48 protein-coding genes and 1 pseudogene are annotated in these 52,527 nt (G+C 37.9%); 39 read left to right on the top strand and 10 right to left on the bottom strand.

Translation table 11 applies throughout. The features are described 5' to 3' along the window. The 9 genes and pseudogenes from F3D3_RS20895 to F3D3_RS20855 form a co-directional block, all read left to right on the top strand. Nucleotides 1-301 (top strand): annotated as a pseudogene (locus F3D3_RS20895) (NADP-specific glutamate dehydrogenase); the annotation flags it as partial. Between the two features lie 307 nt (nt 302-608). Beyond that, nucleotides 609-2,249 carry a PucR family transcriptional regulator gene (locus F3D3_RS20890; protein ID WP_069876378.1) on the top strand — a complete coding sequence of 547 codons (1,641 nt, stop codon included), beginning with the start codon at nt 609-611 and terminating at the stop codon, nt 2,247-2,249. 9 nt (nt 2,250-2,258) lie between these two features. Further along, nucleotides 2,259-3,953 carry a LytS/YhcK type 5TM receptor domain-containing protein gene (locus F3D3_RS20885; RefSeq protein ID WP_069876377.1) on the top strand — a complete coding sequence of 565 codons (1,695 nt, stop codon included), beginning with the start codon at nt 2,259-2,261 and terminating at the stop codon, nt 3,951-3,953. A 27-nt stretch (nt 3,954-3,980) separates the two neighbouring features. Next, complete coding sequence (locus F3D3_RS20880; RefSeq protein ID WP_069876376.1) at nt 3,981-4,742, top strand: LytTR family DNA-binding domain-containing protein; 762 nt, start codon at nt 3,981-3,983, stop codon at nt 4,740-4,742. A 47-nt stretch (nt 4,743-4,789) separates the two neighbouring features. Then, complete coding sequence (locus tag F3D3_RS24475) at nt 4,790-5,980, top strand: HD-GYP domain-containing protein (protein WP_207645404.1); 1,191 nt, start codon at nt 4,790-4,792, stop codon at nt 5,978-5,980. A 172-nt stretch (nt 5,981-6,152) separates the two neighbouring features. Then, nucleotides 6,153-7,283, top strand: coding sequence for an ISAs1 family transposase (locus F3D3_RS20870; RefSeq protein ID WP_069872581.1), 1,131 nt, complete (start codon nt 6,153-6,155; stop codon nt 7,281-7,283). Between the two features lie 310 nt (nt 7,284-7,593). Continuing rightward, nucleotides 7,594-10,173, top strand: a complete 2,580-nt coding sequence (locus tag F3D3_RS20865) for an HD domain-containing phosphohydrolase (protein ID WP_069876375.1) — start codon at nt 7,594-7,596, stop codon at nt 10,171-10,173. Further along, complete coding sequence (locus F3D3_RS20860) at nt 10,166-10,828, top strand: B3/4 domain-containing protein (RefSeq protein ID WP_069876374.1); 663 nt, start codon at nt 10,166-10,168, stop codon at nt 10,826-10,828. Before F3D3_RS20865 ends, F3D3_RS20860 begins: the two co-directional genes overlap by 8 nt. 43 nt (nt 10,829-10,871) lie before the next feature. After that, nucleotides 10,872-12,920 carry an aminopeptidase gene (locus F3D3_RS20855; RefSeq protein WP_069876373.1) on the top strand — a complete coding sequence of 683 codons (2,049 nt, stop codon included), beginning with the start codon at nt 10,872-10,874 and terminating at the stop codon, nt 12,918-12,920. On the opposite strand, the gene F3D3_RS20850 is transcribed toward F3D3_RS20855, so the two are convergent. Beyond that, entirely contained in the window at nt 12,902-13,612 is a 711-nt protein-coding gene (locus F3D3_RS20850; RefSeq protein ID WP_069876372.1) for a response regulator transcription factor, read from the bottom strand. The two genes, F3D3_RS20855 and F3D3_RS20850, sit on opposite strands and share 19 nt — an antisense overlap. A 129-nt stretch (nt 13,613-13,741) precedes the next feature. Here F3D3_RS20850 and F3D3_RS20845 point away from each other — a divergent pair, with 129 nt between their 5' ends. From F3D3_RS20845 to F3D3_RS20815, 8 genes are all read left to right on the top strand, one after another. Beyond that, a complete protein-coding gene (locus F3D3_RS20845; RefSeq protein ID WP_069876371.1) occupies nt 13,742-15,046 on the top strand; it encodes a YjiH family protein in 1,305 nt (434 codons plus the stop codon). 193 nt (nt 15,047-15,239) lie between these two features. Continuing rightward, nucleotides 15,240-17,213: a sensor histidine kinase gene (locus tag F3D3_RS20840; RefSeq protein WP_069876370.1), complete on the top strand. Its 1,974-nt coding sequence runs from the start codon at nt 15,240-15,242 to the stop codon at nt 17,211-17,213. 44 nt (nt 17,214-17,257) lie between these two features. Then, the gene (locus F3D3_RS20835; RefSeq protein ID WP_069876369.1) at nt 17,258-17,794 is read left to right on the top strand and encodes a GNAT family N-acetyltransferase; all 537 of its coding nucleotides are present in this window, start codon (nt 17,258-17,260) and stop codon (nt 17,792-17,794) included. 166 nt (nt 17,795-17,960) lie between these two features. Continuing rightward, the gene (locus tag F3D3_RS20830) at nt 17,961-19,328 is read left to right on the top strand and encodes a hypothetical protein (protein WP_139132166.1); all 1,368 of its coding nucleotides are present in this window, start codon (nt 17,961-17,963) and stop codon (nt 19,326-19,328) included. Nucleotides 19,329-19,351: 23 nt separating this feature from the next. Beyond that, nucleotides 19,352-19,630, top strand: coding sequence for a sodium ion-translocating decarboxylase subunit beta (locus tag F3D3_RS20825; protein WP_069876367.1), 279 nt, complete (start codon nt 19,352-19,354; stop codon nt 19,628-19,630). Next, complete coding sequence (locus F3D3_RS24310; RefSeq protein ID WP_175438440.1) at nt 19,631-19,789, top strand: hypothetical protein; 159 nt, start codon at nt 19,631-19,633, stop codon at nt 19,787-19,789. 206 nt (nt 19,790-19,995) lie between these two features. Then, on the top strand, nt 19,996-20,496 hold the full coding sequence (locus F3D3_RS20820) for a hypothetical protein (protein ID WP_069876366.1): 501 nt from the start codon (nt 19,996-19,998) through the stop codon (nt 20,494-20,496). Between the two features lie 179 nt (nt 20,497-20,675). Further along, nucleotides 20,676-22,172, top strand: coding sequence for a Na+/H+ antiporter NhaC family protein (locus tag F3D3_RS20815; protein WP_069876365.1), 1,497 nt, complete (start codon nt 20,676-20,678; stop codon nt 22,170-22,172). Between the two features lie 145 nt (nt 22,173-22,317). Here F3D3_RS20815 and F3D3_RS20810 read toward each other — a convergent pair whose 3' ends face one another. Then, complete coding sequence (locus tag F3D3_RS20810) at nt 22,318-24,057, bottom strand: ABC-F family ATP-binding cassette domain-containing protein (protein WP_069876364.1); 1,740 nt, start codon at nt 24,055-24,057, stop codon at nt 22,318-22,320. Between the two features lie 240 nt (nt 24,058-24,297). Between F3D3_RS20810 and F3D3_RS20805 the strand changes: the two genes are divergently transcribed. The 4 genes from F3D3_RS20805 to F3D3_RS20790 all read left to right on the top strand — a co-directional run bounded on the left by F3D3_RS20805 (nt 24,298) and on the right by F3D3_RS20790 (nt 26,044). Beyond that, nucleotides 24,298-24,711, top strand: coding sequence for a nucleotidyltransferase domain-containing protein (locus F3D3_RS20805; protein WP_084389212.1), 414 nt, complete (start codon nt 24,298-24,300; stop codon nt 24,709-24,711). Next, the gene (locus F3D3_RS20800) at nt 24,701-25,099 is read left to right on the top strand and encodes a DUF86 domain-containing protein (protein WP_069876363.1); all 399 of its coding nucleotides are present in this window, start codon (nt 24,701-24,703) and stop codon (nt 25,097-25,099) included. The genes F3D3_RS20805 and F3D3_RS20800 overlap by 11 nt, the downstream gene beginning before the upstream one ends. Before the next feature lie 59 nt (nt 25,100-25,158). Next, nucleotides 25,159-25,542: a VOC family protein gene (locus tag F3D3_RS20795; protein ID WP_069876362.1), complete on the top strand. Its 384-nt coding sequence runs from the start codon at nt 25,159-25,161 to the stop codon at nt 25,540-25,542. Between the two features lie 67 nt (nt 25,543-25,609). Further along, the gene (locus F3D3_RS20790) at nt 25,610-26,044 is read left to right on the top strand and encodes a DUF3783 domain-containing protein (protein ID WP_069876361.1); all 435 of its coding nucleotides are present in this window, start codon (nt 25,610-25,612) and stop codon (nt 26,042-26,044) included. A gap of 187 nt (nt 26,045-26,231) precedes the next feature. Here the strand turns inward: F3D3_RS20790 and F3D3_RS20785 are convergent, their stop codons facing one another. Genes F3D3_RS20785 through F3D3_RS20775 form a run of 3 tightly spaced genes read right to left on the bottom strand, consistent with a single transcriptional unit; the run spans nt 26,232 to nt 31,530 of the window. Beyond that, nucleotides 26,232-29,120 (bottom strand): response regulator, encoded by a 2,889-nt coding sequence (locus F3D3_RS20785; RefSeq protein ID WP_069876360.1) that lies wholly within the window; start codon nt 29,118-29,120, stop codon nt 26,232-26,234. An 11-nt stretch (nt 29,121-29,131) separates the two neighbouring features. Next, entirely contained in the window at nt 29,132-30,208 is a 1,077-nt protein-coding gene (locus F3D3_RS20780; protein WP_069876359.1) for an HD-GYP domain-containing protein, read from the bottom strand. Between the two features lie 26 nt (nt 30,209-30,234). Then, on the bottom strand, nt 30,235-31,530 hold the full coding sequence (locus tag F3D3_RS20775; RefSeq protein WP_069876358.1) for an ABC transporter substrate-binding protein: 1,296 nt from the start codon (nt 31,528-31,530) through the stop codon (nt 30,235-30,237). A 190-nt stretch (nt 31,531-31,720) separates the two neighbouring features. On the opposite strand from F3D3_RS20775, the gene F3D3_RS20770 reads away from it, so the two are divergent. From F3D3_RS20770 to F3D3_RS20700, 15 genes are all read left to right on the top strand, one after another. Further along, complete coding sequence (locus F3D3_RS20770; protein ID WP_084389211.1) at nt 31,721-33,694, top strand: sigma-54-dependent Fis family transcriptional regulator; 1,974 nt, start codon at nt 31,721-31,723, stop codon at nt 33,692-33,694. A gap of 296 nt (nt 33,695-33,990) precedes the next feature. Beyond that, the gene (locus F3D3_RS20765; RefSeq protein WP_069876357.1) at nt 33,991-34,479 is read left to right on the top strand and encodes a Na+/H+ antiporter subunit E; all 489 of its coding nucleotides are present in this window, start codon (nt 33,991-33,993) and stop codon (nt 34,477-34,479) included. Then, nucleotides 34,472-34,738 carry a monovalent cation/H+ antiporter complex subunit F gene (locus F3D3_RS20760; protein WP_069876356.1) on the top strand — a complete coding sequence of 89 codons (267 nt, stop codon included), beginning with the start codon at nt 34,472-34,474 and terminating at the stop codon, nt 34,736-34,738. Before F3D3_RS20765 ends, F3D3_RS20760 begins: the two co-directional genes overlap by 8 nt. Beyond that, nucleotides 34,731-35,009 (top strand): monovalent cation/H(+) antiporter subunit G, encoded by a 279-nt coding sequence (gene mnhG / locus F3D3_RS20755; protein WP_069876355.1) that lies wholly within the window; start codon nt 34,731-34,733, stop codon nt 35,007-35,009. Before F3D3_RS20760 ends, mnhG begins: the two co-directional genes overlap by 8 nt. 5 nt (nt 35,010-35,014) lie before the next feature. Further along, nucleotides 35,015-35,254, top strand: coding sequence for a hydrogenase subunit MbhD domain-containing protein (locus F3D3_RS20750; RefSeq protein WP_069876354.1), 240 nt, complete (start codon nt 35,015-35,017; stop codon nt 35,252-35,254). Further along, nucleotides 35,251-35,538 (top strand): hydrogen gas-evolving membrane-bound hydrogenase subunit E, encoded by a 288-nt coding sequence (gene mbhE, locus F3D3_RS20745; protein ID WP_069876353.1) that lies wholly within the window; start codon nt 35,251-35,253, stop codon nt 35,536-35,538. The genes F3D3_RS20750 and mbhE overlap by 4 nt, the downstream gene beginning before the upstream one ends. Continuing rightward, nucleotides 35,528-35,965: an MnhB domain-containing protein gene (locus F3D3_RS20740; protein ID WP_069876352.1), complete on the top strand. Its 438-nt coding sequence runs from the start codon at nt 35,528-35,530 to the stop codon at nt 35,963-35,965. The genes mbhE and F3D3_RS20740 overlap by 11 nt, the downstream gene beginning before the upstream one ends. Further along, a complete protein-coding gene (locus F3D3_RS20735; RefSeq protein ID WP_069876351.1) occupies nt 35,946-36,308 on the top strand; it encodes a sodium:proton antiporter in 363 nt (120 codons plus the stop codon). Before F3D3_RS20740 ends, F3D3_RS20735 begins: the two co-directional genes overlap by 20 nt. Before the next feature lie 4 nt (nt 36,309-36,312). Beyond that, on the top strand, nt 36,313-37,791 hold the full coding sequence (locus tag F3D3_RS20730) for a complex I subunit 5 family protein (protein ID WP_069876350.1): 1,479 nt from the start codon (nt 36,313-36,315) through the stop codon (nt 37,789-37,791). Between the two features lie 52 nt (nt 37,792-37,843). Next, the gene (locus F3D3_RS20725) at nt 37,844-39,322 is read left to right on the top strand and encodes a complex I subunit 5 family protein (RefSeq protein ID WP_069876349.1); all 1,479 of its coding nucleotides are present in this window, start codon (nt 37,844-37,846) and stop codon (nt 39,320-39,322) included. Nucleotides 39,323-39,334: 12 nt separating this feature from the next. Further along, on the top strand, nt 39,335-41,386 hold the full coding sequence (locus F3D3_RS20720; RefSeq protein ID WP_069876348.1) for a complex I subunit 5 family protein: 2,052 nt from the start codon (nt 39,335-39,337) through the stop codon (nt 41,384-41,386). A gap of 308 nt (nt 41,387-41,694) precedes the next feature. After that, complete coding sequence (locus tag F3D3_RS20715) at nt 41,695-42,252, top strand: hypothetical protein (RefSeq protein ID WP_069876347.1); 558 nt, start codon at nt 41,695-41,697, stop codon at nt 42,250-42,252. 93 nt (nt 42,253-42,345) lie between these two features. Beyond that, the gene (locus tag F3D3_RS20710; protein WP_084389209.1) at nt 42,346-43,827 is read left to right on the top strand and encodes a sigma-54-dependent Fis family transcriptional regulator; all 1,482 of its coding nucleotides are present in this window, start codon (nt 42,346-42,348) and stop codon (nt 43,825-43,827) included. 338 nt (nt 43,828-44,165) lie between these two features. Then, the gene (locus F3D3_RS20705) at nt 44,166-45,284 is read left to right on the top strand and encodes a 4-hydroxybutyrate dehydrogenase (RefSeq protein ID WP_069876346.1); all 1,119 of its coding nucleotides are present in this window, start codon (nt 44,166-44,168) and stop codon (nt 45,282-45,284) included. 11 nt (nt 45,285-45,295) lie between these two features. Then, nucleotides 45,296-46,648 (top strand): aldehyde dehydrogenase family protein, encoded by a 1,353-nt coding sequence (locus tag F3D3_RS20700; protein ID WP_069876345.1) that lies wholly within the window; start codon nt 45,296-45,298, stop codon nt 46,646-46,648. A gap of 137 nt (nt 46,649-46,785) precedes the next feature. Here F3D3_RS20700 and F3D3_RS20695 read toward each other — a convergent pair whose 3' ends face one another. From F3D3_RS20695 to F3D3_RS20675, 5 genes are all read right to left on the bottom strand, one after another. Then, nucleotides 46,786-47,598 carry a TraX family protein gene (locus F3D3_RS20695; RefSeq protein WP_069876344.1) on the bottom strand — a complete coding sequence of 271 codons (813 nt, stop codon included), beginning with the start codon at nt 47,596-47,598 and terminating at the stop codon, nt 46,786-46,788. Nucleotides 47,599-47,835: 237 nt separating this feature from the next. Then, nucleotides 47,836-49,338, bottom strand: coding sequence for a M56 family metallopeptidase (locus tag F3D3_RS20690; RefSeq protein ID WP_069876343.1), 1,503 nt, complete (start codon nt 49,336-49,338; stop codon nt 47,836-47,838). A gap of 25 nt (nt 49,339-49,363) precedes the next feature. Next, nucleotides 49,364-49,714: a BlaI/MecI/CopY family transcriptional regulator gene (locus F3D3_RS20685; protein ID WP_242877181.1), complete on the bottom strand. Its 351-nt coding sequence runs from the start codon at nt 49,712-49,714 to the stop codon at nt 49,364-49,366. 319 nt (nt 49,715-50,033) lie between these two features. Then, nucleotides 50,034-50,525: a DUF6773 family protein gene (locus F3D3_RS20680; RefSeq protein ID WP_069876341.1), complete on the bottom strand. Its 492-nt coding sequence runs from the start codon at nt 50,523-50,525 to the stop codon at nt 50,034-50,036. Beyond that, a complete protein-coding gene (locus tag F3D3_RS20675) occupies nt 50,522-50,722 on the bottom strand; it encodes a helix-turn-helix transcriptional regulator (RefSeq protein WP_069876340.1) in 201 nt (66 codons plus the stop codon). Before F3D3_RS20675 ends, F3D3_RS20680 begins: the two co-directional genes overlap by 4 nt. Nucleotides 50,723-51,010: 288 nt before the next feature. On the opposite strand from F3D3_RS20675, the gene F3D3_RS20670 reads away from it, so the two are divergent. The 3 genes from F3D3_RS20670 to F3D3_RS20660 form a co-directional block, all read left to right on the top strand. Continuing rightward, nucleotides 51,011-51,304 (top strand): hypothetical protein, encoded by a 294-nt coding sequence (locus tag F3D3_RS20670; protein ID WP_069876339.1) that lies wholly within the window; start codon nt 51,011-51,013, stop codon nt 51,302-51,304. Between the two features lie 423 nt (nt 51,305-51,727). After that, nucleotides 51,728-52,129 carry an IS200/IS605 family transposase gene (gene tnpA / locus F3D3_RS20665; RefSeq protein ID WP_069871447.1) on the top strand — a complete coding sequence of 134 codons (402 nt, stop codon included), beginning with the start codon at nt 51,728-51,730 and terminating at the stop codon, nt 52,127-52,129. Beyond that, on the top strand, nt 52,126-52,527 hold a 402-nt coding region (locus F3D3_RS20660; RefSeq protein WP_139132163.1), incomplete at its 3' end, for a helix-turn-helix domain-containing protein. The genes tnpA and F3D3_RS20660, both read left to right, overlap by 4 nt.

The following is a 52,527-nucleotide window of genomic DNA, read 5'->3' as shown; positions in this document are numbered from 1 at the left end:
GCCATGTACAAACGAAGCGGTTGATTACTTGTTAGAAAAAGGCGTTACTGTAGGACCAGCAAAAGCTGCTAATGCAGGTGGTGTTGCGACATCAGCGCTTGAAATGAGCCAAAACTCAATGAGATTATCATGGACAGAAGCAGAAGTTGATGCTAAATTAGATCAAATCATGACAAACATCCACAAAAATGCTGCAGAAGCTGCTGCTAAATATGGCTTTGGCTATAACTTAGTTGCAGGTGCAAACATTGCTGGTTTTGTTAAAGTGGCTGAAGCTATGATGGCTCAAGGAAATTACTAAGCCTTATTGCCTTAAAGTAAAAAAATAGATAGATTAATCAAAAATGCTGTAAGCAAATGCCAAATTTGCCTGCAGCGTTTTTTTTTCTCTAAGACCTAATAGGAATGTTTGTCCAGCCTGTCACCTATTTGATTGTGAAAAAGATACAACTAAAAAAAACGCTGTTGCATAAATAACGACTTTTGATATAATTAGATTGTTAAAACTGCATAATTGGTTCGCGTTTTCGTGCAAAACGGGGTTTTGACACTCTAACGCAATTAAAAGACCTAAGCAGAAGAAGTTAAGTTAAAATGGGGGGATACTTTTGAAGAATGAATCCACAGTACTTTTAAACGAAGTACTTGCACTTGAATTGTTTCAAACATCTAATATCATCACTTCTATTAATCTACAATATAAGCCTGTAACTTCTGTAAATGTAATGCTTGATAGAGAAATTCTAAGCTGGATTGGACAGGATGGTCAGATCATTTTGATCACAGGACAAATATTTGAAAAAATGACACCCAGTGAGCAGATCGAATTGTTTACTGAAATAGCGGCTAAAAATGTAAGTGCTGTCTTTGTAAAAATCACCCCTTATATTGAAGCTTTACCAAAAGCGGTGGTTAAGGTTTGCAATGAACTCGAATTACCTGTAATCGATCTCGATTATCATGTGTCATTCACTGAAATCTTTTCAGTTGTGTACAATTTGATGTTTAAAAAGCAAACCAACGTACTTCAACGTGTGGAGAATTTACACAAAGATACCATGAATGTTGTGGTGAGTGGGGGCAATATTGAAGATGTGCTCAAAAGCATCCAAAAAACAATCACATCACCTGTTTTTGTCAGAGATTATTACTTTGAAGATACTTATTTTCTGAAATCAGCGTTTGAAAATGACTATGCAATTCTATACGAGAATATTGAAAGCATACAACTGGATGGAAAAAGCTCAAAGGTCATCTGGGATAACATCGTTTATAAAGAAAAAGAAATTGAAAGACTGATTATACCTATTTTCGTTAAAAACCAAGTTCATGGGCATATTGTGACTTATGGTAAAGAGAGGGCTATTTCCAATTATGACAAATTGGGACTTGAAGCCTCATCCAATATTATTGCACTTGAGTTCTTAAAGAAAATATCGGTGCAAGAAGTTGAGAACAAGTATAAAATCGAATTCTTTGATGACTTGATCTCCTTTGATGAAGTGAGACGTAGCAAAGCTGTGGAACGGGCGTCTAACTTTAGATTTTCTGAAAATGCCAATTTCATCATTTTAAATATAGACATCCTCAGCAAAAGCAATGCAGATGAGACCGAAAAATCTTTAAAAGCAGCCTACTTAATTGAGTTGATTTGTAAAGATATGGGAAGATCCTACATGATCCTGAATAAAAGCGATCATATTTACATTCTCATTATGTTTAAAGAAGGCGAAACCATTCAAGTGGTTAAGCGCTATACGAAGTATATCTATGAAATTTTAAAATCCAAGATGAAAAAATATCAGACCAAAGTGGGTGTGGGACGGATTTATAAGGGACTTATAAATGTTCATAAAAGCTTAGAAGACGCTTCTAAAGCACTTGAAGCAGCAGTGCGCTATATGGATGGCGATGTGATTTATTTTGAAGAAATGGGCATCTATAAGATACTGTCACAGGCGAGCCTCAAAAATGAATTGGAGATTTTTTACAACGACACCTTAGAAGCGCTTGTGGCATATGATTTAAGAAAAGATACTGAACTTGTAAAGACGCTCGAAGTTTATTTTGAGTGCAACGGCAATTTAAAAAAAATGTCGGAAACGTTGTTTACACATTACAATACGATTTTATACCGACTTGGTAGAATTCAAGAGATTATCAGCATGGATATCGACAAGGAAGAAGACCGTTATGCGATTCAAACGGCATTAAAAGTGCATAAAATTTTTAAAAATACCAAAAAATAGAGGCAAATCATGTTAGAACTTTTAATTCAATTGGTGTACCGCGTAGGTCTGATTATCATGATTGGTTTAGTCTTTTCAAAGACACGTGCTTTTAAGAATATCATCGAAAAAAGAGAAATGACCTTTCCGGAAAAAATCACCATGGGCATTATTTTTGCACTGCTCAGTATATTGGGGACCTATTCGGGCATTAAATATCAAGGGGCAATTGTCAACACAAGAGTGATTGGCGTTGCTGTAGGGGGCCTGCTAGGCGGACCAGTGGTGGGCTTGATCGCGGGTATAATTGCTGGAGGGCACCGCTTTTTAATCGATATAGGTGGTTTTACAGCCCTTGCATGTGGTATTTCAACTTGTACAGAAGGGATTGTAGCAGGCGCACTGAGCAAACGGTTTAGAGCTTCATCCGTCAAAATCCCATATGCACTCGCTGCAGGGGTATTATTAGAATCACTTCAAATGCTGATCTTAGTTTTGATTGCCAAACCTTTTGAGGATGCGATGAATCTTATGTGGGTCATCAGTTTTCCGATGATACTGGTCAATTCCTGTGGCATAGCACTTTTCGTGAGTATCATCAGCAACATCCAGTCTTTGAGCGGTATCCAAGCTAAATATCGCGCAAGACAAGCCCTTTTGCTTGCAGATAAAACCACTCAATCTTTGAGAGAGGGTCTAAATCGAGATACTGCAAAACTCACGGCAGAACAAATTTTAAGCGCTACAGATTTTGATGCGATTGCCATAACCAATAATACGGAGATCTTAACACATGTCGGTGCTGAGAGTGAACACCATAAAGCGGGGCTGGCGATCATGACTCAACTCACCAAGATCGTTCTCAAATCAGGTGAAGTCAGGGTAGCTCAAAGTAAAGAAGCAATCGGTTGTCCAAGCCGAAAATGTCATTTGAATTCAGCTGTGATCGTCCCAATTTGGGAAGGGGATGTGATCAAGGGGACTTTAAAATTTTACAGGACAACAGATGTGATATCAGACTTAGATATTGAAATTGCAAAGGGACTTTCTAATATACTCTCCACACAGCTCCGAATCACGGACCTTGAAAGACAGTCGAAGCTTGCGCTCAATGCCGAGATCAAAGCATTGCAAGCGCAAATTAACCCCCATTTTCTCTTTAACAGTTTAAATGTGGTGATTTCTTTAATTCGAACGGATCCACAAAAAGCAAGAGAGGTCCTACTGGATTTAAGTGAATTTTTTGGGAAGAATATGCAATCTTTAAAAGGTGAAATAGCCATAAGCGATGAACTTGTACATGTCGAGAAGTACATCAGCGTCAGCAAAGCACGCTTCGGTGAAAAAGTAAGGGTTCAGTATGATATTAGAGTAGATCAATCGACGAGGATACTGCCACTTTTGATACAGCCCATTGTTGAAAATGCAGTTTTGCATGGGATTTTACAGAAAGCTGAAGGCGGTTTGATTAAAGTCTCTATTAAAAATATCGAAGGCTTGAATCAGGAAGCTTTTCTCGAAATAGAGGTCCTTGATGATGGCATGGGCATGACAGAAGAAAAGCTCAATATGATACTAAGCGGAGCACTTTCAGAGTCCGTTGGGTTTGTAAATGTCATGCAGAGAATAGAAAAACACTATGGTTCTAAGGGTTCTTTTAAAATAGAAAGCCAAGTCGGACAAGGCACTTGCGTGAGGATCATTTTGCCGATGAAACGTGAATAAGGGGCTTAACGGAAGGGGGGCATAAAAATGAAGTGTGTTATCGTCGATGATGAAATTCCAGCGGTGGATGAAATTTCCTATCTAATTTCAAAGTATCCAATGCTTGAAGTCGTGGCGACCTTTAATGATGGACTGGCTTTCATTGGCTCTATTAGCCAAAATCAGTATGACATCGTATTTTTAGACATCAACATGCCTCAGGTATCGGGTATACTTGTTGCAGATTACATTTTAAAGAACAATATCCCAACGCGAATTGTATTTGTGACAGCTTATGAAGCCTATGCTATAAAAGCGTTTGAGTTCAATGCAGTGGATTATTTATTGAAGCCGGTTTCAGAAGAGCGCTTTGAAAAAACAGTTCAGAGATTAATGACATCTGAAAGTGGTGAAACAACTGAACCGATTACAGTGCTCACAGACAATGTTAAGGAAGCCGTTCAAACCATAAAGAAACATTTAAAAGTGATGTCACTTTACAAAGATGGCCTTTTGAAGCCGATTAGATACAATGAAATTGCCTATATTTTCTTTGAAGATCGAACCACACACTTTATGACCGTGAACGGTGATTACACTTGTAAAAAAACACTCTCTGAAATAGAGGAGATTCTTCATGATAATTTTTTAAGATGCCACAGAGCTTATATCATCAATTTGGATTATATAGACACAATAGAACCTTGGTTTAACAACACTTATATGGTGACACTTAAAGGCTTTGATCTTCAAATTCCAGTAAGTCGAAATAACACAGCCCTGTTTAAAGAAAAAATGCACATCCTGTAAAATAAAATTTACAGGATTGGGTATACATGTACCAAGGATGTGAGCTTATGAAACTTGAAAGATTTGAACAAAGTTTAATTAGAGATAATGAAGAGCGTATGATTCGATTATTCCCTTTTATAATGGGCGCTTCTTTACTTATGCTGACGCTATCTTTTTTAGTGGATGATTTAAAGGAAATCAAGTGGATAAATGGATTCCTCTTTACATATAGTCTACTGGCTATTTTAGCAGGATTTCTAATTTCACTTGAGAAAGAATTAATGCGTATGCAAATCTTTCAGCATGTCACAGTGCTTGTTTTTTTGAGCTGGGGCACGTTGATGTTGGGATTTAAACCTGAAAGTGTTATTTCCTATTTCGACTTTGTCATTGTTTTTGTGGTGTGTGGAGTAATTATACAAATGAAATGGCAATATTGGGTGATCTATTTCGTACTGGATTTATGCACTTTGATCTTTATAACGCCTTTTGTGCACCGGATTGATGAAAATATCACCGTGACGATTATATCTGTAATAGTATTTGTTGCAATGATTATATATATGAATTATCTGTTTTATAATCAATCGTTATCAAACTACCGTATTAACTGTAAGTTACACGAACACCGACAAGAGCTAGAGCGAAAAGTATCGGAAAAAACAGAGGCTCTTTTAAATTCAGAGCGATTTATGACGAGAGAAATTGCTTTATTGCTGACAACTGTTTTGGAATACTATGATGAATATACAAAAGGACATTCGGAGAGTGTGGCACTGATTTCTCAAATGCTCGCCAAGGCTTTGGGATTTGATCTTGCGCAACAAAAAGAAATATACTGGGCAGGTCTCATTCATGATATCGGCAAGATTCACATTGATAAGGAGTTGCTAAATAAACCTGCGAAGCTCAATGCAGAAGAATACGAAATCATTAAAAGACATACCAACCACGGCTATGAAATGACAAAGAACTCTGAAGCGCTTAAAGAGATCGCAACAATTATTAGGTATCACCATGAAAAATTTGACGGGACAGGTTATCCAGATGGCATAAAGGGCAATGATATTCCGTTGGCATCACAAATCATTGCCGTGGCAGATGCATGGGATGTGATGCGATCAGATCGGACTTATCGGAAGGCACTTACACTTGAAAATGCCAGATTGGAGTTAATCAAAGGCAGTGGGACACAATTTTCACCTCAGCTCGTGGTGGTATTTTTGGATTTAGAGTGTGCAAGTACAACTTCTTAAAATTCGTAAAATAGAATGACTACACGGCTATCGCATGAAAAAAATGTAGAGTATTTTAGGAAAAGTGAATGCGAAAATGCAGAAGGAATAAATGGTAATAATTACAAAAAGGAATTAGAGAAGTAATGTCGAATTCAATACTAGAGGAAAAAAACTCTGGAGGAGAATTCATATGGACAAAACAATGTTTAAAAGTGCATTTGAAAATGTAAGCGATTTTAGACAAGAGTGGAAAGTAAAACATAAGCTGATAGAAATAATCTTTACAACAGTGATTGCAACGATTGCAAATGCGAATACCTGGATAGAAGTAGAATCCTTTGTAGAGGCAAAAAAAGAATGGTTTAAAAAATATGTGGATTTAGAGAATGGCGTACCTTCTCATGATACGTATAAACGCGTATTTGAAAATTTGGATAGTGATTCTTTTAATAGAGCCTTTATAAGCTGGACAAGCAAGCTATCGAATGAATCCGCTGGCAGAATAATCGCTGTAGATGGAAAAACATCAAGGGGATCACATACAGAAGATAGAAAGGCAATCCATCTGGTAAATGCGTGGGTAGAAGAAAATGATCTTTTGCTAGGACAATTGAAAACAGAAGAAAAGAGTAATGAAATTACAGCAATCCCCGAACTGTTGGATTTGCTATTTATAAAGGATAGCATAATCACAATAGACGCTATGGGTACACAAAAAAAGATAGTCGAAAAAATAATAGGAAAAGAAGCAGATTATGTACTCTCATTAAAAGGGAATCAAGGTAATTTTAATGAAGAAGTAAAAAGTTATTTTGAAGATGCAATTGAATCCAATTTTAGAGATTACCCAGTAAGTAGAAAAACAACTCTAGAAAAAGGTCATGGAAGAATTGAAAAAAGAGAGTATTATCAGACAAACGATATAGAATGGTATGTAGAAAAAGACAAATGGAAAAACTTATCAAGCATAGGTATGGTAAGGCGCACAGTGACCACAAAAGGAAAAGAAAGCGTAGAAGTGAGCTATTTCATATCCAGTTTAAAAACACCAGAAGAAGGACCATGTGAAGTGTTTGCAAAGGCCGTGAGATCACATTGGGGTGTAGAAAGTTGTCATTGGATACTTGATGTTGTTTTTAGAGAAGATCATAGCCGAGTAAGAATGAATAACGGTGCTGCAAATCAATCCATGTTGAAGAAGATAGCCATGAATATTTTAAAACAAGAGACCATCACGAAAAAGAAGACCAGTTTAAAGTTGAAGCGTTATAAAGCATCAATAGATGAGTCTTTTCTAACGAAAGTAGTATCTGAGCTGTAGAAAAAAGGCTGAGTTATACCATTCGTAGGGTAAGTCGGCTGTAGTGATACAAACGGTTTATTAGTTGTGCCCTCAAAACTGTAAAAAGGATTGAGCTCTGCATTAAAACATAAGTCATGCCACATAATCCAATAGCGCAATGCTATTTTTTTAAGACTTTGAATAAAAGCCTTGATTATGGTAGATTTTCATGCGATAGCCGTGAGAATGACTATGGATTCCATTGTAAAACATAGTACGGATATGATAAGATAAGTATTATGAGTGATTTTAGCAATTAGATTAAATCAAATGATGGAGAACCTTGACTATGAATCGAATTATCAGAGGTATTCACTTTATATATGCCCTTTTATTGCTTCTAGTGCTTGTAGTAGTAAATTTACAATTTAAAGATGCAGGAATCGTCCTTGCTGAAGAAGTTAAGCGAAATGCGATGCTCTCTGTGGATATTATGGATTATCAAGTCAACGAATGGGTTGCCGAAAATGCAAAAGTGATTTCTACAGCGAAAGATTATATTGAAATTCATTTGGAGGATTCAGAACTTATTTTGGAAATGTTAAAAGATAAGCTTAATAAGCATGACCTCTTTATGTCGCTTTATTACGGTTCAAGTGAGAATGAGCTGATTAATGCAAGTCTTTTTACCCCGCCCCCAGAATTTGATTTGAGAATGAGGCCTTGGTATCTTGAGGCTGTAATGGCGGGCAAATTGATTATCACAGATCCGTTTTTAAATGCGACAAAGGACGCGTGGATCGTTACAATCGCCGTTCCAGTATATGATTCTGATAGGGCGTTAGAAGGCGTTGTCGCAGGAGATATCTCTCTTGTAAAACTTGAAAGCGTGCTAGATAACTCTGAAAAATTCGGTCCAGGGATCACTTATCTGCTCAGTTCCAAAGGCGAAAAAATGGTTGAATTGGATCAGCTTGATCATGAGGCGTCTTCTGTAAATGCTTATGAGCTGATGAAACAATGGTATGCATTGCGCGATGATCAGGCGACTTCATATGGGATGTTAGAAGAGCAGATTGGTAATCTGAAGGGTTATTTTCATTATCATGAATTCAGTGAATTTGGATGGACACTGATTTCATTTGCACCCATTAATAATTACAGCGATAGCTTGATAAGACTTCAATTTTTTTCAATCGCTTTAAGCATCGCAATCATAGGAACTTTTATAGTATTAATTTTGATTTTAAGAGCGGTTATTGCAAAACCTTTGTTTGAATTTGAAGAGCAAGTGGCTAATATTGATCTTGATAGAGAGGTGGATCAACAAATTGTGCTGTCTTCAAATCAAGCGCTTGGAAAACTATCTGATAAAATCAATACCATGCTCAATCAGTTTTTCAAACAAGTAAAAACACTCAACGATGACAAAGATGAACTTATGGCACTTAATGAAGAGTTAGAGGCCACCTATAGTCAGCTTGTGGCAACAGAGCAAGAGGTTACAAGGCAAAAACAAAACTTTGAAGCTCTCTTCAGAAATGCACAAGATGCGATCGTGATGTTCGATCAAAATCATCAAATTTTAGAAATCAATGATGCCTTTGAAAAGTTATTTGGTTACAGCATTTATGAGATTTCAGGGCAGAATTTAGATGTGGTTTTATCGGATGAAAGCTACAGAAAAGAGGCTGAAAAACTTACTCAAAAGGTTTTTGGCGGCGAGATGGTCCGATTTGAATCCATACGGTATGGTAAACATATGACACCGCATCAAGTGAGTATTCAAGGGGTACCGATGACCTACCAAGGTGTTATGATCGGTGGTTATGGGGTGTATACGGATATTTCTGAACGCAAGCGAAGAGAAGCGAATCTTGCTTATATCAGCACACATGATGATTTGACAACGCTTTTTAATAGAGCTTATTTTGAGAAAAAGATTTCTGATCTCAAGACGATAGAACATTTGCCGCTGGGGATCATCATGATGGACGTCAACGGCCTAAAACTCATCAACGATGCTTTCGGACATAGAGCTGGAGATCACTTGCTAAATGAAATTGCGACACAAGTTAAGAAAATCTGCAGAAGAGGTGAAATTGTCGCAAGAATGGGCGGCGATGAATTCGCTGTTTTGGTGACCAAGAGTACTCATGAAATATTGGAGCGCCTAACGGATGAAATATTGGTATGTTGTAATCAAATTAAGGTAAACGAAGTATCTATATCCGTCTCGTTGGGACATGCTCAACTTGTAACGCTTGAGGATAAGATTGCAGATGTCTTTAAGACTGCAGAGGATTATTTAAATAAGCGCAAGCTTACGGAAGGTCCTAGCGTGCGTGGAAAGGCAATCTACGCCATTGTCAATACGCTACACGAGAAGAATAAAAGGGAAGAACAACACAGTAAACGCGTCAGTGAGCTCAGCTATGAACTGGGAAGAGCCTTAAAACTATCTGATCGTGAAACGAATGAACTCAAAACGATTGGTCTTTTACATGATGTGGGCAAGATCGCCATTGATGAAAAAATATTGAACAAAGAAGGGCATCTGACACCAGAAGAGTATTCGGAAATGCAAAAGCATCCAGAGATCGGCTATCGAATTTTGAGTACGGTTAATGAGATGAGCGAGATTGCTGAACATGTGCTCGCGCATCATGAAAGCTATGACGGAAAAGGATATCCAAAAGGGCTTAAAGGGGAAGAAATCCCTTATCTGGCACGGATTATTACTGTGGCGGATGCGTTTGATGCCATGACCAGTGATCGTACTTATAGGAAAGCAATGACATATGAGGAAGCCTATGAGGAACTCAGACGTGTGGCTGGGATTCAATTTGATCCGTCAATCGTGGAGACCTTTATTGAATATCTCGAAAGCACTAGAAATGAAGGCACAAAGGAGCATCATTATGGTTGATATCAAAATTGATTCAGAACTCAAATCAAAATTGCCAGAGGTTAGACTGGGGATTTTATTATATGAAGTCAGCGTAGCAGAGAGTTCTGAGGCACTTCAAGCTGAGATGACGGCTATATTTCAGGATTTTAAAGGGCGCGTAGCTGCGTCGGAGATTAGCAAGCTCCCCAATGTACTTAAAGCTAGGGCGGGTTATAGAGCCTTAGGCAAAGACCCAACGAAGTATCGGGTTTCCAGTGAAAAGCTCATGCGTAGAATCGCTAGAGGTGAAGGGGTTGACCGCATCAATAACATCGTTGACTTATCCAACCTCATTTCAGTGGTCTCCATGAACTCAATCGGGACTTATGATTATGATCAAATTCTAGGACCGGTTCTCTTTACGAGCGGAAAAGCCAGCGAGACCTATCTCAATATTGGTGGACAAGAAATGAACCTTGAAAATCTGCCAATTCTAAAGGATGCCCATAAGCCCTTTGGCTCAACCACGGCGGATTCTAGAGCAACCGCTGTAAATGAGGCCACTCAAAGAATTCTCATGAATATCATTTCTTTTGATGCAGAAGACCCTTTAGAAGCGCATTTGAATTATGCAGAGCAATTATTAAACAAATATGGAGCCGGTAAACCGATTGAGAAAAAAATCGTGGCGTAACTGTGTGCGGAATTAACGGATTTACTAAAAGGAGTTATATAACATGGCTGAACAACTTAGAACAAATTATTCAACGTTATGTAAACAGCTTGAATCTCAAATAACAGCATTCGAAAAAAAAGAGGGTTCGCAATCTGAAATAGAGTCTTATTTTAAAGCTTCATTTTCTTTTTTACTTAAATTGATTCAAAAAGAAAAGCATTCCAAAAAAGTATATTATGAAGAACAGTCTTTAGAGGCATTGATGGCTGAGAATCACAGTTATTATCATGAACTTAAACCAGAAGCGTATAAAGTAAGTTATGCCAATCCAGTCTATATGACATCTGTGTTTGGAAAAGATTTAGGGCAGAGATTGTGCTATGTCTATGCGTGTATAAGAGATGGCATTATCCCTGCATATCAAAGTGATCAATCTTTTCTTTTAGATTTGATACATTTTGTCTTTACGGTTTATGAAAATTTTATGAACATGGATGATGAGCAGGCCATTTCAGAGAGCATCATCGCAAAATTAGATCAAAATATCCGAGAATATCGTTGCAATAACTTGGAGATGCAAATCTCAAAGTATTTTGAAAATGCATTTACTCTAAAAAATCTATATAACACTGAGATAACAAAGTCTGCGGCGACATCTGCGGATTTAAAGGATTTGTTTAGATACGGCGTCTACATTTCGGATTATGAGCTCAAGACGGCAAGCTTTATTAAGGCATATCCAGAAGAAAAACTGGATAAAATAGCAAAGAGTATTGTGACTGCATATGTCACTGGATTCAAAAGGGATAACAAGGACATTGCCCTGAGGCATCAAGTGAGAATTGTTGCAAATGCAGGTCAAGAAAAGATGACTGAAAGGATACTGAATCATCTAAAAATCAATCATCTAAATGGATTTGTATCTGCTGTGGCCACCACAAGAATGGATCAGCAATATGAGTTTGATCATAAATTTGATATAGGCTTATACCTTGACGATGAAGTGAATAAACTTAGAATAAATGCCTTTAAAGAGGGGGGCAATAGATATGAGGCTGAGCTGAGAGACTACTCGGGCATTCTCTTCATAGAGAAATTCGGGGAAGAGCCTTTCAGCCCAGAAAGCAATGAAAGTCGTCTAAAACTGACAGAGCTTCAGCAGAAATTACAGCAAGACGAACATCAAGAGCGCTCGAAGATCCTAGAAGCCTATGTTTCTGAAACCGAAAGAAGCTTTTGTATTGTGGCATTTCCTTCGCCTGAAATTGGGGATCAATTTGAAGCTATTTTTGAAGATATCATAGACATCAACATGCAAGATAACGATAAAGTCGAAAAAATCCAGCAGACGCTTATTGAGGCGCTGGATCAAGGTGAGTTTGTGCATGTAAAAGGGATGAATACCAATAAAACAGATATTCTTGTTAAAATGCATCCCTTGACATCACCTGAAAAACAGACGAACTTCGTCAATTGTATCGCAGATGTCAACGTGCCTGCGGGTGAAGTCTTTACATCGCCACTGCTCAAGGGGACAAACGGCATATTACATGTGGATACTGTATACCTTGAAGGCTTCCGTTTTTTAGACCTTGAACTTGAATTCAAAGACGGTGAAATTACAAATTACACTTGTAAAAATTTTGACTTGGAAGATCAAAATAGAGCTTATATTGAAGAGAATTTACTTTTCCCTCATAAGAGTTTGCCTATGGGCGAATTTGCCATTGGGACGAACACCTTGGCGTATGTCATCAGCGAAAAGTATGGGATTGTAGATAAGCTGCCCATCTTAATCGTTGAAAAAATGGGACCTCATTTTGCAATAGGAGATACTTGTTTTGCATGGGCAGAAGATCACCCCGTTTTTAATCCGCTAGATGGCAAAGAGATCATAGCAAGAGATAATGAACGTGTTAGACTTAGAGCGGAAGATGTGGATAAAGCGTATACCAACTGTCATATCGATATTACGATCCCCTATGATGATATCGGCGAAATTGCCGTCCGAAAATCGGATGGGACAGAAATAGCCCTTATTAAAGAGGGCCGATTTGTACTTGAAGGCACTGAAGCACTCAATGCCCCTTTTCAAGACTTGGATTCATAATCTTTAAAAGCATAATCAAAGAGATAACCTACACCCCGGATACTTTTAATGAAGACTGGGGTGTCTTTATTGTCTTCTATTTTAGTCCTTAAGCGCTTGATAAACGTATTGACAGTGTTCTCATCATAATGTGCGGATTCCCAGACCTGCATGAGAATTTGTTGTCTTGATAAAACGGTCTGTGCATTATCGATTAAATAGAGCAAGAGATTAAATTCGGTATTTGAAAGCGAAATTTCTGTATCGTTTTTTAAAATTTTACGCGCATTTCGAATGATCTTGATGTTGCCAAATTCAATGGGCTGATAAGAACTTGTATGTGTGGTGTTATAATTTTCATAACGCCGGAGATGTGCTTTGGTTCGTGCCACGAGTTCCACGGGATCAAAGGGCTTGGTGATATAATCATCTGCACCGATGCCAAAACCAATGACTTTATCGTATTGACTTGATTTGGCGGTTAAGAAAAGGATGGGGATATTCGATTTTGCTCTTATTCTCTTACACGCTTCAAGGCCGCTTAGATCTGCCATGTTAATATCAAGGATCATCAACTGTATGCTGTCGTCTAATTTCATCAAGGCTTCATAGCCACTGTATGCCTTGACCACATCTATCTCATTTGCTTTCATGAACTCACTGAGCATAAACACGATGTCTTTTTCATCATCTACGATCATAATTTTATACATATTTTAGGCCCCTTTTATGTCAATTTGGTGTCAGTTTGATGGAATCTCTATGAATTTTCTAAATAAACAGATAATTTCATTATACTCAAATTGTAATATAGATTTAAGAAAATAGAAAGGGGCGGTTTGATGGAAAATGTAGCGGTTAACAAAAATGGGGTCTTATTTAAATTTATTTTTTACAGTCTAATTGGTGTTTTTATGTTCTTTGTACCCATAGAAATGGGTGGGAAGTCCACAATTCCCATTGATCACTTAGTGACTGGCATCAAAACACTTGTACCTAGCCTTGCGCCTGTGTACGCACTTATCGTTATAATCTTAGGGGGCATTTATCCGTTTTACAAAAAGACATGGCGCAAAGACACCGTGACAATTGTTTTTTCAGGCCTAAAAATTGTAGGCATTGGCGTTGCATTTCTCGCTTTTTTTAAGGTGGGTCCTGCATGGCTTTTTGAAGCAGACATGATTCCATTTCTCTTTGATAAGCTTGTGATTCCCGTGGGCCTTATCGTGCCAATCGGTGCAGCATTCTTATCTTTCTTAGTGGGCTATGGTCTGCTAGAATTTATCGGTGTGTTGATGCAACCGGTTATGAGACCGATCTGGAAAACACCTGGACGTTCAGCGATTGATGCCGTAGCATCTTTTGTGGGCAGTTATTCTATAGGCTTGCTTATTACCAATCGTGTTTTTAAAGAGGGCAAGTACACCATAAAAGAAGCTGCCATTATTGCCACAGGCTTTTCTACAGTGTCGGCGACGTTTATGATCATCGTGGCGAAAACACTGGGGCTTATGGAAATCTGGAACATTTTCTTTTGGTCAACGCTTGTGATTACTTTCGCAGTGACGGCGATCACGGTTAGAATCAAACCACTCAGCAGTAAGGAAGATCGCTATATTACTGGTGAAGGTGATCCAGAAGTTAAAATGGAGGGGAACATACTGGTCAATGCTTATAAAGAAGGCATGAAAGCAGCTGAACATTCACTGCCTCTTATGAAGAATATTGCGGATAACCTAAAAGATGGTTTCATCATGGCAATGGGGATTTTACCATCGATTTTATCCGTAGGGCTTATCGGGTTGATCGTTGCGAAATATACGCCTTTATTTGACTGGCTCGGTTACATTTATTATCCGTTTACGTGGCTTCTAAGGATACCAGAACCGCTATTGACGGCGAAAGCCATGTCCGTGGAAATCGCTGAAATGTTCTTACCCGCGCTTTTGATGACCGCAGCACCTATGGTCTCTAAATTCGTTGTGGCTGTGGTTTCGATATCCTCTATACTGTTCTTTTCAGCATCGATTCCGTGTATTCTTTCAACAGAAATTCCCATCACACTCACGGAAATTTTAATCATCTGGGTTGAAAGAACGATATTGACTTTACTATTAGCAGCACCAATTGCCTTTTTGATTTTTTAGAGATTGGCAAAACAGCTAAAAGATGAGATAGACTGTCTTTGGTAAATCGATTTTTACAAGTTCAACAGGCCTACTTTAAACAAGACAAAAAGAGTTAATGAGAAAGTGTTTTTAAGCGCAACTATGGGCTTAAAAAACACTTTCTTTTGATATATGGGGGGATCTGATACAATAGAAACGGGAGGTGACGTGAATGAGTTTAAGAAAGAAAATCATATTGTCCATTTGCTTTACATTGATCTTAATGATGGTGGTATTGAGCAGTTTGATTTACTCAAAGTCGGCCACCATTCTCAACAAAACTGCCACGCTCCAAATGCAATCACAACTTGAACGGGCTAAAGAAAACATCGATTTAAGACTTCAAATTACGAAGCTAGAGACTGAAAAGCTGGCTTTGGATGAAAACGCACTTTTATTTTGTGAGGGGAAGTTATCTGTAGAGGATATTAATCCCTATTTAAAGGATAAGATGGTGATGATGGATCAAGGTGAGGGGTATTATAAAGATCTATTTATCATGGATTTATTGGGTATTATCAGAGGTACCACCATGGTAGAAGCACAAGATATCGATTTGTCTTCAAGGGCTTATCTCAAAGCCTCTCAGGATACGCTCAAAACGGTTACCAGTGATGCGCTTATTGCACGTTCAGATGGTTCACTAATCGTCAACACCGTATCGCCTATCTTTAACCGTGATGGGGAGGTGATGGGATATGCGGGGATCGCCATAAAGGCAGCATATTTTTCTAAAATAGTCAGTGATCTTAAATTGGGAGATGAGGGATACTATGGAATTGTGGATTCCAACTATCGTATTTTAGCGCATCCCAATGCAGATCTTATTTATAAAGAGTTCCCCTATGAAATCAGTATGCTTTTAAAAAGGTCGATGGGCAATGCTGTTTATAACGGGCCTTCAATTTTTAATGAAAAAGAAAATGCGTTTCAAAGCTATAAATATATAGAAAGCAATAAGTGGTATCTCGTTGCAACACTGCCAGAAAGAGAGCTTTACAGCCAATCCATTTTATTGCTGAGTTATGTGATTATAGCGGGCTCGATGGGAATTTTGGTGGCCATTGGCATTGGTTATTATATGGGGAATCAGATTACAAAGCCTATTATCGCCATAACAGAGACCCTAGAAAATTTAACCTCAAGCCGACAGTTGATCGATACGGCAGTTGGCGCCTCTATAACGCATATGGAAGCGATTGACTTAGGCCATCTGGATCGGAATAATGGGCACGAGCCATCAGTTGGTCTCTATAAAAAACAGACGATCAGGAGTACGGGCGAGGATGAGATTGGCAATCTTCGATCTGCCATTTATGCACTCAGGGAATATTTGAGTTCCATGTCTGGATTCTTTGAGAAGGAAAGTGAAAAGTTGATGCGGGAATCCAGACAAGTGACGCAGTCAATCAACAGTATGAGTTTTAACACAGCGAAATTTATTGCCACATTATCACATGATTTAAAGACGTCGATCACTTTAATTAAAGGATATGCCAGAGGGCTCAATACAGGGATTATTAAAGATGAAGAGACAAAAGCGAAGTTTTTAAATGGCATATTGAGCAGTGCAGAGGATATTGAAAGCATCACATGCGATATTTTAGATCATGCTTATGAAGCGCAATGTGTGCCAAAGCTCAAAAAAGAATGGGTGTCTGTAAAACTTTTTTCAGAAGCACTTTTGAGCTCAACTGAAACGTATCTGCTTGAAAAAAACAGACGTTTTATCCATCATATAGATGAATTCGAAGATGAATTGCTCAATATCGACGTGGTCAAGATCAAAAGAGTTTGGCAGAATTTGATTAGTAATGCGGTTAAGTATTCTAAGGATGAAACACTTATAGAATGCGCCATCGAATATGATCTGGAAAACAAACGCATTCAATTAGGGGTTCACGATCAAGGCGTTGGGATAGAAGAAGCGCATTTGTCAAATCTTCAGGAGATGTTCTATAGAGCAGAGCGTGATGAGACTAAGGGTTATGGGTTAGGGCTTTTTATTGCCAGATCCATCTTGGAAGCACATGCCAGCAGACTCGAAATCAGTTCCGTTTGGGGTGAGGGGACGACGGTCTGTTTTTGTTTACAGTTATGTGACAACCTTGAAGGCGGTATAGACGAGGCAGAAACAAAGTGCTAGGATGAGTAAACAGATAAAACTCAGATATGATTTAGGAGGAACTTATGGACTATAAATTTGTAAAATTCGATGAAATCAGTGAAAGTGCTTATATAGATTACATTTCAGAATGGGAAAATAATAACGAGGTCATCGTGCCTTATGCGGCAAGATGCGAAGGGGAGCGCTTTGATACTTTACAGGCGAGATGGCAAAGTGATACGACAGATGCGGTGAGAGCAAGTGGCTTTGTGCCATCAACACTCTATTTTTTAGAGGACGAAAATCATAAACTGATAGGCGCTATTCACTTTAGACATGAGCTTAATGACCATTTAATGCAGCATGGAGGCCATATTGGCTACGGTGTAAGAGCTTCTGAGCGTCAAAAGGGACTTGCAGGGATGATGCTTAAGCAAATGTTAGATCAAATTAGAACAACAGAACCTCAACTTAAACGTGTTTTGCTCACTTGTGATGATTTAAATGAAGCCTCTGCTAAGACCATTGAATCCAATGGTGGTATTTTTGAGAACAAGGTCAGCGAGAAGAAATCGGATGGCGAAGTGATCTGGGTGCGTCGGTATTGGATTTCACTTTAGTCCGATATAAGTTAGGGTGCATACTTTTGGAGAGGAATGACATATGTTTTATATTTTGATACAATTGAATATGATTTTAATTCTTTGCGGCCTTTATGTGATTGTAAAAAATAAAATTAGGTCTTTTAGAGGCCTAAAGCCTGTTACGGTCTCACAGGAGATACATATGATTTTATTGATCGCATACGGGTTGCTGTTTATATTAAGTGGTGGATTTAGAGGGTTGAGTGAGAATGGTCCGGGGAATATTGGATTAAATTACGCGACGTATTCGGAATGGTTTCCAATCCAAATAATTAAAGAGTCTTTAGGCTTAATCCAATTTCATCAGTATATGGATCCTAATTTTACGTCAGAGGATGCTTCTAGGATGTTAATGTGGCAATTGGCCTTTTTAAAGGACCTCGGGAGAGTGTTTTTGGCATATGTGCCTATAGCATTTGGTATTGTTATTTTGCATAAGAAATTTTTAAAGGGTCTTGGTATAGCGGTGCTTCTAGAGAGTCTGCTCTATATTCAAACAGATATGGATTTTATAGGCGTATCCGTGGTTTTTTCTGTTGTCAGCTTTGGGATGGTGTTTCTACTTAATCGGATTATTCTGAAGCGATTTTCACGTCGGGAAGAGCGTGCTGTGACACATAGTATTGTAAATACAAAGGTTGAAGCTGATGACATTATCAGATTGAATGAAATCAATGAGATCAAATCACCAAAAACAAAGGTGTTGATAATCAGCATGCTTTTAATGTGTTTGTTTTTAGTGGGGCATGTGGAGACGCAGGACACTTATAGCGGGTATCTAGCAGATACAAAGTATACGACCAATGACTTGGTACTCTCTGATCAAGGTCTTATTTTACAGAAACCTGAGATAACGCGTTATGATGAGTTTATTAGAATAGATGGCTATTTAGAAGATCACATCCCTTTTGAATTGCCTTACGAAGTGGCAAGAAAAGATTATCATCTCAAATACAAATGTGGTGATTTGGAACTGGAGACGATAGGTTCTAGGAACATGCGGTTTAGTGTACGGTTAGATGTATATGATCCTAGGGATCCTTTTGTTCCTAATGCGCCAAAATTGAACCTTGCACTCTATCCGCTTGAAATAGAGGGCATTTCTCAAATTATGTACAGAATTGAAGATCCAAAATTGTTAGACCAATTTGAAGTGATTGATGAAAATTGGACTGAAATTGTACCTTATCCGATTTATGAGATGACTTATAGGGTGCCAAAATTTGAAGGTTATACTGCCTCGTGGTATCGCTTTCAAAATTTGAACCTCAAATCTGGGATTATCAAGAAGGGGCGTAATACCATGCACCCGAGTTATTGGGATGAAGTTCAAACCATTGATGAAGGTTCTACTCTGAAAATCACGGTGAGGTATGCTTATTATGATGTTAATTTTGATGAGATTGAGTCTGCTGATTTTACTGTGGAAAGCGTCGAGCTGGTCAAGGATCTTGGTGAAGTCTCAGGTGATCCAGTATTGGTTATAGAGGATAAATCCTATTTTAATTGAGTATGAGAAGGAGTGAAATTGTGATGAAAAAATGGATGAAAGTAGTAACGGTTATTTCGGGTGTCTTTGGTACACTATTACTCATGTCTAATTGGCTTTTGAAGTTGGTCTTATTGGGTGCAATGCATGCGGATGTTTCCAAGCATGAGGCGGGTTCTATCGGGATTATAGGTGGGGCAGATGGGCCTACAGCGATTTTTATTGGGACGAAAAGTCCAGAAATTGTTAAGTACATCATTGTGGTGATCTTATACACGATCACTGCAATTGGTATTATAAAATGGAGAAAGGGGAAAGAGTAGATGGGTATTATAGGCGCAGGTGCAGGTTTTTTAGTGATGATTATTTATTTAGCAATACTGGGCATGTCAATTTATTGCTTTGTATTGTTTATCAAGTTGGCAGTTAAGGGCATTGAAGCACTTGATAATTACAATTCGACGTTTAGGAATAAGTATTAGGGATAGAAGTTTTAGAAAATTATAAGGAATTATGGATAGGTTGAAAGTCGCTAGAGATCGGTAAACAAAAATGGTACCGATCTTTTTTAGCGATATGCTACAATAATAATTACCAAAATGTATGATGAGTTAGAGAAAATTTCATATAAGTAACATCATTGACAAGGAGTAGGTGATGGGAGTTTGAATATAAAAGATTTAATCGAATGAATTTTATGGAACGTAGAGGTAGTGGTTTCAAGAAAATCAAAGGAGATTATCGAAAAGAAGTTAATTATAAAGAAAGTCTTGAACCTCAGTTTTACTCTGACAATAAGTCGTTTTGGGTAACCTTGTATAATCTTAATTATGACGTTCCGATAGAAAAAAAGGAAAAAGTAGCTATTGGCGATGAAAAAGTAGCTATTGGCGATGAAAAAGTAACTATTGAATCAATAAATAGAAAATGTGAGAATGCAGGAATAACAAATATTATGAGAGAACATATAATAGAGTTTTATCAGTTGGCTAGAGAAGGACAGATCTTTGGTAGAAAAGATATTGCCGATTATTTGAATTTTTCATATGCGAATGCTGGAAAAGTAATAACAGCGATGAAAAAAGCCGAAATCATAACAACGGTGGAGGGCAAAGGCAAAGGCAAGTACCTCTTTAGTAACACTTTCATAAGTTTTGATGAAATAAAAGTAGACAATGTAAATCATTAATACCGCTCCAACTTAGACCGAACATTACATGTCTTAAATTTCGCATCCGCAAATACAACCGCCCAAACTACAGATTAATTTATTTTTCTTCAATAAGGGTCAATTGTACCAAAATAAACATTGTGATACAATTAACAATAGAGGGATACAAATAAATAATCTTGTAAGGGAGACGTAAAATGAAGGTAATTGTAGGTTTTTTAAAATTCACACCTGTTTTTTTATTGGCAGGACTGATGATCTCTGGCATGGGTCCGCTTATGGCTGCGCCAATTGCAGTTATATGGGCTGCTATTGTGGCGTTTATAACGGATAAATTGTCGTTTAACGATATCGTAGGTGCAGCAGTGGATAACGTTAAAGAAATGCAACTTGTCTTTTTTATTTTGATGGCAGCTTATGCCATGGCAGAAGCATTTATGTCAACGGGGGTTGCAGCAGCGATTATCAATGTAGCGCTGGGTCTTGGGATGACGGCTAAAACAGTTGCTGTAACCGCTTTTATCGTTACCGCAATTCTGTCTGTGGCAACAGGGACTTCGTGGGGGACTTTTGCAGCATGTGCACCGATTTTTTTATGGCTCAACCACATCGTTGGTGGAAATTTACTTTTGACCACTGCAGCGATAGCGGGTGGTGCATGCTTTGGCGATAACATAGGTCTTATTTCAGATACAACAGTTGTAAGTTCTGGAATCCACAAAGTTGAAGTCATCCATAGAATCCGGCATCAAGGCGTCTGGTCAGGGCTTTGTCTTTTGGTAACAGCCGTCATAATCGTGCTACTCAGTATGGGCTTATCTGGGGATGTGGCAAATGCAACAGATGCCATTAAAGAAATTCCTGCTGAGGTATGGACAAGTCTTAATGAAAAGCGGCCTTCAGCTGTAACGCTTCTCAATCAAGTTCAAGAAGGGGTTCCGACCTTTATGATAATCCCCTTAATCCTAGTGCTTATCGCAGCCGTAAGAGGCTTGCCAACGTTAGCATGTTTAGGTTTAGGCATTGCATCATCGCTTATTTTTGGTCTTGCAGCTGGAACTGTGGACTCTGTGAAATCCTTTTTGGGATTAGTGGAAGCGGGCTTTGCAGATGCGGGGTCATGGGTAATCGTCATGATGATGTGGGTAGCGGCTTTTGGTGGTATTATGGCTAAGATCAATGCCTTTTTGCCGCTTTCAAACTTTGTTGCCAGCATCGTTACGAATGTGAGACAACTTTTATTCTGTAATGGTGTGTTGTCTATATTAGGCAATGCAGCACTTTCGGATGAAATGGCTCAAATCGTCACAGTGGGACCGATTTGTAAAGCCCTTACCGATGAAAATGTCGAGGCCAGTGAAGCCGATATGTATAAATTGAGACTTAGAAATGCAACTTTTAATGATGCGCTGGGCGTCTTTGGCTCTCAGCTGATTCCATGGCATGTTTATATGGGCTTTTATGTGGGGATTGCATCGGCGGTGTATCCGTTGCATGAGTTCGTTCCATGGGATATTATCCGGTATAATGTCATGGCAATGGTGGCAGTGTCTTCACTTCTAATATTGACCTTGACGGGATGGGATCGCTTTATTCCCTTTTTCGGCTTGCCGAGTGAACCCGATGTAAGGCTTAAGAAATACATTAAAAAAGAGAAAGAACAGGAAATGACTCCGATGATAGAATCTGTTTAGAAGGACTTTGTAATCGTGAGTCAAGAAACGAGTGATTCACAAATAGGAGACAATTAAAAAAATCACCCCACAAGGCACAGTGTTTTTTGAACAAGGCTCTGTGTGGGTGATTTTACATTATTTTAATTAATAGGATTAACTCATTCTATAGCAACTTAATCAACGCTTCTAATTCTTCTGATAAAACCTTAGCGAGTTCAAAATTAGTCTCATTTAAAGCGATGGCAATCTGCGTTTCAACGGCCTTCTTCTTTTGCTCCATTTCTAAGTAGTTTTTATCAAAATGACTTTCATAAATCATTTTTCTGAATTTACGCATACTCATTTTTCGGACCGTCTTATTTTCAATGATTAAAACATAATCCATGCAGTTGGCAATGGTATAGTAATCATGAGAAATCATCAGAAGTGCGCCCTTGTAGTTCTCGATAGCCTTTTCAAGTGCGATTTGTGAATAGGTGTCCAAATGACTGGTGGGCTCATCGAGCAATAAAAAATTAGCACCTTGTGCGGCAACTTTAGCAAGCTGCAAAATATTTTTTTCACCCCCAGAGAGTGAACCAATCTTTTGATCGATGACTTCTTCTTCAAAGCCATAAGCTCGAATATACGATCTGATCTCGCCGTATGTTTTGAAGCCTGTATCAAAGAATTCTTGGAGTATGGAGTTGGACTCGTCCAGTATTTCTTCCTGAAGTTGAGATAAATAAGCGGTTTGGATAGCGTCGTTTATCGAGATAGACGCTTGATTGTTCTTAAAGATATCTCTCATTAAGGTTGTTTTTCCGGTGCCATTTGCGCCGATTAGGGCGACTTTGTCAGTGGAGTTGATTTCAAAGTTAACATTTTCCAAAAGAAGATCATCAAAAGCAACACTGTAATGACTTACTTTTAGCGCAATTGTATCCGCGATTTCGTGATCAGCCTTTAAGCGGATATTCGGTTGTTTGATTTCCACAAAGGGCTCTTTAATCCGACGCGCTTCAAGGCGTTCTTGAATTTTAACACGTGCTTTTAGAGATTTGCCTCTAGCCGCTTCTGAATCAGAAGTTGCGATTTTTCGAAGTTTTTCAATAAGGATTTCATTTCTTTCGATTTCTATGTTATCTGCTATCGCCAGCTCTTGGAGTTCGATTTTCTTTTGAAGTAGTGAGAAATTATAATCGATATAGCGACCATCAAACTCTTGAAGTTCTTTGTTTTCAAGGTGAATGATCTTATTAAAGCAGTGATTCAATAAATATCGGTTATGCGTAATCACAAGCATGATGCCTTTATGGGCATTTATGAGGTCCTTAAGTGCGTTTAAGTTTTCAAAATCTAGAAAGACATCGGGTTCATCCATAATCATCAAATTCGGACTGTTGAGCATTTCCTTGATGACCTGAATCAATTTAAATTCACCGCCACTGAGTTCAGACACCTTCAAGTCTTTGTATTTCATCAAGTTGGCAAGATTGAGCTTTTTATTGATATTGCTTTCAAAATCATGACCGTCAATGGCATCAAATGCATCTAGTGCGTGTTGATACTTTTCAAGGAGTGCGTCAAGTTCTGTGGCGGTTTCCATTTCAGTACAGATCGCAGCAATTTTGCTTTGCAAATGAATAAAGACTTCTGCGATGTATTCAAAAACAGTGGTATCTTTTGTTTTATCCAGTTGAGAAAACTGGCTTACATAGCCGATTCTGCAGTGTGGAAATAGCTCTAACTTGCCATCGAACATGTATCTTTCAGGATCCATGATGATATCAATAAGCGTACTTTTACCACTGCCACTGGTGCCGATAAAAGCACAGTGTTGGTCGTCTTCTAATGTAAACGAAATTTTATTGTATAAATCCTTTTGCGGAAACGAATAGGACAGTTGATCTACTTTTAACATATTATTACCTCTTCTTTATCGTCTTTCTATCATCAAAAAAGAGCCTTAAAAAACAAGCTCTTTCATATATAATCTTCTAATGCGTCATTTTGTGTTGGATTATTATGTAGTAACGTGATTCACGTGTGTTCACAGCTTGAAGCATAACACTTTTTACGACAAATTTCAATCCTTTTATAATTTGCCCATCCTCATAAAATGAATTATAATGGAACAAACAGCGTAAACGAGGATAAAACAATGAATTCATTATCTAAAGAGATCATTGATCCATGTGTCAATTATTTGAATAAAATTTTTGCCCCCCTTTTTATAATCGTATTCGGATCTTATAGTCGTGCAGAAGCAAGAATAGAAAGCGATTTAGATATTGCCATATTTTGCAATTCAAAATTAGATGCCTTTGACCTATTTGAAGCCTCCGGCGTTCTTGCAGAAATGATCCATATGGAAGTTGATTTGATCGATTTGAACAATGCAAGTACAGTCTTTGCAACACAGATTATAACAGATGGTCGTGTGATTTTTTGTAAAGATCAATACCAACTGGATGTCTTTAAAATAAAAACGCTTAAAATGTATGCTAGACTCAACGAAGAACGTGACTGCATATTGGAGCGTATAAAAAAGGAGGGATCAATCTATGGTAAATGATGTGGTACTTAATAAAAAAAGTGTTGTTGAACGTTGCTTAAAAAGAATTCGCGAAGAATATGATAATACACCCAGCAATCTGGACGATTTTACAAAACAGGATTCCATCATCTTAAATATTCAGAGAGCCATAGAGGCTTGTATAGATTTAGCGATGCATATCGTCTCTCAAAAAAGACTTGGAATTCCTCAATCCAGTCGAGATGCCTTTGATCTTCTTTATCAAAATGGTATTATAAAAGAAATGAGTGCACTGAAAATGAAATCGATGATTGGCTTTAGAAATTTGGCAGTCCATGATTATCAAAAATTAAATCTTGATGTTTTAAAACGTATTTTAGAGAGTCATTTAGGAGATTTTGATGCGTTTATAGATGAGATCAAATGAAATAGTGTCATGGAAAGATTAATTGTAAAAAGGACATCGTATAATTTAAGGAGGAACACATGAAATATAAAATGTTGCATACGTGTATAAGGGTAATGGACTTAGACAAGTCTCTTAAATTTTATCAAGAGGCTCTAGGGTTTGTAGAAAGAACTCGAAAAGATTTTCCAGAGGATAAGTTTACATTGGTTTTTATGACCGATGAAGATGGGTTATATGATATAGAGTTGACTTACAATTACAACCCTGAAAAGCCTTACACCATTGGAAATGGTTTTAGTCATTTTGCTGTATCGGTAGAGGACTTAGAAAAATCAAGAGAGAATCACATTGGAATGGGATATAAAGTGACTCAATTGATGGGGTTGCCAGGAAATCCACCTCGATTTTACTTTGTGACGGACCCTGATGGTTATGACGTAGAAGTGATTAGAAGCAATTAAGCAGCAAAGTTTAGCCAGTTCTAAGTGATTAGAAGAAGACCGGTTTTATAAAAAAAAGGAGATAAGTATGTCGTTTAAAAAAATAGATCGTGAAAGCGATGAACGTAAACAAGGCCGTAATTGTATCTTAGTTTATGGTTATGGCGCTTCAGAACTCGAACTTATTGAAATCTGTAGACAAAAATCGGGTATTGATGAAATTGTGGTTATTTCAGAGACAGAAATTGAGAAAACATTAGGGACCATTTTAGAAAAAGAGACGCTTAATAGGGTAAACTTGCCTGTGGAAGAAGCGTATTCACTTATTCCGACGATTATTTTTAGCGGGACAGCACATTCAGAACTGGATCGTTTTATAGAAGTATCTAAGACAGTAGCAATTCCAAGACCTATATTTGCAGGCACTACACCTCATAATTTGAGCTGGGCTTTCAGTGCGCTGGTGGAAGAACTTGTCAAGGAACGAGAAGAAATGAAAAAAATGAGAGCAATGAAGCAATAAACGCTCTGTGAAAAATAGAAGTAAACAAAAAGAGCATATCACGAGGCATATCTGATGGTTAAAACTTGAAGATATGCTTTTTTTATTAAGAAAATATGAAAAACAAAAAGTGTGACAGTTTTGTCTCTATAGTTCGGAGTTGTCATAAAGAGTATTTTTGAAAAACCGCCTGTGGTAAGTTGATCGATCATAGGCGGTTTTTTATTTCAACGAGCAGTGTGTCAAGCAAGTCTGTAAATTGAATGGCTAGTGCTGGGATATACTCTTCTTGTGAATCTTTTAAAGCGGTTTGAAGTGCTATGGCTACTTCGTGTAAAACCTTGGCGCCAATACTACCTGAGCTGCTTTTAATTTTATGAACGATTTGGATAGCTTCATCATAAGCATGGCTATTGATGGCATTTTGTAGTTCCTTGACGACATTCTGATTTTCTTCAAAATAGGTTTTTAGGATCATTGTGTATAGTGCCATGTTGCCACTGACATATTTTAAACCCTCTTCAACCTCTAAAACGGGTATCTTTGAATCGGAAAAAGAGGTTTTTAAAATGGCTTTAACCTTTTGGATGAAATCTTCTGGTTCGAAGGGCTTGGTAATAAAGTATGCGATGCCCGCCTCTTGGCATTTTTCTTTGACGCCAGTGATGGCATCGGCAGTCATGGCGATGATGGGAATCTGTTGATTGATAAGTCTAATTTGCGTGCTGGCCTCATACCCACTGAGTACAGGCATGTGTAAATCCATTAAGATGAGTTGAATATCCTCTTGATGTGCTTTGTAATAATCGACGCCTACTTGACCGTTTTCAGCGAGTGACACTTGATATCCACATTGCTCTAAAAGGGATTTTGCAATAAATTGGTTGGTCAAATTATCCTCAACTACAAGGATTTGATGCGGATATTCTGTGATGTCGTTTTCATCTTTTATAGTCTCTGTCTGCTCAGTATGAATTTCTATAATATTGATCTTAAAGAGTTCCACGATACCATTATAAAGAACGGATGGAATAATGGGTTTGGCAATACCGAGATTTATTTCTGCTTCATCGAGCTTGTCGTAGAGATCATCTCTAGAAAGGGGCACGAGTAAAATTGTTTTGGGAAATTGATTATGGAGATGGGGATTTGCGTTAAGTTTTTTTAAAAACGCGATGCCGTTAATCGTAGGGGATTCATAATCAATGATTAATAGATTATAAGGGGTGCTATCCTCTTGTGCGGCCATCGTAAGGAATTCTATAGTGCGTTCTTCGGTTTGGGTAAAATCTGCAATGATATTAAAAGTGTGGAGGTATTCCTTCAATAAATTAGAGTAGAAAAAAGAAGCATCATATACCAGTGCTTTTATATTTTTAAAATAAAGCGCAGCATCCGCTTTTCGCGTCTCGTAGTCTTTATTGTAATCAATCTCCAGCGGAATTTGAATATTAAAGGTAGAGCCAACACCCATTTCGCTAAAGACCTCTATCTTGCCATTCATGAGTTCGACGAATGTCTTTACAATGGACATACCGAGACCTGTGCCGCCAAATCTTCTGCTGATACTTGAGTCTGCTTGGTTAAAAGGGATAAATAATTGCCCTAACTGCTCTTTGGTCATGCCGATGCCCGTATCCTTAACGCTAAATTCAATCGTGTAATGGTCTTTAACTTTTGCAACCAATCGGATCAATAATGAAACTTGTCCATCCGTCGTAAATTTAAGGGCATTGTTGACGATGTTGAGTAGAATTTGACCTATTTTCTTGGGATCGCCCTTAAAAAAATTAGGAATATTGGCATCTCTGTGAATGGAAAATTCAATGTGTTGTTCTTCTATTTTATGAGAAGCGATATTTATAAGTTGCTCCAGTGTTTCATCGAGGTTGAAGGAAATGGTTTCAAGTTCGATTTTACCCGCTTCAATTTTTGAAAAATCTAAGATGTCATTGATGATGCTGAGCATATCTCGGGAGGCGCGTGTGATTTTTTCTAAATATATTTTTTGAGAAGCACCGAGATCCGTTTTTCGAAGAATATAGGACATGCCAGTAATGGCGTTAAGAGGCGTTCTGATCTCGTGAGACATTCTTGCTAAAAATAGAGATTTAACTTGATTTGCAGATTCGGCTTCTTCTTTAGCGGTGTTCAAGTCCGCTTCGATCTGTTTTCTCAGCTTAACTTCTTTTTTTAATTTGATAATCCAGTAGGAAGAAACTATGAACACAAGCAATACCAATGCGCCAATCATGCTCGCAACTCTATATATTTCTTGATAATTGACTCTGCTATCAACGCCGATCCAAGTGTTGTTTATAGTGGTTTTTTCTGTTTTAGTGATATCAGTGAGGGCTTTATTAAGAATGCTGATCAGTTCTGGCCAATCTTTTCGAATGGCAAGGTGAAGCGACTGAGGCAGTTGATCTGCTATTGAAATATAATTGAGGTTTGTGATGCCAATTTCTTTAGAAATAAAGGTAGACGTAGCAAAGTTGCCGATGAAGGCGTCATCATTACCCTCGGAAACAGATTTGAGAGCCTCCTCGACAGTAGTAAAGACGTTTAAAGTAATATCTGGATAATCTGTAAGGTAGCTGTGATGAGAGCTGTTTTTTTGTACAGCGACATTTTTGCCTTTTAAGTCATCGAAATTTTGTATTGTTTTGGTTTCGTTATTGATAAAGATGACGCGGTAAGTATCATAATAGGGTTCAGAAAAGAGAAAATAGGATTCTCTTGCTGTTGTTTTTAAAACACAGGAAAGACCATCCAATTCGCCGAGAACCGCCTTTTCATAGGCAGATTCCCAAGTGAGACCTTTGGCTATTTCAAATTGAAGACCTGTTTTTTTCGAAATAAGAGCGATATAGTCAGCGGCGATCCCTTTATAATTGCCATCTGAATCCAAAAATTCGTAAGGATAAAACTTTGGATCGGATGCCAAATAAATAATCGGATGATTTTCGATAAAAGTGAGTTCTTCTGGTGTCAAAGGCAATGGAGGCACAGTTGAACTTGAGAAAATAACAGGAAATAAAAGACTGAATGTTAAAATTATAGTGATAACTGTAAGATTTTTAATGTTTAATTTCATAAGACAGCCCCCTAATGCGCTTGATTGAATTTTACTGCAATTTCTCTGATCTCCTGATTGATTTCCACGAAAACATCCACCAGATCAGGGTCAAAGTGCTTGCCTCGATTTTTAATGATATAGTTAAGTGCCACTTCGTGAGAAAAAGCTTCTTTATAAACACGTTTGCTGATTAAAGCGTCATAGACATCTGCTATGGCCATAAGTCTGCCTGGAAGTGGAATATCGCTCCCTTTTGTGCCCTTTGGGTATCCGGTACCGTCATATTTTTCATGGTGTCCGCAGATGCATTCCATGGCCGTTCGGACAAAGCTTGGCAGCAATTCGTCTTGAATTTCTACTTTTAAAGCGTTTATGCCAAAATCCACATGTTGTTTCATAATTTCAAATTCTTCTGTTGTGAGTTTGCTGGGTTTTAACAAGATGGCATCTGCAATGCCGACTTTCCCAATGTCGTGTAATGGCGCTGTTTCAAATATTTCCTTGATATAGTAATCGGTTAACAGCGCTTTATAGGGTGCTCTTTTTCGAAGATGCTCACACAGTAATTTGATGATCCACTGTGTTCTATGGGTGTGATTACTTGATTCCAAATCTCGAATCTCCAATAAATTCATGAGCGCTTTGATGGTAATGCTACGGGTCAAAAGCAATTCTTTTGTGCGCTCTTGGACGGTTTGATCTAGAATGGTGTTAATCTCTTCAAGCGATCTGCTGGCACTTTTGAGTTTGACATGAATCTGAATTCGACGTTTAAGAGATTCAAGATTTAAGGGTTTGCGAATATAATCAACAGCACCGAGTTCAAGGCCACGGATTTCATTTTCAAGTTCATCATAATTCGTTAGGATGAGTACGGCAATTTTTTCGTAATCATGAAATGTGCTCATAGCTTTTAGGACCTCAAAGCCATTCATTCGCGGCATGTTGAGATCAAGAATCATTAGATCAATATCAGGATTTGCTTTCAATAAAGCCATTGCCTCGATACCATCACGTGCCGAAATTAGATTGTAACCCTTTAAAATACTCTTAATCAGAAGCATATCTGTGTTTGAATCGTCTACGATTAAAATTGTAATATCCATTGTGTGACCTCCAATATACGATGTGTTTATTCGTTGAGTATGATGTTGCCTGATGCTTCAACTTCGGTGAGAAAATCCTGTACAGTCATTTCTGAATTAAAAACTTTGTGTAATCCTGGTTGGTAAAGTTGTTCTTTAATAATCTGCCACTTGGATACAGGGACGTCTATACTCGGATCGTCGAACCCACTTAAGAACGAGAGGTATTTTGAATATTCTGTGGATGTCATAGCTTCGGCGATATCTTTGCGCATGGGGACTCTAAAGGGATAATAAGCATCGTGTTCAGGGCTATATTCCCCCTTGAAAACCATTTCTTGGGCTTCTGTCGAGATCATAAATTGGATAAATTGATTAGAGATTATTTTCATATCATCAGGCATATTTTTAGAAACGCTTAGTAGGATTGGCCCTACTTCAGGCTTAAGGCCAATGTCATCTAAAGGCAGGATTCCAATTTCAAAGGGATTATCGTTCTTGTCGATATCGGTGGCCCCCCAAATGCCTTGAAACTCAAATGCGATTTTACTTGCTCTAAAGTGATTCATGACTTCAACGCCGGTGTCTTCTCGCCACGAAGGCTGAGCATAAGCACCGAGATTATTTTTGTAAAAGAGAATAGCTTCTTCGGCGTTTGGATCGTTAATGAGCACCTTTTGACCTGCATCGTCTACAAGTTTGGCCCCGTATGCAGAAATAAATTGATTGACCATCCATGAAACATCATTGTGATTGGCCCCAACTAGCCCTATACCATATGCCAGCGTTTTGGTTTGGATATTTTCTAAGGCAGATAAAAGGGTGTCTAAACTTTGTATTTTTTTAGGATCTACGCCTGCTTGTTTGAGGAGGGTCTTGTTGTAGATTAAGCAAATAGAATGTCCTACCCAAGGGATGCCATAGAGGTTATCTTCAACGACGCCAAGTTTCCATATTTCTGGGTAAAAATGTGTGGATTCAGTTGAAAAGTCAGCGGATAGATCAAAGAGATCGCCGTTTTCGCCGTAGTATTTTACAAGTCTGTAGGGTAATGCGTAGATCATAGGCTTGTTTTTGTCAATGAGTGAAGCGCCTATAGCATTCATATCTTCATCACCCCCCACAAGTGTGATTTCATAAGGGGCATTATGGGTCTGGTTAAATACGTCTACGATTTCTCTGATGGCATTGCCGCGTCCAGAATAATCGGTCCACGTGATTCGAAAGTAAATAGGCGTCTTAACTGCTTCGGATTTTGGGATAGGAGAAGTACAAGCAGTCAACATCATAGCGAGTAAAATGGACGACAAAATCAGTTTTAGGTTATATATGCTTAAATTCATGTTTAAGCCTCCCGCTGTCAAAATTAATTTTAGATGCATATCTATTATTTTGTAATTAATACCCATTAATTTTTCAAACGTAACATTTAATAAAACATTTAATTTGAAAAATATAGAGTGAATATATTTCGTAAGTCACAATACTCTGATAAAATAGAAACAACATTGAAGAACTAAAGGAGGTCACTGTTTGCCATCTAAAAAATTGCTCCAAGGAAACAACAAATATATTAAGGAATGGGAAAAATTCACAACCACTGGTGAGGTGGATACTTCGGTTATGAGGCGTGAGATCGTAGATTCGTGGCATCGCAGTAAAAAATATGGCGTGGATCCATTGAGTAGCAAAATCAAGATTGAGCTCACGGATGAAAAACTGGAACAGACCCAAAAGGTCTTTAAACCGATTTTGGATATCGCTTTGCCTTTTATGGAGATGATCTATGAAGCTGTGGGCGAAGTGGGTATGGTTGTCAGCTTTATTAACGCAGATGGGTTTATCATGGCAAGCCTTGGTGATGAGGGGTTGTCCTCCGAATTGTTGCTCCATACAGGGAAAAATGTGACGGAAGAACAGGTGGGGACTAATGCAACGGGGATCGCGCTTAAGAAAGGCGTGGCACTTCAAGTTTTAGGCGCTGAGCATTATAGACAGGCGTATCATCGAAAGACCACCTCGGCTGCACCCATAAAAGACGAACAGGGTAAAGTTTTGGGCGTTCTAAGTATGTCCGGGGAGTACTTGACTGTACATCCGCATACGCTGGGCATGGTATTGGCATCTTCCCTTGCCATTGAGCATGAACTCAGGCTCAATCAAAGAAATGGTGAACTCAGACGTGCAAATGAACATTTGGATGCCATCATGCAAACCATATCAGAAGGGATTATGACCATCACTTTTGATGGCATTATAACGGATATCAACTACTTTACTAAAAAGTTATTTAGGAAAACATACGAAGAACTTGTAGGCGAACATATAGATGATGTGGTCAAAAAACCTGTGTTGGATATGATCAAAAAAGAAACCGCCTCTAATGAAGAAAAAGAGTTGCAGTTTTTTTCTGATGGTAGAAAGCGGACGGTGCTGATTTCCTTTAAACCGATTTATTCACAAGATGAAAGCATTAAGGAATACCTCATTACCATCAGAGAGACTAAAAAAGTGTATTCACAAGTCAATAAACTCTTCGGTTCAAAAGCGATTTATACATTTGATGATATCTTAGGAGATAGTAGTGAAATCAATGATTCGATAAGATTGGCAAAGCTGGTTGCCATGACAGATGCGACGATTCTGTTACATGGTGAAAGTGGTACTGGTAAAGAAATGTTCGCCCAAGGTATTCACAATGAATCGCAGCGGAAACACAATTCATTCGTCTTTATCAATTGTGGCGCCATACCGAGAGACTTAGTCGCGAGTGAACTCTTTGGCTATGTGGAAGGGGCATTCACAAGTGCTAGAAAGGGTGGTAATCCCGGAAAATTTGAACTTGCAGATGGGGGCACTTTGTTTTTAGATGAAATTGGAGATATGCCGCTGGATACTCAAGCTAACCTACTGAGGGTTCTCGAGACAAAACAGGTGGTACGCGTTGGCGGCAATGAAGTTATTCCTGTGGATGTAAGAGTGATTGCGGCGACTCATAAAGACTTGACTGAAGAGGTGAAGAAGGGCAATTTTAGGGATGACTTGTTTTATCGTTTAAATGTAATGCCGATTAAGACGCCTTCTTTAAGAGATCGGAAGGAGGACATACGCATTTTAGTGGATTTTTTCTATGCACAATTCACCAAGCGATCTGATCAAAAATCTGCAATAGATGAGAGTTTTTATACGGTAATGAAACAATACGGTTGGCCTGGAAATGTGAGAGAACTTCAAAACGTCATGCAAATGGTCACCAATATCGTGGGAGATCACGAGAATTTATCGAGTAAACATCTACCAGACTCAATCAAAGAAACCATTGGAATGGTGACGGAAAATGCTGTTAAGGCGGCAGAATCCTATGTGAGACCGCTTCATCTCATTGAAAAAGAGGCCATCATAAGTGCGCTTAAGGCGTCTAACAACAATTTGGTACAAGCCGCTAAAATGCTGGAAATAGGGAGAAGTACACTCTATAGAAAATTAGAAAAGTATATGATTTTATAATCAAATGCATCGTTTTGGTACACGTGCGCCAAAATGGTGCATTTATTTCAACGAAAACAGCAGTTATGTGTATCGATTTGATGCATATAACTGCTGTTTTCGTTGTTTTGACCTGAAAATTCAAAAATGTATTAAATTAAATACAAAAGTTTCGACTGACGAAAATTTAATTTGTCGAATGAACCACAGCTTTTTCAAGCGTTAAGAAGATTAGGGCAAAGTACTGAAACCTATTTTCGCAAAAGTGGCATCTTAATTGCGTAGTCATAAAGTGTGGTCTTTATGGAGGTGTCAGCTTGAAGAGTTTGATCAATGAATTTGAAAAAATACTCATTTTGGCGGTGTTTTTTTTGATATTAACAGAGCATATTACTTTGCTCAATATAATTGTAGCCCTTGCGATCGCTTATTTTATTGCTAAGTTGTCGGATTCGAAGGTGTTTTTAAGTCCCTATATTAAGCGGAAAGTTTTGATGAAGTGGCTGATCTATGGCAGTATTTTGTTCTTTGAAGTGGTTAAAGCCAATATACAAGTGGCGATGATTACACTTTCGAGGCATATGAACATTAGCCCTAGGGTTGTCACTTATGAGAGCAAGCTTTCTGATGAATGGCTTTTGACAATTTTAGCAAATTCGATCACCTTGACCCCGGGCACTATGACGGTGGATATTAAAGGCAATCAATTGCTCATACACTGTTTGAATCAGTCTTATTCAGAAGGTCTATCAGAGATGCACCTTGAAAAAAAACTCTGTGAAATAGAGAGGGCTATCAATGGATAAATTTTATTTGTTTGTGGTTATTTTTCTGGGCATTACCATTGGTTTATGTATGTACAGGGTGGTGAAAGGCCCGACAAAAGGAGATCGCATTATCGGCATCAATATTATATCGACGAAGACGATCGTCATCATCGCAACGGTTTCTTTCTTATTAAAAGAGTCTTACTTTATAGATGTGGTTTTGGTCTATGCATTGATTGCTTTTATTGGCTCCTATGCTGTGGCAAGAGAAATCGGAGGAGGGACAGAAAATGATTGATCTATTTTCTATGATGCTTATGGGTCTAGGTCTGTTTTTCTTCTTAGTCGGTACGCTGGGCGTTTTAAGGTTTCCCGATGCGCTTACAAGAGCACATGGTGCAGCAAAATGTGATACCTTAGGCGCTGTTTTATGTATCGGAGGGTTGATCCTCCAATCTGGATTTAGTTTTACAGCGATTAAACTCATCGTGGTCATCTTGTTCCTCTGGACGACAAATCCTGCTGCAACACATATGATTGCCAAAGCGATTTACAGAAGAAAGGAATAGAGGTCATGGATATTTTCAATATAATCGTACTCATAATCATGATTGTGGGTTCAGTAGCAGCAGCGGCTTCTAAGAATTTACTGGGTTCGGTGATTATTTTTATGGTGTACTCCCTGATGATGGCGATCTTGTGGCAGCGTATGAATGCACCTGATCTTGCGATTACAGAAGCGGCTGTAGGTGCAGGGATTACTTCCATTTTGTTCATCATAGCGCTTAGAAAGACAAAGGAGATTCGAAAATGAGATCGATAGTGGCGACTTTTTTAACGCTATTCTTTATTGGGTTTTTATTACTTGCAGTGATGGATATGCCGGCAGTAGGGATTGCGGATTCACCTGTTCACAATGAGGTCATGGACAAATATGTGGATGACGCCATGGCAGATACAGGGGCCATCAATATTGTGGCAGCCATGATTTTAGACTATAGAGCTTTTGATACCTTTGTGGAAGCTTCAGTTATATTTACAGCACTTATATGCATTATGATCGTTCTCAAAAAAGGAGGCACAAGATATGAAAAGTAGTATTATCCAAAACATTACAAATTTAATTTTGCCCTTTATCCAAGTTTTCGGCATTTATGTGATTTTATTCGGTCATCTTTCACCAGGAGGCGGGTTTGCAGGGGGCAGTATTTTAGGCGCAAGTTTGATTCTATTTAGATTTGTAAACGGCAGTGATGTGGCAGATGCTAAATTCAAATATCACTATTTATTGCGATTTGCATGTTCTGCATTGGTCTTATATGGTGTCATGAAGGGTTATGTCTTCGCATCGGCTTTTCTAGGCCTTCATGATGTCATTGGCATTGGGACACCAGGCACTTTGCTCAGCGGTGGGTTTATTATGCCCCTCAATGTTTTGGTAGGGCTTGTTGTAGCCATTACGTTTTATTTCATAGCGGTACTCTTTGAAGAAGGTGAACTCGAACATGCAGATCTTATGGAATAATTACATGATCGTTGGGGCGATATTTTTGTTCGGTATCGGCTTTATGATATTGCTACTCCACAACAATTTGATTAAGAAAATTATAGGCATGAACATTATGGATACTTCGATATTCCTCTTGTTTGTGAGTCTGGGATATATAAAGGGCAAAGAAGCCCCTATTATTATTGAGGGCATCCTGCATGAATCTGGCTATGTAAATCCGATTCCGACGGGACTTATGTTAACCGGAATCGTAGTGGCGGTGAGTGTTACTGCGTTTATGTTGGCACTTACCATAAAGCTCTATGAGAAATATGGCACGATTGAACTCGATGAAATTCAACAGTTAAGAGGTGATTAATAGTATGCAAAATTCGATTAAGCTCGTCCCGCTGGCATCCATTATGGTGTTGATGCTCAGCGCATTTATTCTACCACTCTTAAAAAAGAAAAGTCATGTTTACAGATTGGCACTAGGCATGATGGTCTTTGTAACCGTGCTCAATTTGATGCATGTCATCTATATCGCCTTTAATGGCGGCTATTTATTCGATGTGGGGCATTTTCCTGCCCCTTTTGGTATCGTTCTTCGAATTGGCGAAGTGGAAAGTGCCATAGGGCTTCTCTTTTGCTTTGTTAATTTAATGGTCTTATGGTATTCCTATTTCAGTCTTGAAAAGGAAATTAAAGAAAATCGAATTGGTTTTTTCCATACTTTAGATTTTCTGCTCTTAGCATCTCTTTTGGGCATTGTCTTTACGTATGATATCTTCAATGGATTTGTTTTTTTAGAAGTGAGCACACTTGCTGCTTGTGGGATTATTGTCGTCAAAGATAAGAAGGCCAACATCAAAGCGGCTATCAAATATTTGATTTTGAGTTCGCTGGGTTCTGGCCTTGTCTTGATGGGCATTGCATTTGTCTATTCTATATCGGGACATTTGAGCATGAGTTTCATCCACGAAGCTCTGGTCCAAAATGCAGATGGCAAGCACAATTTAATCCTGATCAGTATGATCCTTTTCACAGTAGGCCTTGGTATAAAAGGCGCCATGTTTCCGCTTCATATCTGGTTGCCAGATGCGCATTCTTCTGCCCCGAGTCCATCTAGTGCCATTCTATCGGCATTGGTGATCAAGGCGCCGATTATTTTCTTGATCAAAATCTATTATTTGGTCTATGGCGCACAAATTTTAGCGGGGACGGTGGTACTGGATTTAGTTTTATTCTTTGGTATTTTAGGCATGATTTTTGGCTCTTTATTTGCGAGGTCGCAGAAGGAATTAAAACGCATGATTGCCTATTCCAGTGTGGCACAGATGGGCTATATCTTCTTTGCGATTGGTCTTGGCAATAAACTCGGACTCATTATGGCTGTTTATCATATCATTGCACATGCTGTGACGAAGTCTTGTCTCTTCTTATCGGCAGGTTCTTTCATCGAACAAACTGGGTTTAAAACCATAGATGAGTTTAAGGGCATTGGTAAAGAAATGCCAGTAACGCTGGGGATTTTTACGCTTAGCGCGCTTTCCATGATTGGCATTCCGATCTTGCCTGGATTTATAAGCAAGTGGAATCTCGCCATGGCATCCATTGAATCGGGTAAGATTTTATTATTAGTCGTCTTGATTGTCAGCAGTTTGCTCAATGCCGTCTATTATTTCCCAATTATTATCAATGGCTACTTTGGTGAGGACAATTTAGTGGGGAAGGTTTTTAATTCGAAAATCAGACCCGTGAGAACGCTACTGCCATTAATTATTTTATCGGTTATTATGGTCCTTGTTGGGTTGTTCTCAGGGTTTATCATTGAGTTTATTGGTCGTGGCATTTATATATAGAAATTGAAATCACGTGGATATTATAACGATAAGGTTAAGTTTTGGAGATTATATGGGACAAATAATAATGCTTTTACCGCTTGGCGTGCCAATACTTGGGACGCTGCTCATCACCAATAAAAAAATAATAAAAGACGAATACGTCACAAAATTTGTGGCGGGGGTACTCATTGTCAATTTTCTGCTGGTTTTAAATGCGCTCTTTGGCAATCAGATGTTACAAATCCATGTGCTCAAAGTAAATGATTTCTTAGACATCTATTTTAAAATTGATCAAATGACACGTGTTTTTAGTTTGCTTGCTTCAGTTTTATGGATACTCACCGCTTTTTATGCTTTTGAATACATGAAACATGAACAGAGGACAAGGCAGTTTTATACTTTTTTCACGATGACACTGGCGGTTATTTTAGGTGTCGCTTATTCTGGAAACTTGTTTACGCTCTATGCCTATTATGAACTTCTAACGCTTTGTACATTACCACTGGTGATTCATACAGGCACTGAAGAAGCGCTTGCAAGCGGCAAGAAGTATATGATTTATTCTTTTGCAGGGGCATCTTTAGTGATATTGGGTATGATGATTTTGTATTCGATCACGGGGACGATGACCTTTACGCCAAGGGGGATTTTTAATGATATAGAGGGCTATGATCAGAATTTGATTCGATTCAGTTATATTGCTATGTTTTTAGGATTTGGTGTAAAAGCAGCACTTGTCCCTTTTCACTCGTGGCTCCCCAATGCTATGGTGGCACCTACTCCCGTAAGCGCACTGCTCCATGCGGTTGCCGTGGTTAAGAGTGGCGTGTTTTCACTCATTCGCATTACTTACTTTATCTTTGGGGCCAGCATGATTAAAGCGGTGGACGTGACTAAGTATTTGATCCCTTTTGTGGTGATCACAGTAGTTATGGGTTCTCTTTTGGCACTCCATCAAGATCATTTAAAAAAGAGACTCGCTTATTCGACGATCTCACAGCTCGGCTATATACTCCTCGGCATATTGATGTTGAATCCCAATGGTCTCATAGGTGCGATCTTGCATATGATCAATCATGCAGTGATTAAGATCACCTTGTTTTTTGCAGTGGGTTCTATTTCACATATGACGCATAAAAAATATATACATCAGATCAGCGGTTTGGGCAAAAAAATGCCGATCACTTTTATTTGCTTTACCATAGCAGCGGTGTCTTTAGTAGGGATTCCGCCGACGAACGGTTTCGTAAGCAAGTGGTTCCTCGGTGTAGGGGCACTCAATGCCAATAATCTGTTCTACATTTTCATCTTGCTCTTGAGTGCTTTTTTCACAGCAGGCTACTTATTCCCAGTCTCTGTGACGGCGTTTTTCGTAAATGAAAAGCCAAACTTGGAGGTTCAAGAAGAGGCAACGTTATCGGATTCGCTAGAGCCTTCACCTTTTATGTTGTTTCCCATTGTTATTTTGACGGTAATCATCATCGGACTGGGCATTTTTCCAAATGCGGTTATTAACTTTCTCGGTGGTGTTGTTGCAGATGCTTTTTAAGGAGGGAATTTAATGAATACTTTAGTTTATATTTTAATTCTCCCTTTGCTGGGCGCTTTTATAGGGTATTATATAGGCACAAAGAATGAGATGAAAAGAGATCTGTTCAATATCGTGCTGACAGCGATTGAGCTTTTGCTTGTCATTACACTTTTCCCAGCGATTAATGATCAAGCGATTGAATACATGGTGCCAAATGTCATGGGAACTGGACTGCATCTCAAAGTGGATATGTTGAGATATGCGATGCTCTTTATTTCGGCATTGGCATGGTTTTTAACGACGATGTATTCGACCCAATATTTGATTAAGAAGAAAAATCGTAATCGGTATTATTTCTTTTTCATGCTCACTTATGCCATGACCATAGGTGTTTTTATGTCTGAGAATATTATTAATCTCTTCACCTTCTTTGAAGGGATGTCTTTGACATCTTATGCGCTGGTGATTCACGATGAAGATAAATACAGTCATGAAGCGGGTAAATCCTATTTGGCGATGGCGATTGCAGGGGGCTTAGTGATGCTCTTTGGCATCTTTTTGGCATTTGATTATACAGGGACCTTGGATATCGAAGAAATGGGTAAGATTTTGCCGAATCTAGGGGATATTAAATACGTTATTGCGCTCTTAATCATGTTCGGATTTATGATTAAAGCCAGTGTTTTTCCACTTCACACTTGGCTGCCAAAAGCTTATACAGCAGCGCCTACGCCTTCCAGTGCACTTTTAAGTGGTATTTTACTGAAGACAGGTCTATTTGGCATTATCATTGTCCTTGTGGAAATGATGAACTATGATATGCCCATTGCGGTCTTGCTCTATTGTCTGGGCCTTGTCAATATTTTCTTAGGCGGAATTTTGGCCATGATGCAAAGAAATATCAAACGTATTATCGCATACAGCAGTATGAGTCAAACTGGATTTATGCTCATGGGTATTGGGCTCGTGGGTATTCTTGGCAAAGAGGGCGGGCTCGCTTTAAGTGCGACGATTCTCTATATGATCAACCATGCCTTTTTCAAAATTTTACTCTTTATGGGCACGGGGATTATCTACATGATTTTAGGTGAACTCAGTATCAATAAGATCAGCGGTTTTGGACATAAAAAGCAAAAACTAAAGGCTTTTTTTCTCATAGGTGTATTAGGGCTCTGTGCATTTCCGGGCTTTAACGGGTTTGTGTCCAAGACACTTTTACATGAAGCTATTCTCGAAGCCTATCATCTCACGCATCATCATTTTTTTAAGATTACAGAATACTTTTTTATTATCGGTGGGGGCTTAACCGTTGCATATATGTTAAAGCTATTTGTGGCGATTTTTATGGAAAAGAATTCAGACTTTTATGGTAAGTACAATGAATTGGTGCATAAAAGGGCTTTAATTCCCATGGGAATTCTGGCGGGTCTCATCGTTTTTATTGGCGTATTCCCAAATGCGATTTTGACACCACTGATACGCTATGCTGAAGGGATTGGTTTTGACGCAATATCACATGTGGTGATCTACAGCTCAGAATCGGTGATTTACTCAATGATGTCTTTATTGATCGGCGTCTTAATTTATCAGCTGTTCATTCAAAGAAAACTGTATGTGAAAAACAAAACAGGCGGAGCTTATTTTAACCCTTCTCTCGGATGGTTTAGTATTGAAACGGATTTATTTGAACCCGTCTTAAAAATGCTGTACAAGGTATTTAGTTTTCTTTTTACCTTGATTGACAATTGGCTCTTGTTCACTGCAAAAATTTTGGCAGATGGTATTAAGTCTATTTCAAATGTAGATATTGTGACCAGCATAGATCGAGAATTTAAATCGGTGCCACTGGGAGCCAGTATGATGCTTAAGGGGTTAAAATCAAAAAAAGATGCACTTAAAAATATAGAAGCAAAAGTTAAAATCAATGAAGCTTTGGAGCTGGATTTAGTTCAGGGTCAAACGTCTAAGCTCAAAGAGTTAATCGTCAAGGGGCATTCAAAGATGACCAGTATCTCCAATTCCATTTTTTTATTCGGGATTGTAGTGGTCTTTTGTTTTCTATTTGTCTACGTGATGGGCTAATAAGAATGCCTGCTTCAAGATAACGCTAACGTATACATTAAAAATCCCGAATTCGATCGGGGTTTTTTAATGTGAAATTGTGATAGACTAAAGCTGTCGATGAACCCAGTCGAAATTAGAGATAAAAGAGAATCTTAGGGGTTTGTGATCTGCTTTCGGGAAAAAGCAGAACAAAAGAGAATAAGTCTATGTCATCAAACCAATAACGGTTAATGGCATGGACTTATTGAGCATATAGCCCATGGGAGCAGGTAGCGAAGCCGCAGACTGGGTATCCCCCTTGATCCCTTTAAAGGGTGAGGTGTGAGATGAAAAAAAGAAAGAGCTGGTGGGTTTTAGTCGCAATCGTTTTAGGGATCATCATTACAGCCATTATGTTGAGCGCAGAAGGCGTTGTTAAGTTCGATGAGTTGACGGTCATTCTGTCAAATGGGAAAACATATATATGGCAAGTTGGTCAGTGGGAAATTGAAATCAAAAGGATGACAAAATACGATGATTTTGAGCAAGGAGATCGTGGATTTGCCGTCGATCCGGTGCCCAAATATTATTTTGAGATGATCAATAAAAGCATAGACGGATTAAGATGTGGTCCACTCATTTATGGTGATACTATTTCAAATAAACTCCAGATCGATAAGCAACAAAGTAAAATGCAAATCAAAAGCGGTTTCACAGATATGATGATTTATGCTGAAGAGGGATGGGTGCCAACAGAAGATGCTTTCTACTATATTAAACCCTTTCTGAGTTATTATGCGGGAGATGAAGCCAAAATAGCACCGCTTAAAGATGTGGATTTTAGTGGCTTATTTACAGAAGATGCGATAGATTTTATATTGAAAAATAAGGGTAAGAGAGAATGAACGCTTTAAAGCTTTGATTTTCGGATAATCAAACCGGGATGTGCTATAATGTAAGCAAAATACTTTCATAAGAAAAAAAGTAGAGGAATGATTATGTCGAAAATTGAGAATCAACTCAGAAAACCTTTCTGTGGTAAAGAGACGTGTGAAGCGTATGTAGGCATTGTAGATGAGTTAAAGCGTGCTAATAAATTGGCTAAAAAACTGGATATTGTGTTGGACTCGTCTTATGATGGGATTTATATCACAGATGGCAATGCAATAACCATGAGAGTGAACAAGGCATATGAACGCATTACTGGGATTAAGCAGGGCGCCATTTTAGGCAAAAACATCAATGTGCTTGTTGAGCAAGGGATTATTTCCAAGGCGTGTACCACGCTTGTGCTAGAAAATAAAGAAGCGATGACCATCCAGCAAAAACTGGCAAGTGGCAAGGTTGTCCTCGTCACAGGAACGCCCATTTTTGATGAAAACAACGAGATTGAAATGGTTGTCAACAACGTGCGAGATGTCACGGAGCTTTTGGAACTCAAGGAAGCCCTCAAAGAAAATGAGTTAAAAATGAATTTGTATAATTCAGAGCTTGAACAGCTCAGGCGAAAAATGAATCATCCCTCTGAAGTTTTTTCAAGAAATGTGAAGATGAAGAAACTCATGGAAAGTGCGACCAGAGCCGCCAAGCACGATACAACTGTTTTGATTTCTGGGGAGACAGGTGTGGGCAAAGAGATCATGGCAAAGTTTATCCATCAACATAGTGATCGATGCAATGAAAAACTGGTTAAGGTTAATTGCAGTGCCATTCCTGAAAACCTTATGGAGTCTGAATTCTTCGGTTATGAAAAAGGCGCTTTTACAGGGGCAAATGTCAATGGTAAAATTGGACTCTTTGAGGAAGCCAATGGCGGCACTATTTTTTTGGATGAAATAGGAGAACTTCCGATCAATCTGCAATCCAAAATGCTTAGAGTGCTTCAAGAACAAGAGCTACAGCGTGTGGGAAGTGTAGAAACCGTCAAGATAAATGTCCGCGTCATTGCGGCGACGAATCAAGATTTGATGCAAAGGATAGAACAAGGTCTTTTTAGAAAAGATTTGTTCTACAGATTGAATATCATCCCGCTACATGTGCTTGCGCTGCGGGACCGCATTGAAGATTTAATTCCTCTCGCGAATGACTTCTTGGAAAAGTTAAACTTACTTTATGGTGAAAATAAAAAATTTGCAAAAGAGGTCTATAAATCTTTTGGACAATACAATTGGCCGGGTAATATAAGAGAGCTTCGAAATGTGATAGAGCGTGTTTTTGTCATGACGGAAGGTCAACTGATTCAAGAAAAAGATTTACCCGTAGAAGTTCGAACTTTTAATGCCGATAATACGGTAGCTCTTGAGGGCGAATTAAAGCTAAAAGAGGCCGTTGGCAAATTGGAATATGCTATGATTCAGGACGCGTTCAAGGCATATGGAAATGTGAGAGATGCAGCCCGTTCTTTAGGGATTGATGGCTCCACTTTCGTCAGAAAAAGGACGAAATATCTTCGTGAACTTTCATTAGAACCGGTAGAATAGAAGTATTTGATGCGTAAATGCAACGCGTTGCAATAATGCATCGATTGTTAAAAAAGACTCAAATTGTTCTGGTTAAAGCATTCGTTCTCAATAAACGGCTTGGTTAAGTTGCAATATTGCATCTAAAACTAAAGCCGTTTTTTTATTTTTGCAAGTTTAAATTCAAAATTAAAATAATAAACAAAATAAATATGAGATGAACGTTGAAAAAACAATGAATTCGTAAAATGCAATAAAATAAAATCAACTTGCATGAAGTTTTGGCATACATATTGCTCATATTAAATAGTGTTAAATAATAAACAACATCGAAGTAAATTACATTTAGGAGATCAGATATGGAATTGTTAAAGATGAAGACAAAAATTCATCAGTTTGATGACTTTGCAGGTTTTGCAGAGCAATTTCAAATTGGTGAAAAGGATTTAATGCTTACAAACGGATTTCTTTACGATCCTTTTATCAAGCCACTGGATTTAAAGGCAAGGATGATCATGCAGGAAGCTTATGGCACAGGTGAGCCCACCGATATCATGATGAATGCGATTTTAAAAGAAGCTCTTAAGGCCCCTTTTGACAGAATTATTGCAGTTGGTGGGGGTACAGTGCTTGATATCGCTAAACTTTTGGTACTCAAGGGTGTGACGGATGTTGTAGATGCTTTTGAAAGAAAGGTGCCTCTTAAAAAAGGACCTCAGCTCATTGCAGTGCCCACGACTTGTGGTACAGGCAGCGAAGTGACCAATATTACAATTGCGGAATTGACCACAAAACAAACAAAGATGGGCCTTGCAGATGATCTTCTATTGCCAGATGATGCGGTCCTTATTCCGAGCTTAATGGTGGGACTGCCATACAGTTTTTACCTTTATAGTTCAGTGGATGCGCTTATTCACGCGGTGGAGTCTTATGTTTCTCCAAAGGCAAATGTCTATACGAAAGCATATAGTATGAAGGCCATTGAAATGATTTTAAAAGTGTATGGTGAGTTGATCGAAAAAGGCGAAGAACATCGCTTTGAAAAATTAAACGAGATGGCGATTGCAAGTAATCTAGCGGGAATAGCATTTGGGAGTGCTGGTGTTGGTGCCGTTCACGCGATGTCCTATCCGCTTGGAGGAAAATACCATGTCCCTCACGGTGAGGCCAATTATCAATTTTTTACTGAAGTTTTTAGACATTATATGAAGCTTAAGCCACAGGGCGAAATTGAGGTGCTCTGTGAAATTCTTTCTAAATCCCTTAAATGCAAAAAAGAAAGTGCGTTTGATGAACTTGAAATATTTTTATCTAAATTATTACCTAAAAAGCCGCTTAAAAGTTATGGGATGACAAGTGAAGAAATTGATCTCTTTACAGAGCGTGTTATAACGGGACAGCAAAGATTACTCGCTAATAACTATGTTAATTTTACTGAAGATGACATCCGTGGGATCTATAGTCGATTATTTGGATAGGAGATTTTAAAATGATAAATGAAATGATGATGAACGCTAGAAATGCTCAAAAAATATTTGCAACCTATAATCAAGAACAAGTAGATCGTATTGTTAGAGAGATTGGTAAAGTGGTCTATGATAACGCTGAGTTATTGGCGAGAATGGCTGTAGATGAAACTCAAATGGGCGTTTACGAGCATAAAGTAGAGAAGAATAAAGGAAAAGCAAAAGTCATTTGGCATGATCTTAAAGATAAAAAATCGGTAGACGAAATCAGCTTTAATCCAGAGACCAATATCATAGAGATTGCAAAGCCAATTGGTGTTGTAGGCGCAGTTTCTCCAACAACGAATCCAATCGTCACCCCAATGTGTAACGCTATGTTTGCACTTAAGGGGAGAAATGCCATTATCATTGCACCGCATCCTAGAGCTAAAAAATGCAGCACTTATACCGTTGATTTGATCAACAAGAGATTGGCACAACTTGGAGCACCAGCGCATTTGATTCAAATCATTACGGAACCTTCAGTTGAACTTACAAATGAACTCATGCAAGCGGTAGATGTTGTGGTTGCCACAGGCGGTATGGGTATGGTAAAAGCAGCTTACTCATCTGGTAAACCCGCATTTGGTGTGGGCGCTGGGAATGTTCAAGGCATCATAGATCGAGATGTCGATTTTAATCAAACGGCTATTAAAATGATCGCAGGTAGAAGTTTTGATAACGGCATTATTTGTTCTGGAGAACAAACCATAATCGCCCATGAAGATGATTATGATCAAGTGATGCGTGCTTTTGAAGCAAAAGGCGCTTTTTTAGTAAGAGATGAACAAGTGCATGAAAAATTAAAAGCAACGCTCTTTGAGAAAGGGCACCTTAACAAAGATATCGTGGGTCAATCGGTTCAAAAGATAGCTGAAATTGCAGGGGTTGTGATTCCAGAAGGGACAAAGGTCATTTTGTTAGAGGCTAAAGGCATTGGTAATGCTGATGTCTTATGTAAGGAAAAAATGTGTCCCGTGATGTCTACGTTTAAATACAAAACGTTTGATGAAGCCATCCATATCGCTAAAACAAATTTGGAATTTGAAGGGAATGGTCACAGTGCTTCTATTCATTCCAACAATCTTATGCATATTAAAAAAGCGGGTATGGCATTGTCTGTTTCTAGATTGGTTGTAAATGCCCCTTCGGCAACCACAGCTGGCGGCAGTTTTTACAATGGATTCGCACCGACAACCACATTGGGTTGTGGCAGTTGGGGCAACAACTCAATTTCTGAAAATTTTACTTATAAACATTTGATTAACATTTCTAGAATCGGTTTGGTCAGAGAAAATGTTGAAGTCCAAACCGATGAAATGATTTGGGCGGTTTAGGGTCACGAAGGTAGCGAAGCGGACTGAGTATACGCTTTGATAGCACTGAAATCGGCATCAAATGCTGATTTCGGTGCTTTTTTTAGGCAGTAGGCAAAAGTATGGCTGATGTTGCTGAAATTAATATGGTAACGCAGTCAATGCAACATCCGACCTATGAACATGAGTATAAAAACATGCAGCGGATAGTAGATGTAGAAAAAGCATTTCATTGGTTTACCTTTTTGACCGTTGTATAAAAATATAAAAGGTAAAAATAATACCATCCAAAATTGGATAGGGTTAAAAAAATCAAAGAATAACCATAGAGAAGCTCTACTGGCAATAAAATTGCCTCCAAATGATAAACCAGAAAAAATGAGTAAAATATACGCTTTTTTTAGATTAGTTTTTGAAAAGTACCAGCAGATCCCCATAAGTACAAAAAAAGGAGAATAAGGGATGGTAAGCACATTTGGAACAACAATGCCACAAATAACTTCGTTTTGTGAAAATAGCAACAACATGATCGGCAAAATAGCACTGCCAATTCCTAATACAAAATATAAAATCGAATGAAATAAATCCTTTTCTTTCGCGAATGTAATGATTTGATCGATTAAATAGATATACAAAACAACATATGTAAATGTAGACAATATGCTAAACTGGTCATGTATACCCAAACTAGGGCCTACTTTTCCAAGAAACAAGGTCAAAAATCCAATTGCGACATGTGCGAGATACAGCCGAAAAGCAAATTTTAATTTGCTCCGAGTGTGCATTGCACCTGTGGTTATCAAATAAAGGAACAGTGGTGCGGCAATTCTACCAATTATATTGAAAATATGATTTTCCATGTGCAGCATAAGCGTATATTTAGCAATATGGTCAAGTGTCATGAACAGTAGACCTATAAGTTTGAGTTGAAAACGATTGATGTCCCATGAAGGGATAGATTTTATTTCCATTTATAGGTCCTTTCAAAAATGCCAGAATTTAAATGAGAAAGTTTTTGCAGATAAAATTAGTGTTATGTTAATGTAAAAGCTTCGTCTGGATAATTCAGCTTATATGTATTTAACGATATCTATAAGCCAGTTCTCATAATTATTAACCAAGATAATTGCTATGGAATAACTATAGGAATCCAGACGAAGCGGGAGTATCACTCCAACCTTTTAATAAAAAGGGATTATACGGTTAACTTACAAACCAAAAGAGCCAGACACGGAGTAAGAATTTCCAATGGGACTTGAATTAAATCTAAAATAGTATTTATCACTATCAGAGAAATTGTTGAGATCTGAAGTTTGAATTTTGACACTTTTGCTTGCGTTAGCATCAATTGTCCAAGTGCTAACAACTTCTTGCACTAATACGCCTTTATGAACCAAATCAACAACTAGCCTATTTGAAGAACCTGCTGTTAAATTAAAAGTTTTTCCTGTAACATTTTTGAAGTAGTAGTTAGTATACAACGTGGAACTATTTGAACTACCGCTTATATTGTAAGTACTACCATTAGACGTCCAACTCCATAATGAACTTGGAACACTAGTGCTCCTAGTAACGGGTGCATTTTCATTAAAAATGAACTGGTCATAATCATTAAGCTCTGTATAGTTTACAGTTGGGATTATGTCACCAATAATTACTTTGTTAGCTGTGTTGAAAAGAAATTGTGAATTACCGTTTACATCTAAATTTTCGCTACTTGCCGCATATGCCACAACTGAACCAGTCAGCATAAAAGTAAATGTCATGGCAATTGCTAAGATACGAATTAACTTATTGTTTTTTATTTTTTTTTCTTTCATAATAAGTGAAAGCCTCCTTTTGATGTTTCGCTTTTCGTCGCTAAAAGCGGAATAGGGTTTTAGCTGATGATCTGCGACGTGCCAAAGTACATTTAAAATCAGTTCGCAATATTGCCTCCTTTCAGATTTGTTCATTGATATTACAACGCTTTCATCGCAGTAAAACTCACAAAAGCGATCAATGTCATGCCTAATAAAATAAGCTAAAGGATTAAACCAATGAAGAGCATTAATTACAAGCGTTAAGCATTTGAATACTGCATCATGGTTTTTCCAGTGTGTCAGTTCATGCATAAAAATATACTGTAACTCTTCAGAGGAGAATGATAGATTTGGTAAAATAATACGTGGATGAAAAATTCCGCTGAGAAAGGGTGTACTTATGTAATCTGATAAATATACTGGAATTTTTTGATTGATACCAATTCTTTGTTTACAGATCAGAAGCACATTTAACACAGAAGGAGATTCTACCAATTGGCATATTCTAAGTATACGTCTGTTCAATTTATAGTTCTGAACAAGGATGTTTAATGCAAATAGTATTGATCCTACTGCTAAAAAATAGAATAAAAAATCGAAGTTATAACAGAAACTGTAATTACTTTCAACTTTTCCTTGTACTATGTGGACGTTGGAACTTGACATAAAAATGGGTCTCAACTCGTTTTGTATTAGTGATAATGGTTTATTTGTAAAATGAATATCAACCCCTGATAGCAAAAATGAATATGGAATAAGGAATACTGTACTTAAAAAAACATATGAATAGTAATGCCATTTCGCACTGAAATATTTGATAGTCACTGGAAAAAATAGCTTAAGAATAAAATACAATACTCCCGATATTACGGATAAAATTAGCAAGTACTTGTAAAAACGTGGAATCATAGTTTCACCTTCTTCTGGTAAGTGTCTACTTTTTCAAATTGCGCATGAGTTCTTCGATATCTTCTTTTGTTAGGGTGCCGTTATCACATAGAGTACTTATAAATCCAAGTGTAGAACCTTTGTGGATATCATCAATAAATTGTTTTGTTTCAAAATCTCGATATTCTTTCTCTGTTATACAAGGCTGATAGTAATTTGCTTTGCTTACTCGGGTAGCGTTAATAATACCTTTTTCCATTAAGCGTGCCAAGAAAGTAACAATGGTGTTTTGTTTCCAAGTGTTATCAACAGGGAGATTGGACATAATTTCTCTTGTAGTAATGGGGTGTCCTGTAGACCATAGAATTTCCATGATCTGTTTTTCAGAAGTTGACATTCGGTGAATTTTACTCATAAAAAGTCCTTTTTTTATTTAATAATGTTACATAATTCTACATTAGTCTACACGATGTAGGTAAAAACGTCAAGCGTTTTTATAAAATTATGAAGGCGTCTGTTTTTATTTCAAAAAATATTTCAAGAATCATTTGCTAAATGCTACTGGTGAATGACCTTATTCTAATGTGTTTTTCTATGTGAAGAATGGCATGGCATATTATGACTATCTAAAATACGGTCAGCTGAGGAGAGCGGGTCTGCAATTTTATTTGCTGCAATGGCTATATTTGGAGCGTGTACTACCACACACGCTCAGTTTATAAGTTTTGTTCATCTTCATCCAATTGCTTTTGAATTTTCTGTTGTTTTTTCGCGTTTAAATAATCAAGACACATCATTAAAACGAAAACAATACCAGTAGCACTGATGAAAGTGACTCCCAATACAGCGATAAAATAGCCTATGCCATCTGCCTGATAGTGGTCAGCATATCTTGTATAGTTTGAAAAGCCGTTAATCGTCGTTACAGTAAGTCCTGCTATAGTACTAGTTACTAAAAGACGCATTTTTACCCGTTTACCTTCGCCCCATATGTTTAAACCAAGATAGATATAGCGCACGATCGTATAAATGGAGATGCCTAAAAAACATATGCACTCGGCAATATATTGCTCAAACGATGCATTAAACCAAAATTGTTGTACGAGTATTGACGCGAGAAGCGCGATCATTAAAAGGATATATGCTTCGCTGTTTATTTTATGGCGCTGTGCAGAAACTCTTTCGTCCTGTATAGTTTGTCTTTTCATTTTGATACCTCCCAAAATAGATCATTTAGTGTTTTGTTCAATGCTTTGCAGATTGCAACACACAAATTTAGTGTTGGGTTGTAGTCTCCGGCTTCTATTAATCCAATCGTCTGTCTCGTCACACCGACAGCCTTTGCCAAATCTTCTTGATTCATGTCGCATTCCATGCGAGCAATTTTCATCCGTTTATTTTTCATAGGGCACCTCTCTATTTATTGTAATGTATAAATTTCTTTATGTAAAGTATATATTGCATTTTATGCTGTTATATATTGCGTTTTATATGTAAAACGGTTTAGGGATAGAATCAAAGCGTATACTCAGTCCGCTTCGCTACCTTCCTAATACTTGCACAATCCTATCGTATTGCATTGAGTGGGTAAAGTTTGGTAAATTAGCAAGTAACCACTTTCGAGAGAAAATGGTATAATAATTTAAAAAATTTCATGTACTATGTTGATAACGGTTCTGCAGCATATGACTGAATGATGCAAAGTAATATTATCGAACAATTGGCGAAAATTAACGGTTTAAATAAGCCTTTTCTCGGTCTACAAGTTTTTAATGCTTTATCCTCTTCAGATAATACTCCAGATAAAATTATCTGTATCTTAAAATCGATCGGATCAGAGGCTCCGCTAATAATCGATTCATTTTTAATTGGCGATTTTGTCATTGTATCCGTTAATAAAAATAACTGTCAATATTCTATTGATAAGATAGCTCAACTCCCTGTTTTTCATGGCGATCCAAACCCGAAACTTTCCAGCATAAAATAAAGGCTTCAAACCTTTATTTTATGCTGGAAATGTTATATAATTCATTTCGAGGAGGTAATTGTATGAAAAAAAGATATATATTTGAATTGATAAATTCGTTAAAAAATTGAAAAGAGTCAAAATCTTCCTCTCTTTGAGTGTATGAAGCATCAACAGGTTAGCGCCTTACTTATACCCCAAAACGGAGAGCAATATGCTATTGCTCTAAACAAAAACAAGTATTTTCAACGATTTCAGAGTTTTACAATCAGATAATCGTTTAATTTTAACCTAAAAGCCGAGAAGTCTCCTTCCTCTTAGCCTTCCTTGCTCAGGGAGTGAGAGCGTAGGTGGGAGATGAATCGGTGGTTTTTGCCTTTGAAATATGCTGCAGAAAATGCTATAATATAATCAGTAGTAGTATACAAAGGAGGTTGTAAATAAATGAAAATGGATAATAATAATCATTCAGTGTTTTTGATGTATTATCATCTTGTGCTAGTAATCAAATATAGACGAATGGTCCTTGACGATGCAGTATCTGAAAGAGCTAAAGAAATATTCGAATATATCGCAAAAAATTACAATATAACATTGCTAGAGTGGAATCACGACAGTGACCATATTCATATACTGTTCAAGGCACACCCAAATAGTGAATTATCAAAGTTTATTAATGCTTATAAAAGTGCGAGCTCAAGGCTACTCAAAAATGAATTTCAGTCAATTCGTAAAAAACTATGGAAAGCATATTTTTGGTCAAGAAGTTACTGTTTACTTACAACTGGTGGCGCGCCTATTGAAGTCATCAAGAAATATATAGAAAGTCAAGGTGAAAAGCATTGAATAAAGCGTTCAAATTTAGAATATATCCAAATTCAGAACAAGAAGTGCTCATAGGTAAGACTTTTGGTTGTGTGCGTTTTATCTACAATAAAATGCTAGGCGATAAAATAGAATATTACAAGARGACAAATCAAAAACTGAAAAATACCCCCGCACAATATAAAGCAGAATTTGAATGGCTAAGAGAAGTCGACAGTCTAGCACTTGCTAATGCCCAAATGAATTTGCAAACAGCCTATAACAACTTTTTTAGAAAGCCTAAAACAGGATTTCCTAAATTCAAGTCAAAACGAAATAATAACAAAAGTTATACAACTAATTTTGTAAATGGAAATATCAAGTTAGAAAATGGTTGTATTGTTTTACCAAAGCTTAAAGCTGTGAAAATCAAACAGCAC

Origin of the sequence: Fusibacter sp. 3D3 (assembly GCF_001748365.1) — a bacterium.
Classification (GTDB): Bacteria; Bacillota; Clostridia; order Peptostreptococcales; family Acidaminobacteraceae; genus Fusibacter_A.
This window is presented reverse-complemented; position numbering and strand designations above follow the sequence as displayed.

Bases quoted from the DNA above. Each gene is read 5' to 3' on its own strand.
- mbhE (WP_069876353.1), top strand. From the start codon at position 35,251: ATGAGATCGATAGTGGCGACTTTTTTAACGCTATTCTTTATTGGGTTT.
- F3D3_RS20750 (WP_069876354.1), top strand. From the start codon at position 35,015: ATGGATATTTTCAATATAATCGTACTCATAATCATGATTGTGGGTTCA.
- F3D3_RS20720 (WP_069876348.1), top strand. From the start codon at position 39,335: ATGAATACTTTAGTTTATATTTTAATTCTCCCTTTGCTGGGCGCTTTT.
- F3D3_RS20820 (WP_069876366.1), top strand. From the start codon at position 19,996: ATGAATTTTATGGAACGTAGAGGTAGTGGTTTCAAGAAAATCAAAGGA.
- F3D3_RS20785 (WP_069876360.1), bottom strand. From the start codon at position 29,120: ATGAAATTAAACATTAAAAATCTTACAGTTATCACTATAATTTTAACA.
- F3D3_RS20855 (WP_069876373.1), top strand. From the start codon at position 10,872: ATGGCTGAACAACTTAGAACAAATTATTCAACGTTATGTAAACAGCTT.
- F3D3_RS20790 (WP_069876361.1), top strand. From the start codon at position 25,610: ATGTCGTTTAAAAAAATAGATCGTGAAAGCGATGAACGTAAACAAGGC.
- F3D3_RS24475 (WP_207645404.1), top strand. From the start codon at position 4,790: ATGAAACTTGAAAGATTTGAACAAAGTTTAATTAGAGATAATGAAGAG.
- F3D3_RS20775 (WP_069876358.1), bottom strand. From the start codon at position 31,530: ATGAATTTAAGCATATATAACCTAAAACTGATTTTGTCGTCCATTTTA.
- F3D3_RS24310 (WP_175438440.1), top strand. From the start codon at position 19,631: ATGGGTATTATAGGCGCAGGTGCAGGTTTTTTAGTGATGATTATTTAT.
- F3D3_RS20885 (WP_069876377.1), top strand. From the start codon at position 2,259: ATGTTAGAACTTTTAATTCAATTGGTGTACCGCGTAGGTCTGATTATC.
- F3D3_RS20830 (WP_139132166.1), top strand. From the start codon at position 17,961: ATGATTTTATTGATCGCATACGGGTTGCTGTTTATATTAAGTGGTGGA.
- F3D3_RS20710 (WP_084389209.1), top strand. From the start codon at position 42,346: ATGTCGAAAATTGAGAATCAACTCAGAAAACCTTTCTGTGGTAAAGAG.
- F3D3_RS20860 (WP_069876374.1), top strand. From the start codon at position 10,166: ATGGTTGATATCAAAATTGATTCAGAACTCAAATCAAAATTGCCAGAG.
- F3D3_RS20690 (WP_069876343.1), bottom strand. From the start codon at position 49,338: ATGATTCCACGTTTTTACAAGTACTTGCTAATTTTATCCGTAATATCG.
- F3D3_RS20700 (WP_069876345.1), top strand. From the start codon at position 45,296: ATGATAAATGAAATGATGATGAACGCTAGAAATGCTCAAAAAATATTT.
- F3D3_RS20675 (WP_069876340.1), bottom strand. From the start codon at position 50,722: ATGAAAAATAAACGGATGAAAATTGCTCGCATGGAATGCGACATGAAT.
- F3D3_RS20865 (WP_069876375.1), top strand. From the start codon at position 7,594: ATGAATCGAATTATCAGAGGTATTCACTTTATATATGCCCTTTTATTG.
- F3D3_RS20725 (WP_069876349.1), top strand. From the start codon at position 37,844: ATGGGACAAATAATAATGCTTTTACCGCTTGGCGTGCCAATACTTGGG.
- F3D3_RS20850 (WP_069876372.1), bottom strand. From the start codon at position 13,612: ATGTATAAAATTATGATCGTAGATGATGAAAAAGACATCGTGTTTATG.
- F3D3_RS20845 (WP_069876371.1), top strand. From the start codon at position 13,742: ATGGAAAATGTAGCGGTTAACAAAAATGGGGTCTTATTTAAATTTATT.
- tnpA (WP_069871447.1), top strand. From the start codon at position 51,728: ATGAAAATGGATAATAATAATCATTCAGTGTTTTTGATGTATTATCAT.
- F3D3_RS20705 (WP_069876346.1), top strand. From the start codon at position 44,166: ATGGAATTGTTAAAGATGAAGACAAAAATTCATCAGTTTGATGACTTT.
- F3D3_RS20730 (WP_069876350.1), top strand. From the start codon at position 36,313: ATGCAAAATTCGATTAAGCTCGTCCCGCTGGCATCCATTATGGTGTTG.
- F3D3_RS20870 (WP_069872581.1), top strand. From the start codon at position 6,153: ATGGACAAAACAATGTTTAAAAGTGCATTTGAAAATGTAAGCGATTTT.
- F3D3_RS20695 (WP_069876344.1), bottom strand. From the start codon at position 47,598: ATGGAAATAAAATCTATCCCTTCATGGGACATCAATCGTTTTCAACTC.
- F3D3_RS20805 (WP_084389212.1), top strand. From the start codon at position 24,298: ATGAATTCATTATCTAAAGAGATCATTGATCCATGTGTCAATTATTTG.
- F3D3_RS20715 (WP_069876347.1), top strand. From the start codon at position 41,695: ATGAAAAAAAGAAAGAGCTGGTGGGTTTTAGTCGCAATCGTTTTAGGG.
- F3D3_RS20815 (WP_069876365.1), top strand. From the start codon at position 20,676: ATGAAGGTAATTGTAGGTTTTTTAAAATTCACACCTGTTTTTTTATTG.
- F3D3_RS20680 (WP_069876341.1), bottom strand. From the start codon at position 50,525: ATGAAAAGACAAACTATACAGGACGAAAGAGTTTCTGCACAGCGCCAT.
- F3D3_RS20825 (WP_069876367.1), top strand. From the start codon at position 19,352: ATGAAAAAATGGATGAAAGTAGTAACGGTTATTTCGGGTGTCTTTGGT.
- mnhG (WP_069876355.1), top strand. From the start codon at position 34,731: ATGATTGATCTATTTTCTATGATGCTTATGGGTCTAGGTCTGTTTTTC.
- F3D3_RS20880 (WP_069876376.1), top strand. From the start codon at position 3,981: ATGAAGTGTGTTATCGTCGATGATGAAATTCCAGCGGTGGATGAAATT.
- F3D3_RS20840 (WP_069876370.1), top strand. From the start codon at position 15,240: ATGAGTTTAAGAAAGAAAATCATATTGTCCATTTGCTTTACATTGATC.
- F3D3_RS20740 (WP_069876352.1), top strand. From the start codon at position 35,528: ATGAAAAGTAGTATTATCCAAAACATTACAAATTTAATTTTGCCCTTT.
- F3D3_RS20810 (WP_069876364.1), bottom strand. From the start codon at position 24,057: ATGTTAAAAGTAGATCAACTGTCCTATTCGTTTCCGCAAAAGGATTTA.
- F3D3_RS20685 (WP_242877181.1), bottom strand. From the start codon at position 49,714: ATGTCAACTTCTGAAAAACAGATCATGGAAATTCTATGGTCTACAGGA.
- F3D3_RS20795 (WP_069876362.1), top strand. From the start codon at position 25,159: ATGAAATATAAAATGTTGCATACGTGTATAAGGGTAATGGACTTAGAC.
- F3D3_RS20835 (WP_069876369.1), top strand. From the start codon at position 17,258: ATGGACTATAAATTTGTAAAATTCGATGAAATCAGTGAAAGTGCTTAT.
- F3D3_RS20800 (WP_069876363.1), top strand. From the start codon at position 24,701: ATGGTAAATGATGTGGTACTTAATAAAAAAAGTGTTGTTGAACGTTGC.
- F3D3_RS20760 (WP_069876356.1), top strand. From the start codon at position 34,472: ATGGATAAATTTTATTTGTTTGTGGTTATTTTTCTGGGCATTACCATT.
- F3D3_RS20670 (WP_069876339.1), top strand. From the start codon at position 51,011: ATGATGCAAAGTAATATTATCGAACAATTGGCGAAAATTAACGGTTTA.
- F3D3_RS20735 (WP_069876351.1), top strand. From the start codon at position 35,946: ATGCAGATCTTATGGAATAATTACATGATCGTTGGGGCGATATTTTTG.
- F3D3_RS20780 (WP_069876359.1), bottom strand. From the start codon at position 30,208: ATGGATATTACAATTTTAATCGTAGACGATTCAAACACAGATATGCTT.